The following is a 53,665-nucleotide window of genomic DNA, read 5'->3' as shown; positions in this document are numbered from 1 at the left end:
GACCAGTTCGAGGCGACGCTGGTGTGGCTTAATGACGAAGCCATGCTGCCCGGCCGCGCCTACTGGCTCAAGCTCGCCACGCAGACCGTCTCGGTCACCGTGCAGCAGCCGAAGTACGTCGTGAACGTCAACACGATGGAGCATCTGGCGGCCAAGACGCTGGAACTGAATGCCATTGGCGTGGCCGAGATCGCCACCGACAAGCCGATCGTGTTCGAGGCCTACAACGATGGCCGCACGCTGGGCGGCTTTGTGCTGATCGACAAGATGAGCAACGCCACAGTCGCGGCCGGCATGCTCAACTTCAGCCTGCGCCGTGCGCAGAACGTGCATTGGCAGGCGCTGGACGTGAGCCGCGAGGCCCATGCCGCTCTCAAGCAGCAGCAGCCCAAGGTGCTTTGGTTCACCGGGCTTTCGGGCTCGGGCAAGTCGACCATCGCCAACATGGTCGAGAAGCGCCTGCATGCGGTCGGCAAGCACACCTTCCTGCTCGATGGCGACAACGTGCGCCACGGCCTGAACAAGGACCTGGGCTTTACCGAGGCTGACCGCATCGAGAACATCCGCCGCGTCGGTGAAGTGGCCAAGTTGATGACCGATGCCGGCCTGATCGTGCTGACCGCCTTCATCAGTCCCTTCCGCGCCGAACGCGAAATGGTGCGTTCGCTGATGGCAGACGGCGAGTTCGTCGAGATCTTCGTCGACACCCCGCTGGAAGTGGCCGAAGCACGCGACGTCAAGGGGCTCTACAAGAAGGCTCGCTCCGGCCAGCTCAAGAACTTCACCGGAATCGACAGTCCCTATGAAGCCCCGGAGAGCCCGGACTTCCGCGTCGATACCACCACCGAATCACCCGAGGACGCAGCAGAGCGCATCGTAAATGCGCTTCTCGGTTGGGCTCCCACGATTTAAGGGAGCCCAAGAGGTCGGGCATGGGGAACCGCGAATGATTCTGTTTCACGGGCACGAGAACCATTCCCGCTCGGTCATCAAGGCAATCAGCTGGCGCGCGCTAGGGAGCATCGACACCTTCCTGCTCAGCCTGCTGTTCACCGGCAGCGCCAAAGCCGCCGGTGCCATTGCCGGCACCGAAGTGATCACCAAGATCGGGCTCTACTACTTCCACGAGCGGGTCTGGAGCTCGATCCACTGGGGCACGCAACGCCCCGTCGTGGCCGATGACACGGCACAGATCAGTGGCGAGGCTGGGCTGCTCTAGATTTCGTGGATAGAGGCTCCTCGACCCAATCACCTCGCGCGACGCCGTTTCCGAGAGACAGCCTTGAATCAAGCCGCGAATTCTCAGTCGACTTTTCCGCAAAAGCCACCTCTGTGAGTTCTGCCGAAACATAGAACCGCAAATGGCGTCTGGCGACTCGGTGTCTTTCGACGCGCGGCTCGAAAGTCCCCTTGCCAGACTCCCGCTGCGAGACTCCTTCAGAGCCTCCAAATCTTGCTGCTCGGCCGATGGATTTGAGGGTCTGAATCCCCTGCACAACAACTTTCCCCCGCAAAGTCCCCCACATGGGACCAAGGGTCATCATCGTTTGCCGTAAGTGCCTGTAATGCTGGAGGCCCGAGCCGGAATCGAACCGGCGTAAACGGATTTGCAATCCGGTGCGTAACCACTCCGCCATCGGGCCTCGATCGCAGGAGCTGCGTGGTTCGGCGCGGTTAGCCGGAACGGGGGCTTGCCGCAAGGGGTTCTTGCGCGCGCGTGATCAAGCCGGGGCGAAGGTGAGGCGGCGGGCCTTGCTGTCGACCGCGGCGAGGCGCAAGTCGACCCGGGCTCCGGGCGTGGCGCCGGGAATGCGGGCGCGCGAAACGATGGGCAGGCCGAGCAGTTGCACGCGGGCCGAATCGCCATCCGAGTCTGTCACGCAAGCCTTGAACGTCTCGCCCTCTCGTCCGTGGAGCAGGACGGTTTCGGCAAGGTCGATCACGGCGCGCTCGATCTGACCGGAGAGGGCTTCGGCCTTGGCCATCACGCCGGGGAGGCGGCGGAAGGCGTCCTCGACTTGCGGATCGAGAGGCTGGCCATTGGCGACGGCGAGCGTTGCACGGATCACGTAGCGGTCGGCGAGGCGGCGCAATGGCGCAGTGGCGTGGGCGTAGGTCGCGGCAATCGCCTCGTGCCAGGGGGTGACGCCGGGTATCCATGGCGCATAGCCTGCGCCGGTTCCGGCACGGCGGACGGCAAGCATAAAGGCGGCGTGGGCGGGGTTGCGCTGGTCGAGGCCGCGTTCGAGCGTCTTGAGGTCCATGCCTTCGGGCCACGCAAGGCCGAGGCCCGCCGCCGTGCTGCGCAGGCGCGCCATGGCCTTGGCACTCGGGCCTGCCATGACGCGGAACAGGCCGGTGCCTGCCTTCTGGAGCGCGGCGGCAATGGCGAGGTTCGCTGCCAGCGACAGCGCGGCGTTGCGCCGTTCCGAGGCGAGCAGCGGGCGGAAGGACAAGGCATAGCGCCCGTCGCCCAGCGCCTCGACTTCCTGTTCGGGCGGATCGACGCGGGCGGCACCGCGCGCCGCTTCGGCATCGTTCACACGTTCGGCAAAGCGGGCGAAAGCAGGCGGAAGGTCTGCATCGGTGACGCTGTCGTAGGCGAGCTTGGCGCGGCTGCGGATCAGGGCGCGGCAGGCACCATCGAGCCGCGCCTCGCCATCGGGGCCGAGGCGGACGGTGAAGACGACCGCCGGGCGCGGGCTTTGGGGCAGGAGGCTCGCCGCGCCTTCGGCCAACGCAGGCGGATAGAGCCCGGCCTTGCCATCGGGCAGGTAGAGCGTCTCGCCGCGCTTCCATGCCTCGACATCGAGCGGATCGCCGTCGGCCACGAACCATGCGACATCGGCAATGGCGTAGTGAAGCAGGAGATCGTCGCCCGCTTCCTCGACATGGAAGGCCTGATCGAGATCGGTGGAACTGGCCGGATCTAAGGTGACGAAAGGCTGGTCGGTGCGGTCTTCGTGTTCAGCGCCCGGAGACTTCAACGCGGCAAGTTCAGCGGCGGCAAGGACTTCGCGAGGGAAGCCCTGCGGCACCTGAAACTGCTGGCGGATCGCCGCGAGACCCGATGCAAGCGCGCCGGTAGGATCGTGAATGGCCTTCATCCGACCTGGCCTACCAGACTGTTACGGATCGACAAATTCGCCCGGGCGCTTTTCCATTCCGGCGCGCACGGCTTCGATCTGGTTCTTCGAATACATCAGTTCATGCTGGGCAACCGATTCGGCCATGAGCACTTCGTCGACGGTCATGTCAGGCGTACGGTTGGAAAGCAGCTTTGCCCCACGAACGGCGGTCGGGCTTTTCCAGGCGATCTCTTTCGCGAGCTTCATGGCATCGGCGAGCGGATCGGCGCTGACATGGGTGGCGAAACCGAAGCGAACGGCTTCCTCGCCACTGAATTCGCGGTGGGTGTAAGTCAGTTCGCGCAACACGTCGTCGCGCACGTTGCCGCGCCACAGGGCGTATCCGGCCATGTCGGGGACAAGGCCCCACTTCACTTCCATCACCGCCAGCCGCGCATCAGGCGCAATGAAGCGGATGTCCGCGCCGCTTGCCACCTGCAGGCCGCCACCGAAGCAGACGCCGTGGACAGCGGCGATCACCGGCATCGGCAGCTTGCGCCATACCATAGCCGCCTGCTGCGGACGGTTGGCATTGCCGTGGGTGCGGGCGGTAAGGCCCCCGTCGCCTTCATCCTTCCAGCGGGACGTGTTGCCCATGCTAGACAGATCGAGCCCCGCGCAGAACGAGCGACCTGCGCCCGACAGCACCACCGCGCGCACGCCGCGTTCGCCGTGAAGGTGATGGCCCGCCGCGACGATCGCTTCGAACATGGCATCGTCCAGTGCGTTCATCTTGTCCGCCCGGTCGAGCAGGACATGGGCGACGTGGTCCGCGATGGTAACGGTGACGCGCTCGTGGAAGTTCATTGCAGGCATCCGTTCTGGTTTCCGGTGAGCAGGTTGCCCCAGCCCGCTGCGGGGGTCCAGTCTCCTGATTTGACGGATGATGGTGTTCATCGCTCGTCATTGCGAGCGGAGCGAAGCAATCCAGCGTCGGCGCAGCACCGCTCTGGATTGCTTCGTCGCTTCGCTCCTCGCAATGACGAGGAGCGCGCTTTCAGTGCAAGTTAGCCTCAGGCGGCCGAAGAATTGACGCCCATCGACTGCAGGTAACGCTTGATGTTGCGCGCGGCCTGGCGGAGGCGCTGCTCGTTCTCGACCATGGCGATGCGCACGTAGCCCTCGCCGTCCTCGCCATAGCCGACGCCTGCGGCAACCGCGACTTCGGCATGGGTGAGCAGCTGTTTGGAGAACTCGAGGCTGCCAAGGTGCTTGAGTGCCGGCGGGAGCGGTGCCCAGGCAAACATCGAGGCCTTGGGGCTGGGGATCTCCCACCCGGCACGACCGAAGGCTTCGACCATGACATCACGGCGCTTCTGATAAAGCTCGCGGTTCTTCAGCACGATGTCCTGCGGGCCGTTGAGGGCGGCGCAGGCGGCGGCCTGGATCGGGGTGAAGGCACCGTAATCGAGGTAGGACTTCACGCGCTTCAGTGCCGCGATCAGGCGCTGGTTGCCGACCGCGAAGCCGACACGCCAGCCCGCCATCGAGAAGGTCTTGGACATCGAGGTGAATTCGACCGCCACGTCCTTGGCACCCGGCACTTCGAGGATCGAGCGGGTCGGGTTGCCGTCGAAGTAGAGTTCGGAATAGGCAAGGTCGGACAGGATCCAGACCTTGTTCTCCTTGGCCCAGGCGACAAGGCGCTCGTAGAATGCGAGATCGACCGTCTCGGCCGTCGGGTTCGACGGATAGTTGACGATCAGGATCGAGGGGCGCGGCACCGAGTACTTCATCGCGCGGTCGAGCGAATCCCAGTAGCGCTCGTCGGGCGTGGTCGGCACCGAGCGGATGGTCGCTCCGGCGATGATGAAGCCGAAGGTGTGGATCGGGTAGCTCGGGTTCGGGGCGAGCACGACATCGCCGGGCGCGGTGATCGCGGTGGCGAGGCTGGCAAGGCCTTCCTTCGAGCCCATCGTCATCACCACTTCGGTCTCGGGATCGAGATCGACATTGAAACGGCGGCCGTAATAATTGGCCTGCGCCTTGCGCACGCCGGGAATGCCCGAGGATGCCGAATAGCCATGCGCATCGGGCTTGCGCGCCACTTCGCACAGCTTCTCGATCACGTGATCGGGCGGGGGAAGATCGGGGTTGCCCATGCCGAGGTCGATGATGTCCCTACCGGCGGCGCGCGCGGCGGCCCGCATGCCGTTGACTTCGGCAATGACGTAGGGCGGCAGGCGCTTCATGCGGTAGAATTCTTCGTCCACGGTTGAATACTCGTCGAAAGGCGCGGCAGGATCGCCGCAGCTTGGCCCTTACGCCAATTGCCCCCTTGTGGAAACCTTGCTCTCGATAGACGCATGATGTCGTCCGGCAGATGCATCTGCGGGCTAACAAGCTGTCACACGGCGTGTATAGATCGTTGCAACAAGGCCATGACGTAACGGCAGGGAACGGTAATGACGGACAAGACGGTGAGTGATTCGCCTTTGGGCTCCTCTGGGGACTCAATCGTGTTCGAGGACCTCTTCCGCCAGCAGGGCGAGGCCATGCGGGCCATGTTCGCGCCGCTGGTGCCGGGTGCCGAAGCCGTCTCGACCGACCCTGCCGACCTGCAGCACTGGGCGATGTCGGCAGCCAAGCTGCAGAAGATGTGGCTCGATTTCAGCGCCGAGCAGGCAGGGCAGGTAGAGCCGATGCTGAACAGGCTGGGCGACATCGGCAAGTGGACGCAGACCTTCATGGCCATGGCCGGCCAGCTGCCGATCACCCATGCCGAGACGCAGGCGAAGCTGTGGAACGAAGGCATGGCGCTGTGGGGGTCGGTGATGGGACAGTTCGTCTCGGCCGGAACCGGCAGCAGCGCCGCCCCTGCCCTTCCGCGTCAGGACCGCCGCTTCAAGGACAAGCGCTGGCACGAACAGCCCGCCTTCGCCCTGATCCACCAGACCTATCTGTTTCTCTCGGAAAAGCTCCAGCAGATGGCGGATGAAGCGCAAGGGCTCAGCCCCGAGCGAAAGGAGCAGCTGCGCTTTGCCACCAAGGTGGTGACGGACGCGCTGTCGCCCGCAAACTTCCCGCTGACCAACCCGGTGGTGATCGAGCGGACGATGGAGACGCGCGGCGAAAATCTGGTCAAGGGCGTGGAGCATCTGCTGGATGACCTGCGCAAGGGTCAGCTCACCCACACCGATCCCAACGCGTTCGAACTTGGCCGCAACATTGCGGTGACACCGGGCAAAGTGGTGCACGAGACGCCGCTGTATCAGCTGATCCAGTACACCCCGACCACGGACGAGGTGTTCGAGACGCCGCTGCTTATCTTCCCGCCGTGGATCAACCGCTTCTACATTCTCGACCTCAACCCGCAGAAGAGCTTCATCCGCTGGGCCGTGGCGCAGGGGCTGACGGTGTTCGTGGTCTCGTGGAAATCGGCCGATGCCTCGATGGCGGAGATTGTCTGGGACGATTACGTCTGCGCCCAGATCGAAGCGATCGACCACGTGCGTGCGCGGCTGAAAGTGCCTGCGGTGCATACGATCGGTTATTGCGTGGCCGGAACGACGCTCGCGGCGACGCTGGCGGTGCTTACGCGCCGGGGCGAAGGCGACAAGGTGGCGAGCGCGACGTTTTTCACGGCGCAAGTCGATTTCGATGATGCGGGCGAACTCAAGAACTTCATCGACGATGGCCAGCTCAAGATGCTGGAGAGCCTTTCGACCGACGGTTATCTCGACGGGCGCTACATGGCGGCCACGTTCAACGCCTTGCGCGGGACGGACCTGATCTGGAACTACGTGGTCAACAACTACCTGCTGGGCGAGGACTATCCGGCGTTCGATCTCCTGCACTGGAACGGTGACACGACCAACCTGCCGAGCAAATGGCACAAGGCCTATCTGTGCGATCTCTATCGCGACAACCGGCTGGTGATTCCCGATGCGATGGTGGTCGACAACACGCCGGTGGATCTGCGCCGCATTGCAACACCCTGCTACATTCAGGCCGGGCGCGAGGATCATATTGCGCCGCCGAACAGCGTATGGAAACTGACCCGGCATCTGTCCGGCCCATGGAAGTTCCTGCTGGCAGGGTCGGGCCATATCGCGGGCGTGGTCAATCCACCCGATTCTGGCAAGTACCAGTACTGGCTCAATCCCGATAATCCCTCGACGTTGGAAGAGTTCGTGGCGGGAGCCCGCGAAACCAAGGGAAGCTGGTGGCCAGACTGGATCGAGTGGATCCGCGAGCAAGCTCCTGCGCAGGTTCCGGCGAAGGGCAAGCGCGTTCCCGGCGCACGCGGCGACAGCGTGATCGAAGACGCCCCGGGCCGCTACGTCCGCAGCCGCTGACCCAGCCACCAACAAGTCGGAGTTTATTGCCTCCGTTCCGGAATTTGTGCGCTGCACAAATTTCTTGACATTCGACGTCGAAAACCTATTTTGTGCACTGCAGCAAGAGTGGAAGTGATCCTCGGATCTCGCCGCTCGCGCAAGCAGGAGTTACGATGATGGTTGAAGAAACGAAAGACAGCCTGGCCGAATCCGCCCCCGTGGTGGACGCGCCCGCAACGCTGCCCGACGCGTCCGAAGCCGCACCGGAAAATGCAGTTGCAGAAACGGTCGAAGCGCCGGTTGCCGAACAGCCCAAGGCTGCTCGCCCGCGCAAGGTCCGTGCCCCGAAGGTTTCCGCCCCCAAGGCCGAAACTGCCGTGGCTGCAACCACCGAAGCAGAAGAGCCCGCCGAAACACCCGTGGTGGACGCGGTCGCTGCTCCGGTTGCCAAAGCCGTCACGCCCAATGCGCGCAAGCCCAAGGTCGTGAAGGCCAAGCCCGTGAAACAGGCCGCAAAGCCTGCAATCAAGGCCCGTCCGGCCAAGCCGCCAATGGCGGTTGCACCGGCAGCCGCGGTGAAGCCCGCAACCCAGCGTCCTTTCACCGCCACTCCCAGCGTGAAGAAAGCGAGCGTCAGCCAGTTCAAGGCTCCGGCGCCAAGAAAGGAACTGTTCGCAATGGCTACCACCACCGAAATCACCGAAAAGATGACCGCCGCGTTCAAGGACGCCCAGGAAAAGGCCAAGGCCGCGCTCGAGAAGAGCCAGGCTGCGTTCGGCGATGCCGGCGCCTTCGCCAAGGGTAACGTTGAAGCCGTCGTCGAATCGTCGAAGATCCTCGCCACCGGCCTGCAGGAAATGACCAAGGGCTACGTCGAGGAAACCAAGTCGGCCTTCGAAGCGATGACCGCTGACGTCAAGGAACTGACCACGGTCAAGTCGCCCACCGAATTCTTCGAGAAGCAGTCGGCCCTGCTGCGCAAGAACTTCGACGCTGCGGTTGCCGCAAGCTCGAAGAACAGCGAAGCCATGCTGAAGCTTGCCAACGAGGCATTCCAGCCGATCTCGACCCGCGTCAGCCTCGCGGTCGAAAAGATCAAGCACGCTGCCTGATGGCGTGTGGCGGCGCACCTCGCGCTGCCTGAACGAACAAGGGACCGGACGGCTTTCCGTCCGGTCCCTTTGTCGTATTGGCGCAACTTTTCGTCTGCATGTGCCGACCAACCCCTTCGTGCCCCTTGTGGATGGGGCCCGCGAATGCGATATTCCCGCCATCATGAGCATCATTCGCCCTGACCGAACGGACCTGTCCGCCGCGCCGCTCTGCGCCGGTGACGATGATTCGCGTGGGCCCGGCGGCAATGACCAGATTGGCATCGCCACCAAGACCCGCGCAAAGCCGAAGAAGCCGAGCCAGTTCAAGGTACTGATGCTGAACGACGATTACACCCCGATGGAATTCGTGGTGATGGTGCTCAAGCGCTTCTTCCACATGGATCTCGAGCAGGCCACGCGCGTCATGCTCCACGTCCACCAGCGCGGCGTCGGTGTCTGCGGAATCTTTCCCTACGAGATCGCCGAGACCAAGGTGAACCAGGTGATGGATTTCGCCCGGCAGAACCAGCACCCCTTGCAATGCACGCTGGAGAAGGCCTGACCCCTTCGGGGAGACAGGGCCTGAAAACGGGAAAAGCCGGGTCATTGCCCGGCTTTTGCGATTCTGGAGGCAGGCGAATGAGCCTGCCCGTTGGCGTGAATCAGTGAGATGTTGCGGCGCGGTGCTCCACGCTCTGCCGCGCAAGTGCGCGCAACAAGGCCGCCAACCATGCCATCGGCAGGCTCGCCGCCTCGCGCGAATGGGCGCCGCTGCCGCCGTCGAGGATGACTTGCGCGATGAACGAGCCGTCCTTCATCCGGCCACCGGTGTAGATCGCATCGCGCGGTATCATCGCGATCGCCGCGCTCTCGAACGCGCCGGAGTCGGCCAGAAGTGCGATCCACTCGAGTGCCGCACCCTTGAGTGCTTCTTCCCGCTCGTTTCCGAAATCGGCGAGTTCGCGCAACACGCGATCAAAACCCTGCCGCTGCTCGTGGGGGCCGAGTTGTTCGCACCACTGCGCAAGATCGCCGAGCATGTCCGGGCTAACGTCGTTGCGGCCAAAGCCACTCCACCAGGCGTCTCCGGTTTGCTCATGCGACATCGACTAACCTCCAGATAGGGAACGACCTTTTTCTGCACTATAACTTTCAGATTGGTTTTTCCATACCTTTAGTTAACCTCTTGGCTGTTCTACCGCTTTTCCCTTCCCCATGGCCGAGCATGACGCTAGTCCCTGCGCACGCTCATCGGTGGTTCACCTGCTGTCGGCCAGTCCGGCCGGAGGGGTGACTGTCACGGGCGAGCCAATATGATCGCACGACCAGCTTCATCGTCAGTTTCTTCGCCAGTTTCGTCGGACGACCCAAAGATCCCATAGCGCCATCCACGTGAAACTCCTCACCGCCACCGACCGCTATATCGCCCGGCTCGTCTTCGTGCCGATGCTTTCGGTGTTCGTCCTCGCCGCGTCGCTGCTCGTGCTCGACAAGATGCTCAAGCTGTTCGATTTCGTGGCGACGGAAGGCGGACCGGTCAGCGTCGTGTTCAAGATGCTGGCGAACCTGCTGCCCGAATATGCGAGCCTCGCCATTCCGCTCGGGCTGATGCTTGGCATCCTGTTTGCGTTCCGCAAGCTGGCGATGAGCTCCGAACTTGACGTGATGCGCGCTGTCGGGCTGTCCTACACCCGGCTGCTGCGCGTGCCCTACATGTTCGCCATCGGCCTTGCCGCGCTCAACCTCCTTATCGTCAGCTACCTCCAGCCGTTGTCGCGTTACTACTACGAGCAACTGCAGTTCGAACTGCGCTCGGGCGCGCTCGGGGCGTCGATCAAGGTGGGCGAGTTCAATTCGCTGCAGGACCGCACCGCACTGCGCGTGGATTCGAGCCGTGACGAGGGCCGCGACCTGCGCGGCATCTTCGCCCGCCTGCAGACGTCCAATGGCCAGGTCATGGTCATCTCTGCTCGCGAGGGCCGCTTCTTTGCCAACAAGGAAAGCCCGGACACTGTGATCCTGCGGCTGACCGACGGGCAGATCGTGCAGGATGGCCCCGGAATCGCTTCACCGCGCGTGCTGACCTTTGCCAGCCATGACCTGCCGATCGACCTGCCCAAGATCGAGCAGTTCCGACAACGCGGCGATGCCGACCGGGAATACTTCCTGCCCGAACTGCTGCAAATCGGCTGGAATGACCGCTATTCCGAAGAGATCCGGAACCAGTCCAAGGCAAGCCTGAATTACCGCCTGGTCGAGGTTGTGATGATGTTCCTCTTGCCGCTGCTCGCGGTGGCATTGGCTGTGCCCCCCAAGCGCTCGACCTCGGCGCTCGGGGTGTTCTTGTCGATCGTGATGGTGGTCGCTTATCACAAGGTCAACCAGTATGGGCAGGACGTTGCCAGCCTCGGGCGGATCGATCCGGTGGTGGCGCTGTGGGGGCCGTTCGTGATGTTCTCCGCGCTGATCCTGTGGATGTACTGGCGCATTGCCTATGTCCCTGGCGGTCAGCCGATCGGTGCGCTCGAAACCGGCTTCGGCAAGATCGCGCGATCGCTGCGCAAGCTGTTCGAGCGCAAGCGCCTGCCGGGCGAAGTGCCCGTTGCACAGGAAGACGCCGCCCATGCAGCTTGAATTCTTCCCCTCGCCAACGCTCGCCCGCTACATCGGCAAGATGTTTGCGGTGCGTATCGTGGCGGTGCTGCTGATGCTGGTGCTGGTGCTGCAGATGCTCGATCTGCTGAGCGAGAGCGGAGACGTCCTGGCAGCCCCGGGCAACGGGCAGGCAGAGCTGCTGACCTACGTTTCGTTGCGCATGCCGCAGTTGATCAGCCGGTTTCTGCCCTATTCGGTGCTGCTGGCAACGATCATCACGCTGATGACGCTGAACCAGAACAGTGAGGTCATCGCGATGAAGGCCGCAGGTCTTTCGGCGCACCAGGTGCTTGCGCCGCTGTTCCTCGTGGCAGCCGCGACATCTGCGGTGACATTCGCGTTCAACGAGCGGATCGTTACGCGCTCCACCGCGACGCTCAAGGCGTGGCAGAATGTGGATTACGGGCCGATCCCGAAGGAATCCGCGATCAAGTCCAACGTCTGGCTGCAGGACGGGCCCAACATCCTGTTCGCACGCTCGGTCGCGGGCGAGGGCAAGGCGATGCGGATGGAAGGGGTCAGCTGGTATCGCCGCGACCCCACCGGCATGGTCACGGAAATCGTCACCGCACCGTCTGCCGCCTACGTGAGCCCCGGCTGGAAATTCAAGGCGCCGGTGATGTTCGACGTGCAGAGCGCGCGAAAGACGCCGCTGGGCCACGACGAGATCTTCGCCAAGACGGTCGAGCCGGTGCAGGTGACGATAAGCCGGGTCGATGCTGACGCTGAATCGCTGACGCAGTTGACCGGCTCGCGCGCCGCGATCCGTGAGGCGGGCTTCCGCACCACCGAGCTCGACGGCAAGTGGTGGCACAAGCTCTCGGGGCCGCTGTCAGCACTGCTGATGCCGCTATTGGGTGCGGTCGCCGCGTTCGGTCTGGCCCGTTCCGGCCACCTGTTCGTGCGCGCTGTGATCGGCATGGCGCTGGGCTTTGCCTACTTCGTGTTCGACAATGCCGCACTCGCGATGGGCAACTTCGGCGCTTATCCGCCGCTGCTCGCCGCATGGGCCCCCTTCGTGCTGTTCCTGCTGATCGGAGAGACGGTGCTTATTCGCACCGAGGAATAGCCCCTAAAATTAGTTATTGCTAATTTTCGATATTCCTAATATATGGAAGCCATGACGCTTCCATCCATCACGCCCGCCAAAGCCAAAGCGCTGCTCGACGACGGCGCACGGCTCATCGACATCCGCGACGCCGACGAACATCGTCGGCAGAACATTCCCGGCGCTGCGAACATGCCGCTGGCTTCGCTGGAGCCCGTTTCCGGTCATCCTGCGGTGATCTGGCATTGCCGCTCCGGCATGCGCACCGCGGCCAATGCATCGCAGCTTGCCGCGATGTCGGCCTGCCCCGGCTACATTCTCGAAGGCGGCATTGACGGCTGGCGCGCGGCCGGACTGCCGGTTGCCACCGACGCCAAGGCTCCGCTGGAGATAATGCGGCAGGTGCAGATCGTGGCAGGCCTGCTGATCCTCGCAGGCGTGATCCTGTCACTGACCGTGGCGCAAGGCTTTGTCCTGCTCTCGGGCTTTGTCGGTGCAGGACTGCTGATGGCAGGCGTTACCGGATGGTGCGGCATGGCGCGGCTGCTTGTCGCCATGCCATGGAACCGCAGAGTCGCCTGATCAGCGCGGCATCATCGTACTGCGCGCCAGCCGTCCGACGAGCGGAAGCAAGCCACTGTAGTTGCCCTTCTGATAGGTCGAATCCGCGCCCAGATGCTTGACAATCCGGCGGTGCGCCTCGGCCAGCGAGTGATAGGGCATCGAGGGCAGGAGGTGATGCAGCGCGTGGTAGCGCAGGCCAACCGGTGCCCACAGCGGCGCGAGCGCGGCAGGCGGCGGCACGTTGACCGAATCGAGGTATTGCCCGGTCACGGTCATCGCCTCGCCCTCGTTCTCCCACAGATGCGCAACAAGCGTGCGGATCTGGTTGAGCAGCGCGGTCAGCGAAATCACTGCAATGCCGATCAGCAGCGGCCGCCAAGAATGCGTCGCGCTCCACCACACCACCAACAGCGCCCAGGCGGAACACCCCAGTTCCTGCCAGAACACCATCCGCGCGAAGTCTCCCTCAGGCGGACGGCGGCGGAATTCGGGGTTGATCGACAGCGCCGAGGCGCGTTCCCACACCAGGCGGCGCAGCGGCGGGATCACGGCGCCGAGCGGCACCAGCACTGCCGAGCGGATCAGCAGACCGATCGGCAAGAGCAGTGCCACAAGAGCAAACACCGGCAACGACCACGGCTTCATCAAAGCCAGCGGCAGGTACTCGGGATCCTCTGCCGTGCCATAGCGCGTGCGCGCGTGGTGCAGGGTGTGCACGCCTTCGTACATCAGCGAAGGCGTGAGCATCGGGATGCCGACCAGCAAGTTCCAGCCAAAGCGGAAGCCGGGCAGGGCATTCTTGTGGATATGAGTCAGCTCATGGATGAACAGCAGCGCCCGGTAGAGCGCCAACGCCGCAACCACGCCCGAAAGCGTCGCTGCCAGCGGGTTGTCGATCAGGATCGCTCCAGCCAATGCGGCATAACCGAGTGCGGCAGAGCCGAGCATGTCCGGCCAATAGATATCGGGGCGTGCCGTCGCGATATCGCGCGTCAGCTCAACCGCTGAACGCAGCATTTCCTTGTCATCAGGCGTGCCAGCAAGGCCGCGCGGCAGCGACGGGGCAGTTGCATTGGCCGAAGCGGAAGAACCAACGGCTGCGGGGGTATCAAGCGTCTCGGTCGCAATCATGCCACAAATTCCAGTAAGACCCGTATCTGGCCGGCTTGGTCCGGCTTTTGCACCATGCTTTTGCCATCGGGCGACCCCACCTGCGCCCCGTGGCTTGACAATGCGCCGGTCCGGACCGCAGTCCTCCCGGCGAAACCCCGCTTACCCGCAAACAAAGGCAAGATCGTGGCTCAAGGCGAAGTAATCATCACTCCCGTTTCCGGCAAGGCTGACCGCAAGGCCTTCGTCGATATCGCCTATCGCCTGAATGCCGCCGATCCGAACTGGGTTCCGCCGCTGCGCATGGAAGCCGAAGAGCTGATCACTCCGGGCAAGAACCCGTTCTTCGAGCACGCTGACGTCCAGCTGTTCCTCGCCCGCCGGGGTGGCGCGGTCGTGGGCCGTATCTCGGCGCATATCGACCACCTGGCCACTGCGATGGACCCCTCGCAGGGCATGGGCCCGGGCACTGGCAACTGGGGCCTGCTCGAAGCTGAGGACGAAGCAGTAGCGCAGGCGCTGATCGCCCGTGCCGAGTCTTGGCTGCGCGAAAAGGGCATGACCCGCGTCCTGGCCCCGCTGTCGATGTCGATCTGGGAAGAGCCCGGCCAGCTGACCAGCGGCTTCGACCATCCGCCGACGGTTATGATGGGCCACCAGCCCAAGCGTTATGACGACTACATCAAGGCGCTCGGCTATCACCCGGCCAAGACGCTCAACACTTATGAGCTGGACATCACGAAGGACTTCCCGCCGCTCATCCAGCGCATTGTCCAATCAGGCCAGAAGAACGCCAAGATCCGTATCCGAAACGTCGACCGGTCGAAGTTCGACTCGGAAGCGGCGCTGATCCTCGACATCCTCAACGATGCCTGGTCGGACAACTGGGGCTTTGTTCCCTTCACCGACACCGAGATCAAGTACGCCGGCAAGAAGTTCAAGCCGATCGTGCGCGAGGACCTCATCATGGTCGCCGAGTACGAGGGCGAGCCGGTGGCGTTCATGATGACGCTGCCCGACCTCAACGAGGCGATCAAGCCGATGGGCGGCAGCCTGTTTCCGTTCAACTGGGCCAAACTCCTGCTATGGCTGCGCAAGCCCCGCGTGCGCACGATGCGCGTGCCGCTGATGGGTGTGCGCAAGCGGTTGCAGGCCTCGCGCCTTGCCAGCCAGTTGGCCTTCATGATGATCGAGGCGATCCGCCAGAACTCTATCCGTGAATATGGCGCAACGCGCGGCGAGATCGGCTGGATCCTCGAGGACAACCAGGGGATGAACGCCATCGCCGAAGCGATCGACAGCCACGTCAACAAGACGTACTTGATCTACGACAAACCCCTGTAAAACAGAACTGCAGGGCGGAACTGAAGGCCCGGCCACGGCGTTCGGATGAACGGCTGGTCATGGCCATTCACGGGAACAGGTCAACGGTGCCAACCACGCGACAAGACCGCAGCAGCGCAAACAAGCGCAAGCCCTTGCGCGCGCTGGGCCATGCCCTCGTCGTCGAGGATGACGCGCTGGTTGCCATGGACATCGCCGAAGCGCTGGCCGAGGCCGGCGCGGAGCCGGTGGTGACGTGCGCCAGCGTTGCCGAGGCGATGATCCAGCTGGAACTGGCGGCGCCGAGCCTGCTCGTGCTCGATGTCCACCTTGCGGATCGTGACGATGGCTGGGCGCTGGCCGAACTTGCCATCCAGCTGGCGCAAAGCCCTCCGCTGATCGTGTTCACCACCGCGACTCCGTCGTCCATCCCGGCTTCGGCTGCCGGACTCGGCCATGTCCTGGCAAAGCCCTTCCGGACCGAAGCGCTGATCGGGCTGATCGAGAAGGAGCGGCCTGCGGGCCTGTTCGGCCGCATTCGCCACGCGCTCTCGGGGCAATAGCCACCCCAAATCAGAAACCCCGGCCGTGCCATGTGACACGACCGGGGCCGATCTTACCGAAAAAAGGTCCCCGACGTTTCCATCGGGGACCTTTCGGGATCGTATCACCAGCCGCTTGGACGGGAGGGGGGGTCTCGGCGGTGACAATAGATAAACGAGCGTCCCCGAGGCAGGTTCCCTGACTGCGAAAATTTTTTAATTCAATAAAATCAACATCTAGATATAAGGCCGCGAAGAAAAAACGCTGCCATCGATCTTGGCGAAGGCGCGTGCGGCGGCAATGTCGGGGATCCGGATCGCGCTCAGCGTCCAGTCCACCAGCCCGAAGCGGCGGAGCGCCTGCATCGTCCGATTGGTATGGACCAGCGACAGGCCGAGCATGTCGGCGATCTGTCCCTGCGTGACCGTCAGGGTCAGCACGCCGTCAGGCGCCATGCCGGTATCGATCCCTCGCTGGACCAGAAATACGGCCAGCGCCGCCATCCGTTCGCGGGCATTGCGCTGGCCGAGCGAAACCAGATGTTCCTCAAGCGCCGCTTCCTCGTGCGCGGCCAGCCAGGTCAGGTCGAACGACAGGCGCGGCTGCTGAGCGACGAGATCGAAGAACCGCTCGCGCACGAAAGTGCACAAGGTGACATCGGTCATCGCTTCGACCGCATGCCCCATTTCGGCATCGAGTGCCCCCTGCAATCCGATGAAATCGCCCGGAAACATGAAGTTTATGATCTGGCGGCGGCCATCCTCGAGCAGGCGCGAGCGCATCAGCACGCCGGACAGCACGGTATAGAGGAACCGCGGGCGCGTGGCCTGGGCATAGACCTGCTCGCCCCGGGCAAAGCGCATGTCGCCATGGCGGAACGAGGCGATCCAGTCGCGCACGTCGGGCGGCGGCTGGCGCAGCCCCTCGCAATCGGCAAGCGGGCACGTGCGACATGGCTGGCCGCCGTTCACCACGAGGCGCCCGTTGCCCGCGTGGTCCTGCCGCTCTTCCAGCACGCTCTGCGCGAGTGCCGTCCCCAACTGCGGACTGCCGTCATTGTCGTCCCTGCCCATTCCGTCTCCATGCTCACAACACCAGGTCTGTCAGTGCTGCTATGTCAAATGACAGGGTTGGTTCCCGGAATGTGCCCTAAGCACCCGTCCATGAACGAAGAAACGGGAACGAATGCCGATGACGCCTGCGGCCAGCGCGTTGTGCTGGTGGTGGAGGACAGCGTTCTCGTAGCAATGGCCATCGAGGACGCGCTGAACGAGCGCGGGTTGCAAGTGATCGTTGCGGCGACGCTGGCGGCGGCAGAGCAGATGGTCGAGCGCAATGCACCCGACCTCGCCCTGCTCGACCTTCAGCTTCCGGACGGGCTCTCTCTCGATCTGGCATGCCGGTTGCGCGATGCAGGATGCACCGTGGCGATCACGTCAGGCCTCGATTCCGGCGCCGTGCCCGACAGCCATCGCTTTGCCGTGCAGTTCCGCAAGCCGACTTCCCCGGACCTTCTTGCCGATTGGGCCGTTGCGTCTTTGAAGGGCGGCATGAAAACAGATACGTCGCCCCTTGAGGCCTCGAGAATTTGCTCTTGTTCCCGTCCGGGAACCGGATGACGATGTCACGCGTTGGAACGCACGATACTGTCCGGGAAGGGGTACGAATGTCTCTGGGTGCCAAGGTTGCCAATCAACTTCCTTATCTTCGCCGTTATGCCCGTGCGCTGACGGGAAGCCAGAATGCCGGTGACTCCTTCGTGCGCGCGACGCTTGAGGCAGCACTGGCCGACGACGAGTTGCGCGCAACGATCGGCGAAGGCCGTCCGCAGCTCTACCATGCGTTCAATCGCGTCTGGTCCACCGCCTATGTCGACATCGCAGACCGCTCGGCATCGACGCTCGGCCAGCACGAGGCCGCCGCGCAGGAGCGCCTCGCTTCGATGACGCCCGCCAATCGCCAGGCCCTGCTGCTGACCACGCTGGAAGACTTCAGCATTGAAGAAGCCGCATACATCATGGGCCGCGATCCTTCGGACGTGGAACTGCTGGTGCAGGATGCCATTGCCGAAATCGATCGCGAATCGGCAACCTCGGTCCTCATCATCGAAGACGAGCCGCTGATCTCGATGCAGCTCGAAGACCTCGTTCGCTCGCTTGGCCACGACGTCTGCGGCATGGCCGCCACGCGTACGCAGGCTCTCGAGATCGTGCAGCGCGAGCAGCCGGGCCTGGTGCTGGCCGACATCCAGCTTGCCGATGGCAGCTCGGGCCTTGATGCGGTGGACGATATCCTGCGCATCGGATCGGTGCCGGTCATCTTCATCACCGCCTATCCGGAACGCCTGCTCACCGGTGATCGCCCCGAGCCGACCTACCTGATCACCAAGCCGTTCCAGGAGCAGACCGTGCGGACCGCGATCAGTCAGGCGCTGTTCTTCGGGTCAAGCCGACCGCTCTGAACGGATATCGCGATTGTTCCATGCAAAGGCGCGGCGTCAGCTGCGCCTTTCGCGTATGGAGAAGTCGCCGCGGCGGCGGACCGGGATCAGCAGGGTGCAGCGCACGCCTTCAGGTTCAAAGCTGAGATCGACGGGGTTGCGCAGTTCGTGCGCGACGATCTTCTCGATCAGTTCGGTGCCGAAACCGCGCTTGCGCTGCAGGTCCGGATCGATGACCGGGCCTCCGCGTTCCACCCATTCGATCCGCGCAAGGTTTTCGCCCGCCATTTCCCAGCGGATCGAGACGCGCCCGCCCTCCACGCTCAGCGCACCGTACTTGGCGGCGTTGGTGGCCAGTTCGTGAATTGCGAGCCCCAGCGACAGCGCGTCATTGGGTGCCAGCTCCACTTCCGGGCCGTTGATGTCGAGATGGCGCTGCGTATCCTGCGCATAAGGCGCGAGTTCGGCCTTCACCACCAGCATGACCGGCGTGGTGCCCCAGTCCGACTGGGTGAGCAGGTCGTGCGTGGCAGACAGCGCGCGGATGCGGTTCTCGAGACTGTCGGCGAACTCGGCAAGGCTCGTGGCGCGCCGGCGCGTCAGCGAGACAATCGACAACACGTTTGCCAGCGTGTTCTTCACCCGGTGGTTGAGCTCGCGAGTCAGGGAATTGCGGATCGAAGACTGCTGCTCGAACCAGGCCAGCGCAATCCGGTCCTCGACGGCCTGCTGGGTCAGGAGCCGGGCAAGCACCAGCAGCAGCGTCGCCACGAGCAGGCCGAAAAGCAGCGACATGACCGACATCATCGACAGCATCGGCGTCGCCTGAGCCTCGATCTCCAGCATGAAACGGTGATCGGCAATGTCGATGGCCCGTCGGACCCGTTTGCCCGATCCGTTGGCCGTGGCAATCTCGGCCATCAGCCGGGGGCCGCTCGCGTCTTCGTCGTAAAGCCGCACGCCGGCACCGCCGAGGTGGTTCACGTCGATGGAGGATTCGAGGAACCGCTGGGCATTGAACGGCGAATAGACGTAGCCACGCAAAGTATGGTCGCTGCCAGTCGATTCAATCGCGAAGACCGGCATGTACACAAGGAAACCCGCCGCATCGGCAGACTGTCCTTCCTGCTGCAACACCACCCGGCCCGTCGCTGTGGGCTGTCCCGACCGCTCTGCCGATTTCATGGCGGCACGGCGGACCGGCTCGGAGAACATGTCGAATCCGGTGGCGCGGCGATTGCGTGCCGTGTCCGGTTCGATGAACATCACCGGGACCACAAAGGGCCGATCTTCAGGCGGCACCGGCCTGACTGCAAAGTCCGGAATGCCGCCTTGCCGGATGATCGCCTCGACGGTCGGAATGTCCTCGCGCCGCACCTTCATCGCCCAGCCGATGCCGTCCGAGCCGACATAGCGCCCATCGAGATGGAGCTGGCGAATGAAGGTCCGGAACAGCGGTGCCTCGACCATCTGCTGCGTGGCGAAGAGCGCGGCGCTCGACCGCAGGTAGGCAGCGTTCGCGTTTGACCGACGCTCGAGACCCGAGGCGACGGCCTGTGCGGTCTGTGCCGTTAGCGCCGCCTGCCTGCGATCCTCGGCAGTCTCGATCGCGAAAACGCTGAGCAGCGCTACCGCCATGGTCAGCCCGAAGATGCTGACCGGCACACCACGGGGGAAACGCTCGTACCAGCGCGGGACGAGCTTCTTCTGGGCAAGAAGCTTCTCCATCGCGTCCCGGTATTCCTTTCCCTCGCAGCCAAGCCCGGAACGCCAGGCCCGAACGAACCCGCTCCTACTGTTGCAACCTGTATCCGGCCGAAAATGCTCCGCATGTGCGAAACAGCCATTGCCGGACGACATCTCGGGAACCGACGGCGGACAATATCGTTCCACAACGAAACCACGCACCGATTGCATTTTCCGCCTCGTGAGGAAGGCTGCTCAGCAGGCTCTTCCCGGTGGCGGGACCGGTGCCGTATCAGGTACGCATCTGCCGCGCCCTTGCGGTCGTTTTTGGATTTTTCCCTGGAGGGGGAGGCGTTGTCAGAGCGAATGTCGAAAGAAAAACCGATGAATCCCGGTCAACAACGACGGAAGGGTGGCAAGCCCCGCCCGCCGGAATGGGCAGACGGGCTCAAGCGCCTCTATGATTCCGTGCTGGACGAGCCTCTCCCGGACAGCTTTGCGCAACTGCTCGACAAGCTGGACGATCCGTCCAATGGCTGATCCCGAGCCCACGGCGGCACATGCGCCAGAGGACAAGTCCCCTCGCCCCGCAGCCGATCCCGCAACCTTCAAGCGCGAGCTGACGGGCGTCATCCCTCACTTGCGCGCTTTTGCCCGCGGCCTGTGCGGCCGCCCCGATCTCGCCGACGATCTCGTTCAGGAAACGCTGCTCAAGGCCTGGGCCGCGCAGGAGCGGTTCGAGCCCGGCACATCGATGCGCGCCTGGACTTTCGTGATCCTGCGCAACGCCTACCTGACCGACATGCGCCGCAACCGATTCCGCGCAGACTACGATGAAACCGTTGCCGAGCGCATCCTCGTGGCGCCTGCCGCGCAGGAAGGCCCGATGCACCTGTCGGACATGCACCGCGCCCTGCTGACCCTGCCGCCCGAGCGCCGCGAAGCCCTCCTGCTGGTGGGTGCCGGAGGCTTCAGCTATGAGGAAGCCGCACAGATCTGCGGTTGCGCCGTGGGCACGATCAAGAGCCGCGTCGGCCGCGCCCGCGCCGCACTTTCGCAGATGATCGAGAGCGGCCAGATCCCGCGCCGCAGCACCAAGGACGCGGTTGCGCACTCGGCCATCATGACCGAGCTCGAAGAAACGGTGCAGGCAGGCGGCCAGCACTGACGCAGGCAGGCGATCTTGCGAAAGGATCGTACATGCCACAGTTCCCGCACAAAACGTCGCTTGTCCCATGCCGACCCCTTGATCGGCGCGGGACATGGGTGAATGGAGAAGGGCAACTCCAGCCAGGCGCACGCCGTTGAATCACCAGTCGATGCCCGATCTGCCAAGCCTGCCCGCCGATCCGCCTGAATCGACAGACCAGCGCGCGCGGTTGCAGTCGGCCATCGTGCTGCTGCTTGGCCTCGGCCTGTTCCTGTCGCTGCCTTTCGTCCTGTCGATCGGCTCGGTGGTGTTTCTGCCGCCGGTGACTGCGATGATCTTCACCATCGTGCTTTCGCCTTTGGCAGACCGGCTGACCCGCCTCGGCCTGCCGAACATGCTCGCCTCGCTGATCGCGATCCTCGCGCTGGTCGCGGTGGTGCTGCTGGCGCTGCTGCTGATCCTGCAACCGGCGTTCGTGATGGTCGATCAGGTGCCTGCGCTGGCGCGGCAGGTGGCACGACGCTTTGCCGAGTTGCGCGGCAATCTTTCATGGATCGCCGACGTCAACCGCCAGCTTGCCAGGATCACCGGGCACACCGCGCGGGAAGTCGTCGTGGCCAGCCCTTCAGTGATCGAGCAGGTCGCCTTCGCCACTCCCAGCGTGATCCTCGAAACGCTGCTGACCCTGCTGATGACGTTCTTCATGATCGAATCGCGCATCCGCATGAAGCGCCGCATCCTGCTTGACCGTCACTCGTTCAACGCTTCGGTCAAGCTCGCCCGCGTGCTGCGCGACGTTCAGGAGCGCGTGGCGAGCTACATCCTGACGGTTGCGCAAGTGAACTTCGGCGTCGGCGTGCTGGTATCGCTCGGCGCATGGGGCTTCGGGATGAGCGCGCCTGTCATGTGGGGCGGCCTGGCCTTTGTCCTGAACTTTCTGCCCTACCTTGGCCCACTGGTGATGATGGGACTGCTCGGGCTCGTCGGGCTGGGCACCGCTTCGAGCGTGGCTGTCGGCCTGATCCCGATGCTCGCCTATCTCGGGCTCCACGCCGTCGAATCGAACGTCGTCACACCTTCGATCCTAGGCGCGCGCTTCACGCTCAACCCCGTCGCGATCCTGCTGTCGATCAGCTATTTCTCGTGGATCTGGGGCGTGCTCGGCGCGCTGCTGTCAGTGCCGATCCTGCTGACGATCTCCGCCCTGCTCGATCATATCGGCCGACCCAATCTCGTCGGCTTCCTGTTCGGCGAAGCGCTGTTCGAACCGGCCCGCCTGTCCGGCATGGACGAAGACGGTATCGGAGACGGGCCGGCGGAAGAGGCAGTTCAGCCCGGATAAGTCCAGTTCCCATCGCGGCCGAGGTTCTCGGCGGCAAAAGTCCAGTTCAGGTGCCTGTCGATCACCGCCTTGAGATATTCGGGGCGGAGGTTCTTGTGATCGAGGTAATAGGCGTGCTCCCACAGGTCGATCACCAGCAGCGGCTTCGCATCACCCGTGACGAAAGTCGCCGCATCGTGCGTCTGCTCGACCGCCAGCTTGCCATCGCGCCCGACCAGCCACACCCAGCCCGAGGCAAAGTGCGCCGCGCCCTGTGACGCCAGTTCCTCGAGCAGGCGGTCGAGCGAACCGAACGCACCGTCGATCGCCTCGGCAAGTGCGCCCGTCGGCTCGGCTGATTCGGGCGTCAGACTGTTCCAGTAGAACGCATGGTTCCAGCTCTGCGCAGCATTGTTGAACAGGCCCTTGTCGCCCTTGGCCTGCGCCGCTTCGATGATCTGTTCGAGGCTGGCCTCGGCAAGATCACCGCCGTCGATGGCGGCATTGGTCTTGTCGACATAGGCCTTGTGATGCTTGCCGTGATGGGTCTGCAGCGTCGTCGCCGAGATGGATGGCTCGAGCGCGGTATCGGCATAGGGCAGCGGGGGAAGGGAAATTGCCATGGGTATCAACGTCCTCGGGTAGAGATCTGCGTCGCAGACCAACGCCAAGGGGCCGGATTGGTTGCCGGATTTCCCGTTGATTTTTATGGAGTTGCAGTTGCAATCAGCGCGCCTCTTCGCCGTGCGCGCGATCCACGGCAGCGGTCACCGCAACGTCCATGGTCACGTTGCCGAGCGTGCGCATCAGATCCGGCAGAACCTCGACCGCCACCAGAATCGCCAAAGGTTCCACCGGCAGACCCATCGCGATGGAAATCGGCCCGATCGAGGTCACGAAGCTGATTGCGCCAGGCAGACTCACCGCGCCAAGCGTGGTCAGCGTCGCCACCACGAACCCTGCCAGCAGCATCGATGGCGTGACCGGAATGCCGAACCAGTGCGCCACGTAGATTGCCACGGCGAAGTTCATCGCAGGACCCGTGGCGCGGAACAGCGCGACCGCCAACGGCATGACAAGGTCCGAAGTCTGGTCCCGCACGCCAAGGCGGCGGCATACGGTGAGCATCGCCGGAAGCGTCGCCAGTGAAGATTGCGTCGACAGGGCCAGCGCCTGCGCCGGAAGCACCGCCCGCGCAAACTCGCCCAGCCCCTTGCGCGCGCCGAACACGGCAACGCCATAGGCGGCAAGGAAGATCACGGTGCCCGCCGACGTCACCACCAACACATAATGCGCCAACGCGCCGATGGCCGAGGTGCCGCTTTGCGCGGCGACGGCAATGCTCAGACAGAACACGCCGATGGGCGCTGCCAGCAGAACCCAGCCGATCACCACCAGCATCGCGTTGGCCACGGCCTCGAAGAACGTGGCAAGCGAGCGCCGCTGCGCATCGGCAATCCGGGTGGCGGCAAGGCCGAACACGGCGGTGAACAGGATAACCGGAAGGATCTGATCCGCCGCTGCCGATTGCAGCACGTTGGTCGGCACCAGCGATTGCAGGAACGCGCCAAAGCCGGGAACCGTTGCCTTGTCATGAATCTGCGCGACGCTGGATCGCAGCGCTTCGGCCGCGGCGCGCGGCATCGGAAACACCGACAGGATGCCCGGCACCAGCAGCGCCGCCATCGCGCTGCCGCTGGCAAGGATCGTGAAGAAGAACAGCAGCGCACGCCGCGCCAGCGCGCCTGCTTGTGCGGCAGCTACGGTCTGCGCGATGCCGGTAAACAGAAGCGAGACCACCAGCGGCACGATCGTGGCACGCAGGGCGTTCAGCCAGAGCGTGCCGATCGGCTGCGCCACCAGCAGGACCGGATCGAGCAGCGCAGGCTGGAAAAAGGCCAGCGCAAGGCCAAGGCCCAGTCCACCGACAAGCGCGGCAAAGATCCAGCCGGCACGGATGGTGGGAATGGGTGAAGCCGCTGCTGCACCTTTGGTTTCAGGCTCTGCGCCCGTATAGTCAGTTTGGTTCATGCGCTGGTGACAATATTGGTGTACGCGGGCAATGCAACGCTGCTGCCAGAATCAAGGCAGCAATATCAACACGGGACGTTTCATGGCACGCAAGTTCTTCGGCACCGACGGTATCCGGGGCCGGACCAATGCCGGCGTTATGACTGCCGCCACCGCAATGAAGGTTGGCCAGGCCGCCGGCACCTATTTCCAGCGCGGTGACCACCGCCATCGCGTGGTGATCGGCAAGGACACCCGCCTTTCCGGCTACATGATGGAAAGCGCGATGGTCGCCGGGTTCACCTCCGTGGGCATGGACGTCGTGCTGCTTGGGCCGATGCCGACGCCTGCCGTCGCCATGCTCACCCGCTCGATGCGCGCCGATCTTGGCGTGATGATCTCGGCCAGCCACAACCCGTTCGAGGACAATGGCATCAAGCTGTTCGGCCCGGACGGCTTCAAGCTCTCGGACGACGCTGAGCTCGCCATCGAGGCCATGCTGGTGCAGGACCTTCCTCTTGCCGATGCCACGCAAGTCGGTCGCGCCCGCCGCATCGAAGATGCACGCGGCCGCTACATCCACGCGGTCAAGGCCAGCCTGCCCGACAATGTGCGCCTCGATGGTCTGCGCATCGTGATCGACTGTGCCAATGGCGCGGCCTACAACGTCACGCCTTCGGCCCTGTGGGAGCTGGGCGCGGAGGTCATCGCCATCGGCGTCGAGCCCAATGGCAAGAACATCAACCTCAATGTCGGTTCGACCCACCTCGACGCAATCAAGGCCAAGGTGCGCGAAACCCGTGCCGACATCGGCATTGCCCTCGATGGCGACGCCGACCGCCTGATCGTCGTCGACGAGAAGAGCCAGACCGTGGACGGCGACCAGATCATGGCCCTGATCGGCACGCAGCTTGCCGCACGCGGGGAACTGCGCGGCGGCGGGGTGGTGGCCACGGTCATGTCCAACCTCGGACTCGAACGCTGCCTCAATGGTCAGGGCCTGACGCTCGAACGCACCTCGGTGGGTGACCGTTATGTGCTCGAACGCATGCGCGAGGGCGGGTTCAATGTCGGCGGAGAACAGTCGGGCCACATGATCCTGACCGACCATGCCACGACGGGCGACGGGACGGTGGCGGCGCTGCAGGTGCTTGCCGCAATGGTTGCAGGCGGAAAGCCCGCAAGCGAACTGCTGCACCAGTTCGATCCCGTGCCGCAGCTGCTCAAGAATGTCCGGTTCGCAGGTGGCAAGCCGCTCGAGCACAAGACGGTCAAGGAAGCCATCGCCGATGCCGAGGCTCGCCTTGCAGGCAGGGGTCGCCTGGTCATCCGCCCGTCGGGCACCGAGCCGGTAATCCGGGTCATGGCCGAGGGCGACGATGCGGGCGAGGTCGAAGCGGTGGTGGACCAGATCTGCAACGCCGTGCGCAAGGCTGCCTGATGCTGGAAATGCGCCCCGATTGCGAACGCTGCGGCACCGATCTCCCGGCCGAAGCCCCCGGTGCGTTCATCTGCTCGTTCGAATGCACCTTCTGCGCGGAATGTGCAGAGGGGCTGGATGATCGCTGCCCCAACTGCGGCGGCGAACTGATGGATCGGCCGACGCGGGCAAAGGCGCTCCACGCCAAGCATCCGCCCTCAGTCGAGCGCAAGTTCAAGGGATGAACGCCCCGCCGCGTATCCTCTCTATCGCAGGTTCGGACTCCGGCGGCGGCGCAGGCATCCAGGCTGACATCAAGACCATCACCATGCTCGGCGGCTATGCGATGACCGCCATCTGCGCCCTGACCGCGCAGGACACGACTGGCGTCCACGCCGTGGTGCCGGTCGATCCTGCCATGGTCGCAGCACAGATCGATGCCTGCGTGAACGACCTGGGTGTCGATGCTGTGAAGATCGGCATGCTGGGCTCACCGGAAATCGCCGCCGTGGTCGCGGACCGTCTCGAACGCCTGTCAGTGCCGATCGTGTTCGATCCGGTGATGATCGCCACAAGCGGCGCAGCGCTGGCCGATGCGGCGACGGTCGCCGCCTTCGAACGCCTGATGCGGATCGCCACGCTGACCACGCCCAACGTGCCCGAACTCGAAGCTTTGGGTGGCGACTCCGCGATGCAGGCACGCGGCATCGCGTACATCGCCAAGGGCGGCGACGCGCAGGGGCCTGATGTGATCGACCGTCTGGTCGTGCCGGGGCAGCCTGAGCGCGTCTGGACCGCCCCGCGTATCGAGACGCGCCACACTCACGGCACCGGCTGCACCATGTCGAGCGTCATCGCGACGTTCCTCGCCAGCGGCGCATCGCTCGACGAGGCGGTGGAAGACGCGCGCGAGTTCGTCCGCGCCGCCCTCCTTGCCGCGCCCGGCTTCGGCAAGGGCCATGGCCCGCTCGGCCATCAGGCGGTGCGCTGATCCCATTGCTCGCGGGTCAGCGCAAAATAGACGCTGTCACACCACTCCTCACCCACCTGCCAGGTCCGCGCCTGCCGGTGCGTCTCGGCAAAGCCAAGCCGCTCCAGCAGCTTCATCGAGGCCTTGTTGCGCGGATCGACATCGGCCTGGATGCGCTGCAGGTTGTGAACGGCAAAGCCGCGCTCGACCACAGCGCCAACCGCCTCGCGCGCGAGGCCCTGCCCCCAGACCGCCGGATCGAGCATGTAGCCGATGTCGGGAAAGCGGTAGAAGCCCGCCTTGCCGATCACACGGCCTTCAAGTTCGACGATGAAGTCCTCGCCCTCGCACGGCTGGATTGCGGCCATATTGGTCAGCCATTCGGCCGTCTGCGCCTTGCTGTCATGCGGCGGTGTCGACCAGTACGCCATCGCACGCGGCTGGCACATGATCGCGTGCATCGCCCCGAGGTCCTCCTCGGGGCGCACGGGGCGCAGGATCAGCCGCGCAGTCCGGATCATCTTGTCAGGCACCTGGCCATCAGCAATCGAGATCGTAGAACTTGACGATGTGCGCCCAGGCCTCGTCCGCCGTCTCGACCGGCGTGAACAGCTCGAGGTCCTCGAAGTTGATCACGCCTTCCTCGGCCAGAGCCTTGAAGTTGATCACGCGGTTCCAGTAGTCGCCCCCGAACAGCAGGATCGGGATCGGCTTCATCTTGCCGGTCTGGACCAGCGTCAGCAGTTCGAAGAACTCGTCGAAGGTGCCGAACCCGCCGGGGAACACCGCCACGGCGCGGGCGCGCAGCAGGAAGTGCATCTTCCTCAGCGCAAAGTAGTGGAACTGGAACGACAGGTGCGGCGTGACGTGCGCGTTGGGCGCCTGCTCATGCGGCAGGACGATGTTGAGCCCGACGGATTCGGCGCCCGCCTCCTCAGCGCCGCGATTGGCGGCTTCCATGATCGAAGGCCCGCCGCCCGAGCAGATCACGAACTGCCGCTTGCCGTCCTCGACGATACCGCAACTGCTGGCAAGCCGGGCAAGCTTGCGCGCTTCGTCATAGTATTTCGCCTTGGCGACAAGGCTCTCGATCACCGCCTTGCGCTCGGGCGTGGTGCCTGCTGCGAGCGCCGCTTCGGCCATTTCGGGCGAGGGAATGCGTGCCGAGCCGTAGACCACCAGCGTCGATCCGATCTGCGCTTCATCCAATAGCATTTCGGGCTTCAGCAGCTCCAACTGGAACCGCACCGGCCGCAGCTCCTCGCGCAGGAGAAAATCCGTATCGCGGAAAGCCAGCCGATAGGCCGGGTCCTGCTGCTGTGGGGTGGTCCTCGGGTGGTTCTCGACGAAACCGGCTTCCTGCTCGGCCTTGTAGAACTTGCGCTTGGTCAGCTCGTGCTGCTTTTCTTCTTCAGTCATGCTCCCTAACGTCGGGCCGGACTGCAAAAAGCGCAAGAGGCTCAGATCCCCTATGCCACCGTGGTCCCGAACAGCCGCCCAATCCCCGCAGTCATCGCCATGGCCAGAGCGCCCCAGAACACCACGCGCAGCACCGGCCTCAGCATGGCCGATCCTCCGGCCCTCGCGCCTATGGCCCCGAGCAGCGCCAGAAACAGGATCGAGCCAACGGCTTCTCCCGCCACGATCAGGGCCATCGGCAGGACCGCCGCCAGCAGCAGCGGCAGGGCAGCGCCCACCGTAAACGTCCCGGCCGAAGTTAGCCCTGCGAGTACCGGGCGGGCCGTGGTGATCTCAGTGATATGGAGCTCGTCGCGCGCATGAGTGCCGATGGCATCGTGCGCCATCATCTGCTGTGCTGCCTTGCGCGCGGTCTCCTCGTCGAGGCCGCGCTCCATGTAGATCTTCGCCAGTTCGTCGAGTTCGGCCTCCGGTCCCGCTTCCAGTTCGCCGCGTTCGCGCGCAAGGTCTGCCTGTTCGGTATCGGACTGCGAGCTGACCGAAACATACTCGCCCGCCGCCATGGACATCGCGCCTGCCACCAGCCCCGCCACGCCTGCGACAAGAATCGCCGCCCGGTCCGCTCCGGATGCGGCAACGCCAAGGATCAGGCTCGCGGTCGAGACGATGCCGTCGTTCGCCCCGAGCACGGCCGCGCGCAGCCAGCCGATCCGGGCAACGAGATGCGATTCGCGATGCGGTCTCATACGTCTGTCTCCGAAGCTTGCGTGGCGTGAAGCGCGGGATCAATCAGGTCTTCGAGGAACGCGCCTAGCAAGGCAGACTGCGAACCAACTCCCGCCTTGGCGTAGACCCGCGCGAGCTGCGCACGAACGGTCCCGCTGGCAGCGCCGCGCAGCGCCGCAATCTCGGCCACGTCGCAACCCTTGAGCGCAAACAAGGCAACGTCAGCTTCCGCAGGCGTCAGTTTCCATTCGGCAAAACGCACCCGCACCAGTTCTGCAGCCACACCACGCGCCATCGCCACCGCAGCCTCGTCCTGCCGGGCCGACAAGACCAGCGTCCGGATCTGGTAGGCTCCGATCAGGACCCCGGCGAGCAGGGCCACGACCGCCGCGCTCTCGGCGGCAAGATGCGCGCCGAAGCCTTCGGCCAGCAAGTCTCCGGCAAGGTCCAGCATGAAGAACAGCGCCGCCACGGCCTGCAGGGCCACCACCATGGTCAGGGCGGCGGCCTTGCGTTGCAATGACAGATGGCGGCGCTGCATGACTGACGATTAGCTCTGACCGGGCAGCATCGCCAGAACAACCTCGCGCCCGCTCCGCCGCGTCTCGAACACGACGCCCGCGATGTGCAGCGCGATCAGCAAGTAGAGCAAATTGACGGCCACTTCATGGATCTCGCCCAGCGGACCTTCTTCCTCGCCGCCTTCGCCACCTTCATCGCCATCATGTTCCTCAGCGTCCTCGCCCCGCTCGATCTCGGCGGACGCGGAAACGACGGTTTCAGAACGCTCATTGCGAACCTGTCCCGGCAGTCCGGCCATAGCGATTCCGCTGGCGATCACTGCGCCGAGGCAAGACCAGATCGCATAGACCATTAGCGCACCAAGCGGGTTGTGCGACCGGTGCTCGACATGTCGGCCCGACCGGATGTCCCGCAAGTGGGCCAACGCACGGCCGGGGCTTGGCGGAAAGGCGGCGAAGCGGGCCTCGGCAGGGCCAATCAACCCCCACAGCAGGCGCAGCGCTAGAATTGCCGCAAGCGCATAGCCGATCCACACATGCGTGCCGGAGCCTTCCTCGGTGAACAGCGCATTGGCAATGATCGCGGCCACCACGGACCAGTGGGTCAGCTTGACGACAGGATCCCAGCGCAGTGCCGGTCGGCTGGTGGCAGGGGTAGATGAAGGCTCGGTCACGGGACATCTCCTAGAAGATCGATGTCCGCAGAATGCTGTCGAAAGTCCCGCCTCACCATTGCCGCACCGCTTATGCAGCCTTGCATAAGCAGGCGCTTATCGCTCGCCGATCGGCATTACTACAGAGCGGCCTTGATTCGATGCACCATCGCCGTCGAGCGACGGCAAACGATCACGCTCTTCGCGGGCCTGCGGTTCGATAAGGGGCGCGGGGCATTTTCAGCTTCATGAGCGAAATCCGGCGTAGTCCATTCGGCTATTGAGAATGTCCTGAGCCTCGTCGGGAGCGATTAGCTTTGATTCCATTGACAATTACGCAAGCGATTAAGCAGGCGCCGTCTTCCGCTGGCGCGACGGCCTAAACCCAAGGAGTTTAGCCATTTTTAATAAAACTCCGGCTGCGAAGACAGCGTTCCGCCATGGGATGCTGCGATTGCCCGACTCCGATTTCCGATCGTCAGAAGGACATTGGCCAGCGTCCTGCTGCACGAGCGTTGTCCGGACCCATGGTTGCAATCGTTTATCAACTATGCAGAACGATATCAGAACCGAAATGCCAAAAGCGAAGCCATGTCACTGGATCATAAAGAAAGACCCAAACTTTCGTTAGTATCAGAACTCTTCTCGTACGCTCTTGATAGCGTGCGTAGATACATCCGCTATCAAGGCGGTTGGTTTTACCTTCTGAGGATCATTCGCGCGATCATTATTCTGATCACGCCAGTAATATGCTACGCCTATATTCTCCGATCCTGACCCAGTTCGTGCACCGGACAAGAACTGGCGACATGTCGCCTGAATCGTACCCCCAGGGCGCCGCTGCGAGCAGTTGCTCGCAGCCGGAATACACCACTCGGGTCAAATGCATGATCGTCATCAGTCTGGCGGCGATCTGCTGGGGCATCCCGGTGCTGGCGCTTGTCGCAATCGACATACTGGCAAGCTGACCGCCTGTGGCGGCGTAGATCGCGCCAAACTTCGCGCCCGCGCCAGCCGATTGGCAGACGGACCATGTGAACCGCAAGTTTTCCGGAAAATGGATGCCCCGCGAGGATTCGAACCTCGATAGACGGAATCAGAATCCGTAGTCTTACCATTAGACGACGGGGCAGCGTGAGGCGCGCAACTAGGGGGCGGGCAGGCGTTAGTCAAGCGGGTCTATCGGCATTTTTGGGCGCTGGCCTTGCGGGCAGGGCGCGGCATCGCTAGCATTAGGGGCAAGTACCCGGCAGCATCAGGCAGCGCGGGAAAACATAAGCGAATAAGAGTCATGGCGGGTTCCATTCCGCCGGCAAACGGGCAAGACGCGCGCCAGAACGGCAAGACGGCAGGCAGCAAGAAGGGGCAAAGGAAGAAGCCCCGCAGGCCACGCGGCAAAGCCGGGAACAGTGTCCCGCCCAAGATCGCCGGCACGACCAGTCCGCCCGCAACACGCGGCAGCGGCACGCAGGAGGCAGTCGTCAAGGCGGTGCCGGAAGTGGCACCCGGTCCGGCTGCGCCTCAACTGCACGAACGGTCTTCGGGCTGGCAAAGGCCGCTTCCCCACCATCGTCAGGCCTATGCCGCGATCGACCTTGGCACCAACAACTGCCGACTGCTGATCGCGCGGCCCTCGGGCGAGCACTTCGTGGTGATCGATGCCTTCAGCCGCGTCGTCCGCCTCGGTGAGGGCCTTGCCCAGACAGGGCGTCTTTCGGACGAGGCGATGGACCGCGCACTCGCCGCACTCCACGTCTGCGCCGACAAACTGCGCAAGCGCAACGTCCACCTCGCCCGCTCGGTCGCAACCGAGGCCTGCCGCCGCGCCAGCAACGGTCAGGCCTTCATCGACCGCGTGCGCGATGAAACCGGCATCCACCTCAACATCATCACCGCGCAGGAAGAAGCGCGCCTTGCCGTGCTCGGCTGCCACATCCTGCTCGAACAGGGCACTGGCCCGGCCATGATCTTCGACATCGGCGGCGGATCGACCGAAATGGTGCTGGTCGAAACCGGCGAGACCGTGCCGCGCATTCTCGACTGGCAATCGGTGCCCTGGGGCGTCGTCTCGCTCACCGAAAGCATCGGCGCAATCGCCGACAATCCCCACGCGCGCGCAGTCGCCTATGCCGAAATGCGCCGCCGTGTGGACGAAGGCTTTGCCGACTTTGCCGAACGCGTCAGCCCGATGCGCCATGTCCCGCGCGAAGAAGGCCACATCCGCCTGCTCGGCACCAGCGGCACGGTCACCACGCTTGCCAGCCTCCACCTCGAACTGCCACAGTATGACAGGCGCGCGGTCGACGGCCTTGTCGTGCCTGCCGAATCGATGCGCGGCATCAGTCGCCGTCTCTCGACCATGACTCCGGCCGAGCGCATCGCCCTGCCCTGCATCGGGCGCGAGCGCTCCGATCTGGTGGTAGCGGGCTGCGCGATCCTCGAATCGATTCTCGACATCTGGCCGGCCGAACGGCTGGGCATTGCCGATCGCGGCATCCGCGAAGGCATCCTGCGCAGCCTCATGGCCACCGGGCCCGACCCGCGCAGCCCCAAACGAACGGAAGCCGCATGAGCCGCTCAGGAAAGAATCCCAACGAGCGGCTCAAGACCGCCAAGGGCCGCAGCGCTTCGTCGGTGCGCTGGCTTTCGCGCCAGCTCAACGATCCCTACGTCAAGCAGGCCCGGGCCGAAGGCTGGCGCAGCCGCGCGGCGTTCAAGCTGATCGACCTCGACGAGAAGTTCGGACTGCTCAAAGGCGCAAAGCGCGTCGTCGACCTCGGCATCGCGCCGGGTGGCTGGAGCCAGGTGGTGCGCAAGAAGGCGCCGTCTGCGGCAATCGTGGGGATCGACCTGCTGCCGACCGACCCGATCGAGGGCGTGACCATCTTCGAGATGGACTTCATGGCCGACGAGGCCCCGCAGGCCCTGACCGATGCGCTCGACGGACCGCCCGATCTGGTCATCTCCGACATGGCCGCCAACACCGTCGGCCACAAGCAGACCGACCACTTGCGCACGATGGGCCTGGTCGAGACGGCAGTGGACTTCGCGATCCAGACCCTGGCACCGGGCGGGGCGTTCGTCGCCAAGGTCTTTGCCGGCGGGACCGATGGCGAACTGCTGACGATCCTCAAGAAGAACTTCACCATCGTGAAGCACGCCAAGCCGCCGTCGAGCCGCAAGGACTCGTCCGAATGGTATGTGATCGCGCAAGGCTTCAAGGGCCGCGCGGAGCCCACGTTAACCGCCGACTGACGGGCTGTCGCATCGCGGGACTCAGGGAAAACCCCTAACTGGCACGATAGCGCGGCGTGGTTATCAGGTCGTTAACCGACCCACTTCGGAGCCACCCGATGACCCCAGTCCGCAACCTGCTGCTCCCGCTCATGCTCCTCGGCTTCTCCGGCGAGGTGGCCACGGCTGGAGAGGCAAGAGGATGGTCTGCCGACTGGAAGGTCATCGGCGTGGCGCAGGACCGCACGCAAGTGCTGGTCCGCCCCGAATCGGTGCGCGAGCTTGCCCCTGAAAGCGGCCGCGCCTTCCCGGTCCGGCAGGTCTGGGCGGGCTTTGATTTCAGCGAGGCCTCGGCGCTCGACAGCGGACGCAAGGTGATCCTGTTCCGCTACGATTGCGCGCACCGCCGCGTGCTGATCGCCGCCGCCACCGACTATGCGCCCGACGGCACCGTGCTTGCCCGCAATGCCGTTTCAGCGGATCGGGCCGACCAGTACGAGCCGGTCGAGCCGGAAACGCTGAACGCCGCGATCATGGCCGAGGCCTGCCCCGCCTGACCGCAATCAAGAGAGACTTGTACCGCCTGCAAACACAGCTTCGTCATTGCGAGGAGACGTAGTCGACGAAGCAATCCAGAGTCCGTGCAGAGCCGCCCTGGATTGCTTCGCTACGCTCGCAATGACGAGCAGATGTAGTCGCTGTTTGCGCAGGCATTGAATTCCGCTCAATAGGCTGCGGTAAACCGCGCGCGCGGGTGGCGGTGCTGCTCGAGCTCATCGACCATCGCGATGGCATAGTCGGCAAAACTGATCCGGCTTTCGCCCTTCTCGTCGGTGACCAGCTGGTCGGTCCCGAGCCGGAACTTGCCGGTGCGCGGGCCGACCTCGATGAAGGCGGCGGGCGAGAAGAAGGTCCAGTCGATCTCTGTCTCCTCGCGCAGGTCCTTGAGGAAAGCGATACCGCCAAGGATCGCGGGCTTCCATTCCTCGGGAAGCTGCATTGCGTCGAAAAGGATCTTGCCGGGAGCGACCTCGAGGCTTGCCGCTCCGCCCGTCACCAGCAGGCGCGGCACGCCAGCGGCCTTGAGCGCCGAGAGCAACGTCGCGGCGGTCACATCGAAGTGCAGCGCGCTGATCACCGCATCGACGCCGCGGATCAGCCCGGCCAGCGCCTGCGGATCGGCAGCATCGCCCGCCACTGCGGTCACGCCGCTCGCTGCCGCAATGGCCTCCGGCTTGCGCGCAATGGCAAGAACCTCATGCCCACGACGGGCAAGTTCGGCAGTGATTTCCGATCCGGCGCGACCGCTGGCTCCAAGCACGGCAACTTTCATCGGCTTACTCCTGTATCGTGATCGATGGGGTGGTTTCCAATGGATACCAGGTGCGCTATCGTCACGACCCATGCAAGAAGGCACGATTTCCATACCAGGTCACCGCGAAGTGACTGCTCCCGGCGAGGGGACTGGTCGCGCCAGGCCACGCGGCGATGTCTATGCCGCCAATTGCCCGACCCGGCAGCTGCTGGACCGAGTTGCCGACAAATGGAGCGCGCTGATCCTGCTGCTGCTTTCGCGCGAGGACTTGCGCTTCAATGCGCTCAAGCGACGAATCGAAGGCGTGAGCCAGAAGATGCTCAGCCAGACCCTGCGCTCGCTCGAACGCGACGGCCTTGTCAGCCGTAGCGTCGAGCCGACCGTGCCGGTGACAGTGACATATGCGATCACGTCCTTGGGACGCGGCCTCGTCGGCGCGCTGTCGGGCATGATCGAATGGGCCGAAACTTGCATGATCGAGGTTTCGGCAGCCCAGCGGGCCTACGATTTGCGAGAGGGATCAGCGGACTGAGACAGCCCGCGTCGCGTTCCAGTTGAAAAGGAAGTTGCGGTGCTCGGCCCAGGTCTGGCCTTCCACCCGGTCTCCGACAAGGCAGGCGGCAGTGTGATACGGCCCCATTCCGTCGGTCGTGCGGAAGCTGACGCAGGTCCGCCCACGATCGGTCTTCCACCGCCCGGCCAGAATCTCGCTTTCATAGAAGCTGCCCTTGACCGTACCGTCTGCCTGCAACTCGAGCACCATCGGTTTTACGTAAGGCTCCTCGGGCTTTGCCGAGAGATCTACGATCCACGCGCCCTGAATGGCAGCGGGAGGTTCTGCAGCACTGACAGGCGCGACAGAAAGCATGAGCAACAGGATTGCGGCAACAGGGCGGAGCATCGGCAAACTCCCAAAGTCCGCAACCTGCGCCCGACGGGACATTCCCGCAACCGGCACCAAAGACACGAAAAGGGCGCCCGGATCGCTCCGAACGCCCTTTCAGATTCAAGCCGAGATCGAGAAGCTTACTTCTTCGACTTCAGGTAGGCGATCACGTCGGCGCGCTGCTGGGCGTCCGAGATGCCCGCGAAGGTCATCTTGGTGCCCTGCGCGAACTTGGCCGGGCCCGACAGCCATGCGTCAAGCGTCGCATCGTCCCAGTTTCCGCCCTTGCCCTTGAGCGCGTCGGAGAAGGCATAACCGCCACGATCACCGGCAACAGCTTCGCCATAGACGCCGAACAGGTTCGGGCCGATGCCGTTGGCACCGCCCTGATCGATGGTGTGGCAAGCCTTGCACTTGGCAAAGATCGCCTCGCCCTTGGCAGCATCGCCAACGAGCGCCACGGTCGCGCCAGCGGCAGGCGCGGCGCCGGCAGCCGGAACGGCCTCAGGCGCGGGGAGCGGCAGGTTCGAGCCGAGCGAGTTGAGATAGAGGATGACGTTGGCGCGGTCTTCGCCCTTGGGCAGGCCTGCGAACGACATCTTGGTGCCATCGGCATAGGCCTTGGGGTTCTTCAGCCACTCGTTGAGCGAGGCGAAGTCCCACTTGCCGCCCTTGGCCTTGAGCGCGTCGGAGAAGGCATAGCCACCGCGACCGGCAGCAACCGCTTCACCAACCACGCCATAAAGGTTCGGACCGATGCCGTTGGCACCGCCCTGTTCGGCGGTGTGGCAGGCCTTGCACTTGGCAAAGATTGCTTCGCCCTTTGCGACGTCACCAGCGGCGAGCAGATTCGCCAGCGGGAGTTCGGCCGCAGCAGCTCCGCCCTCGGCACCTTCCTCGACGACGCCTTCGATCGCGTAGCCCATCGTTTCCGGACGGTGTTGCTTGTCAGCGAGGAAGTAGTGCGCCGACAGGCTGGAAAGCCCCAGAGCCACGATGCCCCCGAACAAGGTCCACCCGGCGATGGTATTGAAACGATCGTCCATTTACGAGCCCCATTGGCGCACGCCGACACCTTGCCGACACCCGCGCGAGTTGGGGGACCCTCTAGTCAGCGCCATGCCGCAGCGCAAGATGGTTTGACTCGCAAATTCGAACTCGCTTGCCCGAAAGGACAGAGCGGCTTAACGCCCGCGCGTCATGCAAAGCTATCCCGCCCCCGCCCTCGCCCTTGTCGAGCAGATGGCCGCCGCCGCATCCGCAGATCCGGCGCGCGCGGTTTCGTTTCAGGGCGCACCCGGCGCAAACTCGCATCGCGCGGCGATGGAAGCCCTGCCAGACTGCCTGCCGCTACCCTGTTTCTCGTTCGAGGACGCGCTCGATGCGGTCAAGGAAGGCCGTGCAGGACAGGCGATCATCCCGATCGAAAACTCGCAGCACGGGCGCGTGGCGGACATCCACTTCCTTTTGCCCGAAAGCGGGCTGTCGATCGTGGGCGAGCATTTCCTCGAGATCCACGCCAGCCTGATGGCGCTGGGCGACGGCCCGTTCACCGCCGCCTACAGCCACCCGCAGGCGCTCGGCCAGTCGCGCTTCTATCTGCGTGACCGGGGCATCGTGCCGATGAGCTATGCAGACACTGCCGGCGCTGCAGCCTATGTCGCAGAACTTGGCGACCCGACCGTGGCCGCGCTCGCCCCGCGCATCGCCGCCGAACTCTATGGCCTCAAGGTCATCGAGGACAACGTCGAGGACGCGCACGACAACACCACCCGATTCGTCATCCTGTCGAAGACCTCGCGCGATCCGGCAACGATCACTGGCCCTGCAATGACGACCTTCGTGTTCGAAGTGCGCAACATCCCCGCCGCGCTCTACAAGGCGCTGGGCGGATTTGCGACGAACGGCGTCAACATGACCAAACTCGAAAGCTACCAGCGTGGCGCGAGCTTCTCAGCGACCGAGTTCTATGCCGACATCGTCGGGGCACCGGGCGAGCGCGCGGTCGATCTCGCTTTCGAGGAACTCGGCTTTTTCGCCAAGGACCTGCGCATGCTCGGCACCTACCCGATGGAACGCATCCGAGGCGGCTGATCGGACACAGTTGCGCTTGCCCGTGGGCCAGCACCGTGCAACGTTCGCATGGTGACGGCACCCGGGGCGGCAGTATCGGCAAAGAGCGACGCGGCAGCGGCAGAGGCCGCATGGCGAACGGTGCGCGATTCGGCTGACATCCAGTTCGCCCCCGTCCCGCCCGATCCGCCCCCTGTCACACCGGAATGGCTAAAGGCGGTTGGTCGCTTTCTCGAATGGCTGCTCTCGCCGCTTGGCCGCCTGCTCGGCAGCGGGTGGAGCGTGATCGAGATGGTCATGCTCGTCAGCGCCTGCATCGGCGTGTTGTGGATAGCCTGGGCCCTGCTCTGGCCGCTCTGGCGTGACCGCACGGGCAAGCCGCGAATCGCAGAGCCGGAATGGACGCCCCAGCGCGAGGAAGCGCTGGCCCTTCTCGAAGACGCTGACCGGCTCGCCGCGCAAGGCCTCTTCGGAGAAGCCGCGCACCTCCTGCTCCAGCGCAGCATCGGCCAGATCGCCCGCGTCCGGCCAGACTGGCTCAGCCCGTCGAGCACCGCGCGCGAGATCGGCATGATTCGCGCCCTGCCAACCGAGGCCCGCAGCGCGTTCGGCACGATTTCCGCGCTTGTCGAACGCGCCCGCTATGCGCTCAGCCCCTTGGGCGCCGAAGACTGGTCCACTGCGCGCGAGGCTTATTCGCGCTTTGCCCTGCAACAGCTGCCGACCGGGACGGCAGGTGCCACTGCATGAGCGCGGCCCCGGCTCCCTTCTCCCGCGGCACGATCATCGGCATGTTGCTGACAGGCGCGCTCGCCTTCGTCGCGCTGCTCTGGTTTCTCGGCAACGGCACCGGCGGCAGCGGCAACAACGGCGGCGCGCATGTCGGCGGGCAGGGGCTAAACGGCTATGCCGGGCTCGCCCGCATGCTTGAGGCCGAAGGGCTTGACGTCCAGCGCCAGCGCAACCGCCGCACGCTCGAAACCGCGCCGGGACTGCTGATCCTGACGCCGCCTGCCGATGCGGACGGCAAGGAGATCGCCAAGGTCGTCGAGGCCCATCGCTATCTTGGCCCGACCATCGTCGTCGCGCCCAAATGGTTCGCGATGGGAGCGAGCTCGAACAAGGCCAAGCGCGGCTGGGTGCAGCTGATATCCACGCAAGGCCCCGAATGGCGGGGCTTTGCCGACAATGTCGCCGTCGCCATCGGCAAGGAGGATGGCCCTGCCGCTGGCGGCTGGAAGCTTGGCGAACGACGCGGCCCCCTGCCCGATGACCGGCAGGTCGAATCCGGCTCGGGCAAGGGGCTGGTCCCGATCGTCACCGCAGGCGATGGCCGCATCCTCGCAGCATGGCTCGATGACGACGGCTACTACCCCGCACTCAACCAGCTGGCGGGCGTGGACCCGAGCTACGGCGGCGAGGACGAGGACATCTACCCGGTCGTCCTCGTGTTCGAACCCGACCTGCTCGACAACTGGGGCCTTGCCGACAAGGCCACGGCCCTGCTCGCGCGCGACATCGTGCTGGCCACGGCTGACAACCGCAGCCAGCCAATCGTGTTCGACATGACCTTCAACGGCTTCGGCGCGAGCCGCAACCTGCTCACCCTCGCGTTCGAACCACCGTTCCTCGCTGCCACGATCTGCCTGCTGCTGGGGGCCCTTGCGGTCGCATGGCGCGCGTTCAACCGCTTCGGCCCGGCGCTGGCGCAGGCGCAGGAAATCGCGATGGGCAAGGCCGCACTGGTCGCCAATGCAGCAGGCCTGATCCGCCGCGCCGGTCGCGTCCATCTCGCCGCCGCGCCCTATGCCGATGCAACGCGCGATCGCATCGCACTGGCGCTCGGCCTGCCGCGCGGGCTTTCGCCGCAAGAGATCGAACACCTGATCGACCAGACGCTGCAGCGCCGGGGCATCGAAGGCCCCGCCTTCTCCACCGCTGCACGGCATTTGCGCGATGCCCGCAAGCCGCACGAACTGACCAGGCGGGCACTGGTCCTGCAACAAATAGAAAGGCACCTGAAGTGACCGCTGAGACACCGCACATGACTTTGGCCGATCTCGGCACGCTGGCAGGCGCGATCCGCGCCGAAGTGGGCAAGGCCGTGGTCGGACAGGATGAGGTGCTCGACCATCTCCTCGTCGCGCTCTTTGCCGGTGGCCACGTCCTGCTCGAAGGCCCGCCCGGAACCGCCAAGACCTTCCTCGCGCAAAGCTTCGCAGCTGCCTTGGGCCTCGATTTCGGGCGCATCCAGTTCACGCCCGACCTCATGCCTGGCGACATTCTCGGCTCCAACCTGTTCAACTTCCAGACCAGCCAGTTCACCCTGACGCGCGGGCCGATCTTCCACGAACTGCTGCTGGCCGACGAGATCAACCGCACCCCGCCCAAGACCCAGGCCGCCCTGCTCGAAGCCATGCAGGAACGCCGCGTGACGCTGGACGGCGAGGCGCACCCCCTGTCCGAACGGTTCATGGTCGTCGCCACGCAGAACCCGATCGAAAGCCAGGGCGTCTATCCCCTGCCCGAAGCCCAGCTGGACCGCTTCCTGTTCAAGCTGCTGGTGTCCTACCCCTCGGCCGAGGAGGAAGCCCGCATCGTCACCCGCTACGGCGAGGGACGCGGTGCGCCAAAGCCCGCCGAGCTTGGTATCGTGGCCGTGGCCGATGAGGTCCAGCTCAAGGCCGCGCAAGTCGCAGTTGCCTCGGTGACTATGGCCGAATCCGTGGTCGACTATGTCGTCCGCCTGATCCGCGCGACGCGGGAAAGCGGCGATCTCGTCGTCGGTGCCAGCCCGCGCGCCGCCGTGCTGCTGGCGGGGTCCGCCCGCGCCCGCGCCGCGCTTGACGGGCGCAACTACGTGATCCCCGACGACGTCAAGGCCCTCGCCACCGCCGTCCTGCGCCACCGCCTGATGCTCAGCCCCGCCGCCGAGATCGAGGGCAAGCAGGTCGAAGCCATCGTCGCCGCTCTGGTCGAAGGCACGGAAGCGCCCCGTTGAGCAGGCCCGCCGCCCTCCTGCCCTCTGGCCGCGCGGTGCTGATCATCGCAGGCCTCGCGCCGCTCGCGCTGGTGCTCGCCGCCGCCGCGCCCGGTGCGTGGATCGCAGCCCCGGCAATAGGCGGCGCGCTGCTGGTGCTGGTCGTGCTCGACGGCCTGTTCGCCGGATCGCTGGCGGACCTGCGCGTGATCGCCCCGAGCGATACCGAAGTCGGTGAACCATCGCAGATCACCGTTCTTGCCGACCTTTCCCGCATTGGCGCACGCGCCCGGCCCGAAGCCGCGCTCGAATGCGATCCGCGCCTAGCCCCCGGCGGACGCATCGCGCTGCCGCTCGCCTTCACCGACGGCGCATGGAGTGGCACCGCCGACATCACACCCACCCGGCGCGGCACTGGTGCGCTTTCGCGCGTCTGGCTGCGCTGGAACGGCCCGCTCGGTCTCGCCCATCGCCAGGTGACCCGCGCGCTCGACGCCGAAGTGCGCGTCTGGCCCAACATCGCCCCGGTGCGCAGCCCCGCGCTGCAGATCTTCCTGCGCGATGCCCAGTTCGGCCTGATCGCCCGCCGCATCCGGGGTGAAGGCACTGATTTCGAAGCCTTGGCCGAATACGAACCGGGCATGGACCGCCGCCGTATCGACTGGAAAAGCTCCGCCCGTCACGCCCGCCTCTTCGCCAAGGAATACGAGGTCGAGCGCAACAACCAGATCGTCTTCGCGTTCGATTGCGGCCAGTCGATGTGCGAGCCAATCGAGGGCCTGCCAAGGATCGACCGCGCGGTAACCGCCGCGCTCACCACCGCCTATGTCGCATTGAAGGCACAGGATCGCGTCGCCCTGTTCGGCTTTGCCGCAAGGCCCGAAGTCGCCACGCCCTTCGTCACCGACAGCCGCGATTTCGCGCGCCTCCAGCGCGCCGCCGCCGGGCTCGATTATCACCCCGGCGAACCCAACTTCACCCTCGCCCTGTCCACGCTCGCCGCCCGCCTGCAGCGCCGCTCGCTGATCGTGCTGTTCTCGGATTTCACCGATCCCACCAGCGCCGAACTGATGGTCGAAAACGTCGGCAGGCTGGTCGACAAGCACCTCGTCCTCTTCGTGGTGATGACCGACGCCGAACTCGCCGCCATCGCCACCGCACCGGTTACAGACATGCAGTCCGTCGCCGAAGCCGTCACCGCCACAGGCCTCACCCGCCAGCGCGCCCTTGTGCTGCAGCGCCTGCGCCATCTCGGCGTGCGCGTGCTCGAAGCGCGGCACGATCAGATCGGCACGCGGCTGCTCGACGCCTACCTTGCGATCAAGCGCGAAGGGAGGATCGGATGAACGCGGTCACCACTGGCATTGCCCCCAAGAACTTTGCCCAGCGCATCGGCGGCTGGTTCACCAAGCCGTCCGAGCAGGCCGTTGCCGCAGAGCAGGCCGCCCTGCGCTCCGACCGTTTCCGGCTTGAACGCGAGGGTGATTGGAAGCGCCTCGAATCCATCGTCAAGGCCATGGAGGCAGGCCGCACCCGCCGCGTTTCGGACGAGGACCTGCTCGCCCTCCCCGCGCTCTACCGCACCGCCGCGTCGAGCCTTGCCATCGCCCGTGAAACCTCGCTCGATGCCGCGTTGGTCGCCTATCTCGAAGCGCTCACCCAGCGCGCGTGGTTCCTCGTCTATGGCCCCCGCGCCTCGCTCTGGTCATGGCTGCGCGGCTTTCTCGGCGGCGGCTGGAGCGCCAGTGTGCGCGGCATGGGGATCGACATCCTGATCGCACTCGCCCTGATGGTGGCGGGCACGGTGGTCGGCTGGCTCCTCGTCGCCTCGAATCCCGAATGGTACTACTCGCTCGTCCCCGGCGGCTTTGCCGACGTGCGCGTGCCCGGGGCAAGCCGCGAGGTGCTGCACGGCACGTTGTTCGGCAATCAGGAGCAGGACGGCATGAGCGTGTTCGCTGCCGAACTGTTCAGCAACAACGCGCAAGTCTCGATCCTGTGCTTCGCGCTGGGCTTTGCCTTCGGCCTGCCGACGATGCTGCTGCTGATCCACAATACCGCGCTGCTGGGCGCGATGCTGTGGCTCTATCACGGACAGGGCCTGCTGCTCGATCTGGTCGGCTGGCTGGCAATCCACGGCACGACCGAACTGTTCGCAATCCTGCTCGCGGGCGCAGCCGGCATCCACATCGGCCGTTCGATGGCCTTTCCCGGCAATCTCCCGGTCGTCGAAGCGGCGGCAACGGCGGGGCGGCGCGCGGCGCAGGTCATGACCGGAGTCGTGCTGATGCTGGTCGTCGCGGCCGTGCTCGAAGGCTTTGCCCGCCAACTCGTCGATTCCACGCCCTCGCGGCTGACGGTCGGCGGATTCATGCTGGTGCTGTGGACCGGATACTTCTTCGCGTTCCGGCGGGTAGCGCGCTGATGGCGTGGAAGCTACCTTGGCGGCGCAAGGACAGCGCAAGTCCAGCCAGCAGAGCCAAGGCGCATGAAGAGCGCCGCCGGCGCATCGTCATAACCCCTGAAGGCGTGCCCATCCCGTTCACCCTCGCCTCGCGCGGGGCCCGCGCCGGGGCGCTGTTCCTTGACCTAGCGATGATATTCGGCGCGATGATCGGCGCAACGCTGATCCTTTCGCGCATCGCGCAAGGAGCGGGCATCAATCTCAACGACAGCAACTCGCCCGCAGGCCGCGCGGTTCAGGCGATCTCGGTGCTGTGGATCATCATGCTGTTCCTGTTCCGCAACGCATGGTTCCTGTTCTTCGAACTCGGACCGCGCGGCGCGACGCCGGGCAAGCGCATCACCGGCATCCGCATTGCCGCACGGGCGCGCGGCAAGGAGGGCGGCAGGCTCACCACCGAAGCGGTGATCGCCCGCAATCTGGTGCGCGACATCGAACTGTTCATGCCGCTGATCTTCATCATCGTCGCCAGCGTAGAGGGCGGCGATGCCGAGATGGCGGCGTGGGCGGGACTCGTCTGGTTCCTGCTCTTCGCGCTCTTCCCATTCTTCAACCGCGACCGCCTGCGCTGCGGCGATCTGATCGCTGGAACCTGGGTGGTCGAAGCGCCCAAGCGCAAGCTCGAACAGGCGCTTTCGGTGGGCGATGGTGCGAAAGGTATCTCGGCGGAAACCGGCGCACAGTACCGCTTCGGCGATGCCGATCTTGCCGTCTATGGCGAATACGAACTGCAGGTCCTCGAACGCGTGCTGCGCGAGAACCGGGAAGACGCGTTGCGCGATGTCGCCCGCACGATCTGCGCAAAGATCGGCTGGGACGCGGGCGCGGGCGACGAGCGCGCGTTCCTCGAAGCCTACTACGCCCAGCTGCGAGCCCGCCTCGAAACCGGCATGCGCTTCGGCAAGCGCAAGGCCGACAAGCACGCGTCAGCGTAGCCCCCGGCACGAGGCCGGAGGCTCTCGCACCTTTTCAGTTACGCCATTTCCATGACCGCAGCAGCATGGACCCCATGACCTTGCGGTATTTGGCCCGCTCGCCCGAACTGGCCTGCATCTGGGCGGCGGTTGTCGCCATATAGGCGTTGTAGGCCTTTTCGCGCGCCTCTTCCTGCGCCGGATCGGCGAACTTGGCGAATCGGGTGATCAGGAAGAAGTCCGGCTCGCCCGGGCGCTTGTTCTCGTTGCTCTGGATCTCGTAGCCGGTGATCCAGCCCTGCTTCACGGCGAAGTCCTGGCCTTTCCGCCACATTCCGGCGAGGTGATTGGCATATTCGAGATCATGCCCGTCATCGACCGAGATCATTGAAACGGTGACATAATCTCCCGGCACGACAGGATATTCCTGTGCGGCAAGTGGCGTCGCAAAGCCGAGCGCGAGCGCCGGCAGGATCATCAGCTTTTTCATGACATTCTCCCCTGTACCGCTCGCGCCGATGATCGGCGGGAGCGCGTATGCCTGGGCGGGGCGACCCTTTCTCAGCTCGTCTCAAGCCTTGCGAGACTGCGCCCGTTCGTGCTCAGGAGTCAAACGTTCCCTATGGAGGCAGGGCATGGCCGAAATCACGATCATCGAGGACGATCTTTCCGGCGAGGCGATCCGCGGCCTCGTCGCGATCCATCTTGCTGGAATGCATGCCAATTCTCCCGCCTGCAAGGTTCACGCACTGCCCGTGGAGAAGCTGCGCGAGCCCGGCGTGACGTTCTACTCGGCATGGGTTGGCGAGGCGCTGGCAGGGATGGGCGCGATCCGCGAACTTGACGCGACGCATGGCGAGTTGAAGTCCATGCGCGTCGCAAGTGATTGGTTGGGAAGGAAAATCGGCGAAGCCCTGCTGCTTCACCTGATCGGCGTCGCGCGACAACGGGGATATCGCAGGGTCAGCCTCGAAACCGGACAGGGCCCTGCCTTCGAACCCGCGCTAGGCCTCTATCGCAAGCACGGCTTCGTCAACTGCGAAGCCTTCGCCGACTACGTGCTGGACGACTTCAGCCAGTGCCTGACGCTGGAACTTGATTAACCCATATGGAGTGTTTCCCCGGGGAAACACTCCAACATGGCATTGTGCGGATTACAGCTTCCCGGTGAGTTCCGGGACGAGCGTGAAGAGGTCGCCGACGAGGCCGATGTCTGCGACCTGGAAGATCGGGGCGTCCTCGTCCTTGTTGATGGCGATGATGGTCTTGGAGTCCTTCATGCCGGCAAGGTGCTGGATCGCGCCCGAGATGCCGACGGCGATGTAGACTTCGGGAGCCACGATCTTGCCGGTCTGGCCGACCTGGTAGTCGTTGGGCACGTAGCCTGCGTCGACCGCGGCGCGTGATGCGCCGATCCCGGCGTTCAGCTTGTCGGCCAGCGGGGTGATGACCTGCTCGAAGGTCGCCGCGTCCTTCAGCGCGCGGCCGCCCGAGACGATGATCTTGGCGCTGGTCAGTTCCGGGCGCTCGCTCTTGGCGATCTCGGCGCTGACGAAAGTGCTGAGGCCGCTATCGGCGGTGGCTGCGACGGCTTCGACGCTGGCAGAGCCGCCGGTGGGGGCCGCCTTCGCAAAGGCGGTGCCGCGCACGGTGATGACCAGCTTGGCATCGCTCGATTCGACCGTGGCGATGGCGTTGCCGGCGTAGATCGGACGGGTGAAGGTCCTGGGGCCCTCCACCGAGAGGATGTCCGAGATCTGCATCACGTCGAGCAGCGCGGCAACGCGCGGGGCGACGTTCTTGCCGGTGGTCGTGGCGGGCGCGACGAAGGCGTCGAAGTTCGCCATCAGGCCCGCGACGAGCGGGGCGACGTTTTCAGCGAGCGCATTGTCGAGGCTGGCGTCGTCGGCCTTGAGCACCTTGGCAACGCCGGCGATCTGCGCAGCGGCGCTTGCGGCACCGTCGCAGTTGGCACCGGCAACCAGCGCGGTCACTTCGCCCAGCTGGCTCGCGGCGGTCACGGCGGCGAGGGTGGCGTCCTTGACCGACGCGTTGTCGTGTTCGACGAGAACGAGAACATTGGCCATGTCAGGCTACTCCCATTTCCTTGAGCTTGGCGACCAGCGTGTCGACATCGGGCACCTTGATGCCCGCGCTGCGCACCGGCGGTTCGGAGACCTTGAGCGTCTTGAGGCGCGGGGCGATGTCCACGCCGTAGTCGGCGGGGGTCTTGTTCGCCAGCGGCTTGGACTTGGCCTTCATGATGTTGGGCAGCGAGGCATAGCGCGGCTCGTTCAGGCGCAGGTCGGTGGTGACCACGGCGGGCAGAGCCAGCTTCACGGTCTGCAGACCGCCGTCGATCTCGCGCTTGACGACGACCGCGTCGCCCTCGACGCTGACTTCGTTGGCAAAGGTCCCCTGCGGGCGACCCAGCAGCGCGGCGACCATCTGGCCGACCTGGTTGCTGTCATCGTCGATCGCCTGCTTGCCGGTGATGATCAGCGCGGGCTGCTCTTCATCGGCAATGCCCTTGATGATCTTGGCCACGGCCAGCGGCTCGACCTCGGTGCCATCGTCAACCTGCACCAGGATCGCCCGGTCCGCGCCCATCGCCAGCGCCGTGCGCAACGTTTCTTGGCTCTTGGCAACGCCCACCGACACCGCCACGATCTCGGTCACCACACCCTTTTCCTTCAGGCGAATGGCTTCCTCGACCGCGATCTCGTCGAACGGGTTCATGCTCATCTTCACGTTCGCAAGATCAACACCCGTGCCGTCCGCCTTCACTCGCGGCTTCACGTTGTAGTCAATCACCCGCTTCACGCAGACCAGGGCTTTCATGTCGCTTTGCTCCTGCGATAGTCATTGCCAGATGCATGCCGCACCTATCAGCCGCCGCGATGGCTTGGTTTGGCAGGCCTGTCCACGGTAAATTTGCAAAGGTGCAAAGCTGATCTTTGCAGTTTGGTCCTGTGGTGTGCGCCTGTGAGGTCCGCACAGTAGCGATGGATTTGCGCCGCAGCTTCCTGTAAAAGAATATACATTCTAATAATGGAGGCCGAGGATGCTGAGACTGTCGCGTCAACTGGACTATGGAAAGCCCGCGCCCGCATTCGCGCTGCCGGATGTGACAGGAACGATCCGTCGGCTCGAGGACTTTGCCGACAAACCCGCGCTGCTGGTGGCGTTCATCTGCAACCATTGCCCGTTCTTGCTGCACGTCCTCGACGGCTTCATCGACTTTGCGCGCGAGTACGAGGCGAAGGGGCTGCAAGTAGTGGCGATCTCGTCGAACTGGCCCGACGATTTTCCCGAAGACGACTATCCGCACATGCAGAAACTGGCCACGGAGAAGGCCTTTCCGTTCCCTTATCTGCATGACGAGTCACAGGACGTGGCGCTGGCGTATAACGCGATCTGCACGCCCGACTTCTTCCTCTACGACCAGAGCCGCCTGCTCTATTACGCAGGCCAGTTCGACGCGAGCCGGCCGAAGATCAACCGCCCGCCCGTGCCCGGCCTCCCGCCCTTGCGCACCGACCTTCCGGTTACCGGCGAGGACATGCGCCGCGCGGTGGATGCGCTTCTGGCAGGAGAGCCCGCACCGCAGCCGCAACACCCGAGCGCAGGGTGCAGCATCAAGTGGCGGCCGGGCAAGGACCCTTCGTGGGGCTGAGCCCACAGCGATGGCAGGCAACAAAAAAGGGGAGCGGCAAGCCGCTCCCCTTTCTCTTTTGCGACCCTGCGTGGACTTAGAAGTCTACTGCAAGGCGGACGCCGTAGGTGCGCGGCGCGCCGAACTGCCAGTTGAACACGTCGTCGAACGGTCCGGCAGAGATGAAGCTGCCGTAAGTCAGAGGACGTTCATTCTCGATGTTCTTGGCAAAGGCCGTGATCGAGAAGCGGCCATTCTCGGGCTTATATTCAAGGCTCAGATCGGTCTGAGTGAATGCCTTCTGCTGGCCGTCGCGATAGTTGTAGAAATCGGTGAAGTACGAGCTCTTGAAAGTGGTGTTGGCGCTTGCCCGCAGCGTACCCGATTCGCCGAAGTCGAACGTGTGATCGTAACCTGCAGTGATCACCCATTCAGGCGAGAACGGCGGACGATTGCCTGCAAAGTTCGGCTGCTGCACGCCGGGCGTTACGGGATCGAGATCGCCGATGCCATTGAGAGCACCGGTGGTGTCGAACACGTTGAACTGGGCAAGCAGCTCCTTGTACTCGGCGTTGAGGTAGTTCACCGAAGCATGGAACCGGTCGTTATCGCTCAATGCGAAGTCGGCCGAAGCCTCAAGACCCCAAATTCTGGCCTTGCCGGCGTTGAAGGTCTGGCCGCCAACCGCAGTGTCGAGAAGGACCGAGACCTGAAGGTCCTTGTAGTCGTAGTAGAAGCCACCGAGGTTGAACTGGTGCTGGCCGCGATCACCGAAGCTCTGCTTCCAGCCCAGTTCATAGGCCGTGTTGGATTCAGGCTTGTAATCGCCAACCGAGTCAAAGCCACCGCCCTTGAAGCCCGTTGATGCCTTCGCGAAGATCAGGGTGTCGCTGTTGGGCTTGTAATTCAGCCCTACGAGCCAGGTCACCTTGTCTTCGTTGATCGACAGCGGGAAGATGGTCTTGAAGCGGAGGTCTGCGAAGTTCCTGCGAGCAGGCTGGGCACCGAACAGCAACGGGTCGGGCGGGCCAGCACCGAACGGGCCCGCGTTACGGTAGAGTGCGTCACGCGAGTTTTCGGTATAGCGAAGGCCACCGACAGCGGTCAGCGTTTCGCCAAGCGGCACTTCGACCTGACCGAACGCAGACTTGCTTTCGCTCGTGATATCGCGGCCGAAGTAAGAAAGCGTGACGACGTTGGGACCGAAGGTCGTCGCGAAGCTGCTTTCCGAGTTCACGGTTTCCTTGAAGTAGAAGCCGCCGACCTGATACGTGATTCCGCCGGCAACGCCATTGAAACGAAGCTCGTGGCTCTGCGTGCTCGTCTGCTGATTCCAGCCGAACGAGCGGTAGTTGACGGGCAGCGTGATCACCTGACCTGGCGTGCCCTCGAACTTGCGATAGCCGCCAATGTAGCTGATCGTCAGCGCATCACTGACCTCATAGGCCAGACGGCCGCGCAGTGCGTAAGTGTCCTGCGACAGCTTGCCCAGACCGAAGGCCGGTGCGGCATATTCGCCACGATTGAAAGTGGAGAGGAAGTTCGTCTGGTTCGGGACGCACAGAACCTGGCCAAGTGCGGCGTATGCCGGAGCGACCTGCGAGAAGCCGGGAGCGCTGCTGCAGTTGTTGCCCGTCGGGCCGTTGCCGGGGGCGTTGAGATCCGCAGCAGCGAAGGCCTGCGGGGTGAATTCACGCTTCGCGTACTCGCCAGCGAAGTAAACGGTCAGCCCGTCAGTGGGCTCGAGCTGGATCGAAGCGCGACCACCGTAGGACTTGTTGTCGTCAGACCGGCCACCGGCAAAGGCCGGGAAGTTGAAACCGCGCAAGTTGAACGCACCCCGCGCGGGGTGCTTCACATAGCCGTCGTGCTCGTCATAGAAACCTGCAACGCGGATTCCACCGATGTCGCCCAGCGGCACAGTCACGCCGCCGTCGAGACGAACGGCGTTGTAATTGCCGTAGCTCGCCGAAGCATTGGCCGCGAATTCCTTGCCCGGCTTGCGGGTAATGAAGTTGATCGCACCGCCGGTCGAGTTGCGGCCGTAGAGCGTACCTTGCGGGCCGCGCAGCACTTCTACGCGGTCAAGATCGAACAGCGCGATGCTGAGCGCTTGCGGGCGGTTCATGTACTCGCCGTCGATGTTCACGACAACCGAAGTGTCCTGCGCTTCATCGTTCGAATTGGTGCCGACGCCGCGGACGGTGATCTTGATCGTGCCCTGATCCTGGTTGAGCTGGACGGCAGGTGCGATCTTGCCGATGTCGTTCATGTTCGAGAAGCCGGCCTGCTGCAGCTGCTCCGCAGAGACGACGTTGATGGCAATCGGAACGTCATTGACGTTCTGCGCGCGATTCTGCGCGGTCACGATGATGACGTTGGGATCGGCTTCTTCCGCAGCCCTTTCCTGCGCGTGCGCGGGCAAAGCAAAGGCCAGCGCGCAGGCGCTAGCCAACAGGGTGCGGGTGTAAAGTGTCTTGGGCATGGTCTTCGTTTCCTCCCCAGGTGGCGCCACGTTGGGCGTGCAGGTTCTCTACCAGATTAGAATTTCAAAAACTAGAACCTAAATTCTATTGATTGCGGGCCGGGCTCACTTGGCGACCGCCCGTGTCCAGGTTGCAACGATTGCGTGCGTTCTTGATGCATCCCGTGCATCAAGTAAAATCACAACTATTTCCAGTGCCATAGCCAGAGGCTTTGGATTCCCCGAAGCATTCCGTCATGATCCGGAAATGCTAGCGCCACCCAGCAGATACAGAAAGCAAATTGCTTTCATGGTTTTTGATCAATTTTGTTGATGGAACTTTGGGCCAACAAACAAGGGCGCCAATGGCAGTGCCACTAGCGCCCGTTAGTCTTGCCGGAAGGGAAGCTTCAGCCGATGCCCATCAGCCTTGCATTGAGCGCCCGGTCAGCACCGCCGGCCGCGAAGTCGTCAAACGCGTGCTCGGTCACCCTGATGATGTGACGGTCGATGAACGGGGCGCCTTCGGCCGCACCGACTTCAGGATGCTTGAGGGCGCATTCCCATTCGAGCACGGCCCAACCGGCATAGTCGTTTGCCGCCATCTTGCTGAAGATACCGGGGAAATCGACCTGCCCATCGCCGAGCGAGCGGAACCGGCCGGGGCGATCGACCCACGACTGGTAGCCGCCGTAAACACCCGAGCGACCATTGGGGCGGAACTCGGCATCCTTCACATGGAAGCACTTGATGCGCTCGTGATAGATGTCGATGAAAGTGAGATAGTCGAGCTGCTGCAGCACGAAGTGGCTGGGATCGTAGAGGATGTTGGCGCGCGGGTGATTGCCGACGCGCTCCAGGAACATCTCGAAGGTCACGCCGTCGTGGAGGTCCTCGCCGGGATGGATCTCGTAGGCGACATCGACGCCATTCTCGTCGAAGACGTCGAGAATCGGCTTCCAGCGGCGGGCGAGTTCGTCGAAGGCATCTTCCACGAGGCCTGCCGGACGCGCGGGCCAAGGGTAGAAGTAGGGCCAGGCGAAGGCACCGGAGAACGATGCGTGCGCCGTGAGGCCGAGGTTGCTGCTGGCCTTGGCGGCGTACTTCAGCTGCTGCACCGCCCATGCCTGCCGGGCGGCGGGATTGCCGTGGACCGATTCGGGGGCAAAGCCATCAAACTGCGCATCGAAGGCCGGATGCACGGCCACGAGCTGGCCTTGCAGGTGGGTCGAGAGTTCGGTGATCTCCAGCCCCTTGTCGGCGAGCAGGCCCTTGACCTCGTCGCAATAGGTCTGGCTGGTGGCGGCCTTTTCGAGATCGAACAGGCGTCCATCCCAGCTGGGGATCTGGATGCCCTTGTAGCCGAGGCCTGCCACCCAGTCGGCGATCGTCTCGAGGCTGTTGAACGGGGCATTGTCGCCAGCGAACTGGGCAAGGAAGATGCCCGGGCCCTTGATGGTCTTCATTGCGCAATGCTCCTCAAAGCTTGACCCAGCCCGCGTTGTCGCGGCTGGCGGAAACGGCGGTGTCGATGAAGGTCATGCCGCGCACGCCCTCGGCAATGCCGGGGAGCAGCGGTGCGGCATCGCCGCGCACCAGCATGGCGAAATCGCGATAGAGATTGGCAAAGGCTTCAAGATAGCCTTCGGGATGGCCGCCCGGCGTGCGCGTGCGCGAGGTGGCGTCGCTGCCGAGCACGCCGGTGCCCGAGCGGACCAGCGTGCAGGTGCCATCGAGCCGGTTGATGGTGAGGGTGTTTGGCTCTTCCTGCTTCCAGGTGACGCCGCCCTTGTCGCCATAGGCGCGGATGCGCAGGCCATTGAGTTCGCCCACTTCGATCTGGCTGGCGAGAAGTACGCCGCGCGCCCCGTTTTCGAAGCGCAGCAGGATCGAGCAGTCATCGTCGAGCAGGCGGCCGGGAACAACTGCGCCCAGATCGGCAAGCAGTTCGGTCACGCGCAGGCCGGTGACGAATTCGGCAAGCTGGAAGGCATGGACGCCAATATCGCTGATGCATCCGCCCAATCCTGCCTTCGCAGGGTCCACGCGCCATTCGGCCTGCTTGCCGACCGCTTCGCCTGCGAGCCAGCCTTGTGGGTACTCGACGACGACCTTGCGCACTGTGCCGATCTCGCCAGCCGCGATCCGGGCACGCGCCTCGCGCACCAGGGGATAGCCGGAATACGTGTAAGTCACGCCAAACGGCTTGCCTGCTGCGGCAACGAGGCCTGCCAGTTCGTGCGCCTCGGCCAACGTTGCCGTGAGCGGCTTGTCGGTGATTACCGGCAGACCGGCGGCGAGCGCGGCGCGCGCCGACGGCAGGTGGTTGTGGTTTGGCGTGACGATCGAGACGAAGTCGATGCCGTCGGCACGGCTCTGCTCGGCAGCGAACATCGCGTCGAGCGAGGGATAGGCGCGGGCCGGATCGATGCGGTAACTTTCGCCTGCCGCTGCGCTGCGGGCGGCGTCGCTTGAGAAGACGCCGGCGACCAGTTCGATTTCGTGATCAAGCTCTGCGGCGAAACGATGCACGGGGCCGATGAACGCTCCGGGGCCTCCGCCGATCATTCCCATCCTCAAGCGTCGCATCCATCTCTCCCTGACGTGTCATCGGGCCAACCTGCCCGGACATCATTAGAAACTTCATTCTATTTTGTAATCTGGCCGGGTCAAGAGAGTGGATCATTTAGCCATCGCGTTCTACCGCAATTCGTGCAAAGTAAGACCCATGCATTCTAGTATTGATGTTTCAAGGATTGACGGCAGATAATGGCTCGAGGCGGCGAAACGCAGGTGGAAGAACCCGGACTCGCGGTGGAAACCGTCAGCCGCAAGCCCCAGCAGGGCCGCAGCAAGGCCTCGCTCGAGCGGATGCTGGTCGCTGCGCGCGAACTGATGCTGGAACGCGGCAGCGAGGATTTCACGCTGCAGGACGTGAACCAGCGCGGCAACGTCTCGATCGGCTCGATCTACCTGCGCTTCCAGAGCAAGGAGAACCTTGTCCGTGCCGTGATCGCGCGTGCGCTGGAAGACCTTGCCCAGACCGAAGAGGCGATGGTGCAGGAAGTGCTTTCGCAATCGCCCACGCTCGACGAGTTCATGCCGCGCTATGTGGCAGGCTATGCCGAAGTGCTGCGTGTCAACGCGCCGTTGCTGCGCCTCGCGATGGAGCGCGCCTCATTCGATCCGCTGGTATCAAAGCCCGGCAAGGACCACGCCCTGCGCGCCACCGAGCGCGGCATGCAGGCGATGCTGCAATACCGCGCCGACTTTGGCGGGAGCGATCACGAGACCAAGGCCAATTCGGCGTACAAGGTCGTCTTCGCCACCATGGCGCGGCAGCTGAGCCTCGGCTCCTCGGGCGAAGCGGCGCACGACTACGACTGGGAAGTGCTCAAGCGCGAACTCGGCCGGATGTGCCTCGCCTACCTGCGCGCACCCTGACTGTCAGGATTCAAGCAGCCGCTTCATGATCGCGCGGACTTCTTCCGCCATGTCCGGGCGTTCGAGTGCCAGAGACAGCGTCGCCTCGACAAAGCCGGTCTTGCTCCCGCAGTCGAAGCGGCGTCCGGCGAAGGTCACCGCGTGGAACGGCTGCTGGCCGATCATCCGCGCCATC

Annotated in this window: 57 protein-coding genes, 2 tRNA genes and 1 pseudogene (2 of these 60 running past the window's edge); 33 read left to right on the top strand and 27 right to left on the bottom strand. The window is 64.3% G+C overall.

What is annotated here, in order from left to right:
• Together cysN and ACZ1JW_RS07730 are read left to right on the top strand one after the other, a co-directional pair.
• On the top strand, positions 1 to 912 hold the 3' portion of the coding sequence (gene cysN / locus ACZ1JW_RS07735; RefSeq protein ID WP_465124083.1) for a sulfate adenylyltransferase subunit CysN. 1,011 nt of this gene lie to the left of the window's left edge; only the last 912 of its 1,923 coding nucleotides appear in the window; the start codon falls outside the window, past its left edge; the stop codon is at positions 910 to 912.
• Between the two features lie 34 nt (positions 913 to 946).
• Positions 947 to 1,219: a DUF2061 domain-containing protein gene (locus ACZ1JW_RS07730; RefSeq protein WP_465124084.1), complete on the top strand. Its 273-nt coding sequence runs from the start codon at positions 947 to 949 to the stop codon at positions 1,217 to 1,219.
• A gap of 350 nt (positions 1,220 to 1,569) precedes the next feature.
• On the opposite strand, the gene ACZ1JW_RS07725 is transcribed toward ACZ1JW_RS07730, so the two are convergent.
• The 4 genes from ACZ1JW_RS07725 to ACZ1JW_RS07710 all read right to left on the bottom strand — a co-directional run bounded on the left by ACZ1JW_RS07725 (position 1,570) and on the right by ACZ1JW_RS07710 (position 5,341).
• A tRNA-Cys gene (locus ACZ1JW_RS07725) sits at positions 1,570 to 1,643 on the bottom strand.
• A gap of 78 nt (positions 1,644 to 1,721) precedes the next feature.
• Positions 1,722 to 3,107 (bottom strand): RNB domain-containing ribonuclease, encoded by a 1,386-nt coding sequence (locus ACZ1JW_RS07720; RefSeq protein WP_465142544.1) that lies wholly within the window; start codon positions 3,105 to 3,107, stop codon positions 1,722 to 1,724.
• 21 nt (positions 3,108 to 3,128) lie between these two features.
• Entirely contained in the window at positions 3,129 to 3,944 is an 816-nt protein-coding gene (locus ACZ1JW_RS07715; RefSeq protein ID WP_465142543.1) for a crotonase/enoyl-CoA hydratase family protein, read from the bottom strand.
• 197 nt (positions 3,945 to 4,141) lie between these two features.
• A complete protein-coding gene (locus ACZ1JW_RS07710) occupies positions 4,142 to 5,341 on the bottom strand; it encodes an LL-diaminopimelate aminotransferase (protein ID WP_465124087.1) in 1,200 nt (399 codons plus the stop codon).
• 192 nt (positions 5,342 to 5,533) lie between these two features.
• Between ACZ1JW_RS07710 and ACZ1JW_RS07705 the strand changes: the two genes are divergently transcribed.
• The 3 genes from ACZ1JW_RS07705 to clpS all read left to right on the top strand — a co-directional run bounded on the left by ACZ1JW_RS07705 (position 5,534) and on the right by clpS (position 9,064).
• Positions 5,534 to 7,426 (top strand): PHA/PHB synthase family protein, encoded by a 1,893-nt coding sequence (locus tag ACZ1JW_RS07705; RefSeq protein ID WP_465124088.1) that lies wholly within the window; start codon positions 5,534 to 5,536, stop codon positions 7,424 to 7,426.
• A 155-nt stretch (positions 7,427 to 7,581) separates the two neighbouring features.
• The gene (locus ACZ1JW_RS07700; RefSeq protein WP_465124089.1) at positions 7,582 to 8,520 is read left to right on the top strand and encodes a phasin family protein; all 939 of its coding nucleotides are present in this window, start codon (positions 7,582 to 7,584) and stop codon (positions 8,518 to 8,520) included.
• Between the two features lie 163 nt (positions 8,521 to 8,683).
• Positions 8,684 to 9,064: an ATP-dependent Clp protease adapter ClpS gene (gene clpS / locus ACZ1JW_RS07695; protein WP_465124090.1), complete on the top strand. Its 381-nt coding sequence runs from the start codon at positions 8,684 to 8,686 to the stop codon at positions 9,062 to 9,064.
• A gap of 100 nt (positions 9,065 to 9,164) precedes the next feature.
• Here clpS and ACZ1JW_RS07690 read toward each other — a convergent pair whose 3' ends face one another.
• A complete protein-coding gene (locus tag ACZ1JW_RS07690; RefSeq protein WP_465142542.1) occupies positions 9,165 to 9,608 on the bottom strand; it encodes a hypothetical protein in 444 nt (147 codons plus the stop codon).
• A gap of 286 nt (positions 9,609 to 9,894) precedes the next feature.
• On the opposite strand from ACZ1JW_RS07690, the gene lptF reads away from it, so the two are divergent.
• The 3 genes from lptF to ACZ1JW_RS07675 are packed head-to-tail and all read left to right on the top strand — an operon-like array spanning position 9,895 to position 12,787.
• The gene (lptF, locus tag ACZ1JW_RS07685) at positions 9,895 to 11,136 is read left to right on the top strand and encodes an LPS export ABC transporter permease LptF (protein ID WP_465142541.1); all 1,242 of its coding nucleotides are present in this window, start codon (positions 9,895 to 9,897) and stop codon (positions 11,134 to 11,136) included.
• A complete protein-coding gene (gene lptG / locus ACZ1JW_RS07680) occupies positions 11,126 to 12,226 on the top strand; it encodes an LPS export ABC transporter permease LptG (RefSeq protein WP_465142540.1) in 1,101 nt (366 codons plus the stop codon). Before lptF ends, lptG begins: the two co-directional genes overlap by 11 nt.
• A gap of 51 nt (positions 12,227 to 12,277) precedes the next feature.
• Positions 12,278 to 12,787 (top strand): rhodanese family protein, encoded by a 510-nt coding sequence (locus tag ACZ1JW_RS07675; protein ID WP_465142539.1) that lies wholly within the window; start codon positions 12,278 to 12,280, stop codon positions 12,785 to 12,787.
• Here ACZ1JW_RS07675 and ACZ1JW_RS07670 read toward each other — a convergent pair whose 3' ends face one another.
• Complete coding sequence (locus tag ACZ1JW_RS07670; RefSeq protein ID WP_465142538.1) at positions 12,788 to 13,900, bottom strand: fatty acid desaturase family protein; 1,113 nt, start codon at positions 13,898 to 13,900, stop codon at positions 12,788 to 12,790.
• Positions 13,901 to 14,065: 165 nt separating this feature from the next.
• Here ACZ1JW_RS07670 and ACZ1JW_RS07665 point away from each other — a divergent pair, with 165 nt between their 5' ends.
• Both ACZ1JW_RS07665 and ACZ1JW_RS07660 read left to right on the top strand, forming a co-directional pair.
• Positions 14,066 to 15,223 carry an N-acetyltransferase gene (locus ACZ1JW_RS07665; protein ID WP_465142537.1) on the top strand — a complete coding sequence of 386 codons (1,158 nt, stop codon included), beginning with the start codon at positions 14,066 to 14,068 and terminating at the stop codon, positions 15,221 to 15,223.
• An 86-nt stretch (positions 15,224 to 15,309) separates the two neighbouring features.
• On the top strand, positions 15,310 to 15,765 hold the full coding sequence (locus ACZ1JW_RS07660) for a response regulator (protein WP_465142536.1): 456 nt from the start codon (positions 15,310 to 15,312) through the stop codon (positions 15,763 to 15,765).
• 216 nt (positions 15,766 to 15,981) lie between these two features.
• Here the strand turns inward: ACZ1JW_RS07660 and ACZ1JW_RS07655 are convergent, their stop codons facing one another.
• Complete coding sequence (locus tag ACZ1JW_RS07655) at positions 15,982 to 16,818, bottom strand: Crp/Fnr family transcriptional regulator (RefSeq protein ID WP_465124099.1); 837 nt, start codon at positions 16,816 to 16,818, stop codon at positions 15,982 to 15,984.
• A gap of 90 nt (positions 16,819 to 16,908) precedes the next feature.
• On the opposite strand from ACZ1JW_RS07655, the gene ACZ1JW_RS07650 reads away from it, so the two are divergent.
• Both ACZ1JW_RS07650 and ACZ1JW_RS07645 read left to right on the top strand, forming a co-directional pair.
• Positions 16,909 to 17,364: a response regulator gene (locus tag ACZ1JW_RS07650; protein WP_465142535.1), complete on the top strand. Its 456-nt coding sequence runs from the start codon at positions 16,909 to 16,911 to the stop codon at positions 17,362 to 17,364.
• 47 nt (positions 17,365 to 17,411) lie between these two features.
• Complete coding sequence (locus tag ACZ1JW_RS07645) at positions 17,412 to 18,206, top strand: response regulator (RefSeq protein ID WP_465124101.1); 795 nt, start codon at positions 17,412 to 17,414, stop codon at positions 18,204 to 18,206.
• Positions 18,207 to 18,242: 36 nt separating this feature from the next.
• Here the strand turns inward: ACZ1JW_RS07645 and ACZ1JW_RS07640 are convergent, their stop codons facing one another.
• A complete protein-coding gene (locus tag ACZ1JW_RS07640; protein WP_465142534.1) occupies positions 18,243 to 19,913 on the bottom strand; it encodes a CHASE domain-containing protein in 1,671 nt (556 codons plus the stop codon).
• A gap of 324 nt (positions 19,914 to 20,237) precedes the next feature.
• Here ACZ1JW_RS07640 and ACZ1JW_RS07635 point away from each other — a divergent pair, with 324 nt between their 5' ends.
• From ACZ1JW_RS07635 to ACZ1JW_RS07625, 3 genes are all read left to right on the top strand, one after another.
• Entirely contained in the window at positions 20,238 to 20,411 is a 174-nt protein-coding gene (locus tag ACZ1JW_RS07635) for a NepR family anti-sigma factor (protein ID WP_465142533.1), read from the top strand.
• Positions 20,404 to 21,039 (top strand): sigma-70 family RNA polymerase sigma factor, encoded by a 636-nt coding sequence (locus tag ACZ1JW_RS07630; RefSeq protein WP_465124105.1) that lies wholly within the window; start codon positions 20,404 to 20,406, stop codon positions 21,037 to 21,039. Before ACZ1JW_RS07635 ends, ACZ1JW_RS07630 begins: the two co-directional genes overlap by 8 nt.
• A gap of 151 nt (positions 21,040 to 21,190) precedes the next feature.
• The gene (locus ACZ1JW_RS07625) at positions 21,191 to 22,363 is read left to right on the top strand and encodes an AI-2E family transporter (RefSeq protein WP_465142532.1); all 1,173 of its coding nucleotides are present in this window, start codon (positions 21,191 to 21,193) and stop codon (positions 22,361 to 22,363) included.
• Here the strand turns inward: ACZ1JW_RS07625 and ACZ1JW_RS07620 are convergent.
• Both ACZ1JW_RS07620 and ACZ1JW_RS07615 read right to left on the bottom strand, forming a co-directional pair.
• The gene (locus ACZ1JW_RS07620) at positions 22,351 to 22,965 is read right to left on the bottom strand and encodes a superoxide dismutase (protein WP_465142531.1); all 615 of its coding nucleotides are present in this window, start codon (positions 22,963 to 22,965) and stop codon (positions 22,351 to 22,353) included. The two genes, ACZ1JW_RS07625 and ACZ1JW_RS07620, sit on opposite strands and share 13 nt — an antisense overlap.
• A 103-nt stretch (positions 22,966 to 23,068) precedes the next feature.
• On the bottom strand, positions 23,069 to 24,373 hold the full coding sequence (locus tag ACZ1JW_RS07615; protein WP_465142530.1) for a dicarboxylate/amino acid:cation symporter: 1,305 nt from the start codon (positions 24,371 to 24,373) through the stop codon (positions 23,069 to 23,071).
• A gap of 82 nt (positions 24,374 to 24,455) precedes the next feature.
• Here ACZ1JW_RS07615 and glmM point away from each other — a divergent pair, with 82 nt between their 5' ends.
• From glmM to thiD, 3 genes are read left to right on the top strand one after another with little or no spacing between them, the layout of a single operon-like run.
• The gene (glmM, locus tag ACZ1JW_RS07610; protein WP_465142529.1) at positions 24,456 to 25,793 is read left to right on the top strand and encodes a phosphoglucosamine mutase; all 1,338 of its coding nucleotides are present in this window, start codon (positions 24,456 to 24,458) and stop codon (positions 25,791 to 25,793) included.
• On the top strand, positions 25,793 to 26,017 hold the full coding sequence (locus ACZ1JW_RS07605) for a DUF1272 domain-containing protein (RefSeq protein ID WP_465124110.1): 225 nt from the start codon (positions 25,793 to 25,795) through the stop codon (positions 26,015 to 26,017). Before glmM ends, ACZ1JW_RS07605 begins: the two co-directional genes overlap by 1 nt.
• Positions 26,014 to 26,763 (top strand): bifunctional hydroxymethylpyrimidine kinase/phosphomethylpyrimidine kinase, encoded by a 750-nt coding sequence (gene thiD / locus ACZ1JW_RS07600; RefSeq protein WP_465142528.1) that lies wholly within the window; start codon positions 26,014 to 26,016, stop codon positions 26,761 to 26,763. The genes ACZ1JW_RS07605 and thiD overlap by 4 nt, the downstream gene beginning before the upstream one ends.
• On the opposite strand, the gene ACZ1JW_RS07595 is transcribed toward thiD, so the two are convergent.
• From ACZ1JW_RS07595 to ACZ1JW_RS07575, 5 genes are read right to left on the bottom strand one after another with little or no spacing between them, the layout of a single operon-like run.
• Entirely contained in the window at positions 26,748 to 27,275 is a 528-nt protein-coding gene (locus tag ACZ1JW_RS07595) for a GNAT family N-acetyltransferase (protein ID WP_465142527.1), read from the bottom strand. The genes thiD and ACZ1JW_RS07595 overlap by 16 nt on opposite strands.
• A 7-nt stretch (positions 27,276 to 27,282) precedes the next feature.
• Positions 27,283 to 28,161: an LOG family protein gene (locus ACZ1JW_RS07590; protein WP_465142526.1), complete on the bottom strand. Its 879-nt coding sequence runs from the start codon at positions 28,159 to 28,161 to the stop codon at positions 27,283 to 27,285.
• A 50-nt stretch (positions 28,162 to 28,211) separates the two neighbouring features.
• Positions 28,212 to 28,907, bottom strand: a complete 696-nt coding sequence (locus ACZ1JW_RS07585; RefSeq protein WP_465124114.1) for a VIT1/CCC1 transporter family protein — start codon at positions 28,905 to 28,907, stop codon at positions 28,212 to 28,214.
• Positions 28,904 to 29,428 carry a helix-turn-helix transcriptional regulator gene (locus ACZ1JW_RS07580; protein WP_465124115.1) on the bottom strand — a complete coding sequence of 175 codons (525 nt, stop codon included), beginning with the start codon at positions 29,426 to 29,428 and terminating at the stop codon, positions 28,904 to 28,906. Before ACZ1JW_RS07580 ends, ACZ1JW_RS07585 begins: the two co-directional genes overlap by 4 nt.
• 9 nt (positions 29,429 to 29,437) lie before the next feature.
• A complete protein-coding gene (locus ACZ1JW_RS07575) occupies positions 29,438 to 30,082 on the bottom strand; it encodes a cytochrome b/b6 domain-containing protein (protein WP_465124116.1) in 645 nt (214 codons plus the stop codon).
• 788 nt (positions 30,083 to 30,870) lie between these two features.
• On the opposite strand from ACZ1JW_RS07575, the gene ACZ1JW_RS07570 reads away from it, so the two are divergent.
• Positions 30,871 to 31,029 (top strand): hypothetical protein, encoded by a 159-nt coding sequence (locus tag ACZ1JW_RS07570; RefSeq protein WP_465124117.1) that lies wholly within the window; start codon positions 30,871 to 30,873, stop codon positions 31,027 to 31,029.
• A gap of 90 nt (positions 31,030 to 31,119) precedes the next feature.
• On the opposite strand, the gene ACZ1JW_RS07565 is transcribed toward ACZ1JW_RS07570, so the two are convergent.
• A tRNA-Gln gene (locus ACZ1JW_RS07565) sits at positions 31,120 to 31,193 on the bottom strand.
• A 159-nt stretch (positions 31,194 to 31,352) separates the two neighbouring features.
• Here ACZ1JW_RS07565 and ACZ1JW_RS07560 point away from each other — a divergent pair.
• From ACZ1JW_RS07560 to ACZ1JW_RS07550, 3 genes are all read left to right on the top strand, one after another.
• Positions 31,353 to 32,633, top strand: a complete 1,281-nt coding sequence (locus ACZ1JW_RS07560; RefSeq protein ID WP_465142525.1) for a Ppx/GppA phosphatase family protein — start codon at positions 31,353 to 31,355, stop codon at positions 32,631 to 32,633.
• Positions 32,630 to 33,316: an RlmE family RNA methyltransferase gene (locus ACZ1JW_RS07555; RefSeq protein ID WP_465142524.1), complete on the top strand. Its 687-nt coding sequence runs from the start codon at positions 32,630 to 32,632 to the stop codon at positions 33,314 to 33,316. Before ACZ1JW_RS07560 ends, ACZ1JW_RS07555 begins: the two co-directional genes overlap by 4 nt.
• 98 nt (positions 33,317 to 33,414) lie before the next feature.
• Positions 33,415 to 33,852 carry a surface-adhesin E family protein gene (locus ACZ1JW_RS07550; RefSeq protein ID WP_465142523.1) on the top strand — a complete coding sequence of 146 codons (438 nt, stop codon included), beginning with the start codon at positions 33,415 to 33,417 and terminating at the stop codon, positions 33,850 to 33,852.
• A 167-nt stretch (positions 33,853 to 34,019) separates the two neighbouring features.
• On the opposite strand, the gene ACZ1JW_RS07545 is transcribed toward ACZ1JW_RS07550, so the two are convergent.
• Entirely contained in the window at positions 34,020 to 34,628 is a 609-nt protein-coding gene (locus ACZ1JW_RS07545) for an NAD(P)-dependent oxidoreductase (protein WP_465142522.1), read from the bottom strand.
• Between the two features lie 70 nt (positions 34,629 to 34,698).
• Between ACZ1JW_RS07545 and ACZ1JW_RS07540 the strand changes: the two genes are divergently transcribed.
• Entirely contained in the window at positions 34,699 to 35,142 is a 444-nt protein-coding gene (locus ACZ1JW_RS07540) for a winged helix-turn-helix transcriptional regulator (RefSeq protein ID WP_465142521.1), read from the top strand.
• Here the strand turns inward: ACZ1JW_RS07540 and ACZ1JW_RS07535 are convergent.
• The 3 genes and pseudogenes from ACZ1JW_RS07535 to ACZ1JW_RS07525 form a co-directional block, all read right to left on the bottom strand.
• On the bottom strand, positions 35,131 to 35,511 hold the full coding sequence (locus tag ACZ1JW_RS07535; RefSeq protein ID WP_465142520.1) for a hypothetical protein: 381 nt from the start codon (positions 35,509 to 35,511) through the stop codon (positions 35,131 to 35,133). The two genes, ACZ1JW_RS07540 and ACZ1JW_RS07535, sit on opposite strands and share 12 nt — an antisense overlap.
• A 125-nt stretch (positions 35,512 to 35,636) precedes the next feature.
• Positions 35,637 to 35,891 carry a c-type cytochrome gene (locus ACZ1JW_RS07530; protein WP_465142746.1) on the bottom strand — a complete coding sequence of 85 codons (255 nt, stop codon included), beginning with the start codon at positions 35,889 to 35,891 and terminating at the stop codon, positions 35,637 to 35,639.
• Between the two features lie 30 nt (positions 35,892 to 35,921).
• Positions 35,922 to 36,542 (bottom strand): annotated as a pseudogene (locus ACZ1JW_RS07525) (c-type cytochrome); the annotation flags it as partial.
• Between the two features lie 154 nt (positions 36,543 to 36,696).
• On the opposite strand from ACZ1JW_RS07525, the gene ACZ1JW_RS07520 reads away from it, so the two are divergent.
• From ACZ1JW_RS07520 to ACZ1JW_RS07490, 7 genes are read left to right on the top strand one after another with little or no spacing between them, the layout of a single operon-like run.
• On the top strand, positions 36,697 to 37,590 hold the full coding sequence (locus ACZ1JW_RS07520; RefSeq protein ID WP_465142519.1) for a prephenate dehydratase: 894 nt from the start codon (positions 36,697 to 36,699) through the stop codon (positions 37,588 to 37,590).
• Positions 37,591 to 37,638: 48 nt separating this feature from the next.
• Complete coding sequence (locus ACZ1JW_RS07515; protein ID WP_465142518.1) at positions 37,639 to 38,319, top strand: hypothetical protein; 681 nt, start codon at positions 37,639 to 37,641, stop codon at positions 38,317 to 38,319.
• Positions 38,316 to 39,596, top strand: coding sequence for a DUF4350 domain-containing protein (locus tag ACZ1JW_RS07510; protein ID WP_465142517.1), 1,281 nt, complete (start codon positions 38,316 to 38,318; stop codon positions 39,594 to 39,596). The genes ACZ1JW_RS07515 and ACZ1JW_RS07510 overlap by 4 nt, the downstream gene beginning before the upstream one ends.
• A 17-nt stretch (positions 39,597 to 39,613) precedes the next feature.
• A complete protein-coding gene (locus ACZ1JW_RS07505) occupies positions 39,614 to 40,570 on the top strand; it encodes an AAA family ATPase (RefSeq protein WP_465142745.1) in 957 nt (318 codons plus the stop codon).
• Positions 40,567 to 41,895, top strand: a complete 1,329-nt coding sequence (locus ACZ1JW_RS07500; RefSeq protein WP_465142516.1) for a DUF58 domain-containing protein — start codon at positions 40,567 to 40,569, stop codon at positions 41,893 to 41,895. Before ACZ1JW_RS07505 ends, ACZ1JW_RS07500 begins: the two co-directional genes overlap by 4 nt.
• Entirely contained in the window at positions 41,892 to 42,974 is a 1,083-nt protein-coding gene (locus ACZ1JW_RS07495; RefSeq protein ID WP_465142515.1) for a stage II sporulation protein M, read from the top strand. The genes ACZ1JW_RS07500 and ACZ1JW_RS07495 overlap by 4 nt, the downstream gene beginning before the upstream one ends.
• Complete coding sequence (locus ACZ1JW_RS07490; protein WP_465142514.1) at positions 42,974 to 43,948, top strand: RDD family protein; 975 nt, start codon at positions 42,974 to 42,976, stop codon at positions 43,946 to 43,948. The genes ACZ1JW_RS07495 and ACZ1JW_RS07490 overlap by 1 nt, the downstream gene beginning before the upstream one ends.
• Positions 43,949 to 43,982: 34 nt before the next feature.
• Here the strand turns inward: ACZ1JW_RS07490 and ACZ1JW_RS07485 are convergent, their stop codons facing one another.
• Positions 43,983 to 44,417, bottom strand: coding sequence for a hypothetical protein (locus ACZ1JW_RS07485; RefSeq protein ID WP_465124143.1), 435 nt, complete (start codon positions 44,415 to 44,417; stop codon positions 43,983 to 43,985).
• Between the two features lie 145 nt (positions 44,418 to 44,562).
• On the opposite strand from ACZ1JW_RS07485, the gene ACZ1JW_RS07480 reads away from it, so the two are divergent.
• Positions 44,563 to 45,030, top strand: a complete 468-nt coding sequence (locus ACZ1JW_RS07480; RefSeq protein WP_465142513.1) for a GNAT family N-acetyltransferase — start codon at positions 44,563 to 44,565, stop codon at positions 45,028 to 45,030.
• A gap of 51 nt (positions 45,031 to 45,081) precedes the next feature.
• Here the strand turns inward: ACZ1JW_RS07480 and ACZ1JW_RS07475 are convergent, their stop codons facing one another.
• A complete protein-coding gene (locus ACZ1JW_RS07475; RefSeq protein ID WP_465142048.1) occupies positions 45,082 to 46,014 on the bottom strand; it encodes an electron transfer flavoprotein subunit alpha/FixB family protein in 933 nt (310 codons plus the stop codon).
• Between the two features lies 1 nt (position 46,015).
• The gene (locus ACZ1JW_RS07470) at positions 46,016 to 46,768 is read right to left on the bottom strand and encodes an electron transfer flavoprotein subunit beta/FixA family protein (RefSeq protein ID WP_465142049.1); all 753 of its coding nucleotides are present in this window, start codon (positions 46,766 to 46,768) and stop codon (positions 46,016 to 46,018) included.
• A gap of 223 nt (positions 46,769 to 46,991) precedes the next feature.
• Between ACZ1JW_RS07470 and ACZ1JW_RS07465 the strand changes: the two genes are divergently transcribed.
• Positions 46,992 to 47,603, top strand: coding sequence for a thioredoxin family protein (locus tag ACZ1JW_RS07465; protein WP_465142512.1), 612 nt, complete (start codon positions 46,992 to 46,994; stop codon positions 47,601 to 47,603).
• Positions 47,604 to 47,679: 76 nt separating this feature from the next.
• Here the strand turns inward: ACZ1JW_RS07465 and ACZ1JW_RS07460 are convergent, their stop codons facing one another.
• The 3 genes from ACZ1JW_RS07460 to ACZ1JW_RS07450 all read right to left on the bottom strand — a co-directional run bounded on the left by ACZ1JW_RS07460 (position 47,680) and on the right by ACZ1JW_RS07450 (position 52,635).
• A complete protein-coding gene (locus ACZ1JW_RS07460) occupies positions 47,680 to 50,067 on the bottom strand; it encodes a TonB-dependent receptor (RefSeq protein WP_465142511.1) in 2,388 nt (795 codons plus the stop codon).
• A gap of 389 nt (positions 50,068 to 50,456) precedes the next feature.
• A complete protein-coding gene (locus ACZ1JW_RS07455) occupies positions 50,457 to 51,512 on the bottom strand; it encodes a sugar phosphate isomerase/epimerase family protein (protein ID WP_465142510.1) in 1,056 nt (351 codons plus the stop codon).
• 13 nt (positions 51,513 to 51,525) lie between these two features.
• Entirely contained in the window at positions 51,526 to 52,635 is a 1,110-nt protein-coding gene (locus ACZ1JW_RS07450; RefSeq protein WP_465142509.1) for a Gfo/Idh/MocA family protein, read from the bottom strand.
• A 204-nt stretch (positions 52,636 to 52,839) separates the two neighbouring features.
• Here ACZ1JW_RS07450 and ACZ1JW_RS07445 point away from each other — a divergent pair, with 204 nt between their 5' ends.
• Complete coding sequence (locus tag ACZ1JW_RS07445; protein WP_465124151.1) at positions 52,840 to 53,490, top strand: TetR/AcrR family transcriptional regulator; 651 nt, start codon at positions 52,840 to 52,842, stop codon at positions 53,488 to 53,490.
• A gap of 3 nt (positions 53,491 to 53,493) precedes the next feature.
• Here ACZ1JW_RS07445 and galU read toward each other — a convergent pair whose 3' ends face one another.
• Positions 53,494 to 53,665: the 3' end of a UTP--glucose-1-phosphate uridylyltransferase GalU gene (gene galU / locus ACZ1JW_RS07440; protein WP_465142508.1), read on the bottom strand. It continues 716 nt past the right edge of the window; 172 of the gene's 888 nt are visible here — the last part of the coding sequence; the start codon falls outside the window, past its right edge; the stop codon is at positions 53,494 to 53,496.

This window comes from Novosphingobium sp. BL-A-28-Hi1-0D (assembly GCF_055521755.1).
The sequence above is the reverse complement of the archived record's forward strand: the minus strand, read 5'-3'. Positions and strand labels throughout refer to the sequence as shown.

What these genes read in the sequence shown, in the direction of transcription:
- ACZ1JW_RS07730 (WP_465124084.1), top strand. Translation starts at nt 947, where the DNA reads ATGATTCTGTTTCACGGGCACGAGAACCATTCCCGCTCGGTCATCAAG.
- ACZ1JW_RS07720 (WP_465142544.1), bottom strand. Translation starts at nt 3,107, where the DNA reads ATGAAGGCCATTCACGATCCTACCGGCGCGCTTGCATCGGGTCTCGCG.
- ACZ1JW_RS07715 (WP_465142543.1), bottom strand. Translation starts at nt 3,944, where the DNA reads ATGCCTGCAATGAACTTCCACGAGCGCGTCACCGTTACCATCGCGGAC.
- ACZ1JW_RS07705 (WP_465124088.1), top strand. Translation starts at nt 5,534, where the DNA reads ATGACGGACAAGACGGTGAGTGATTCGCCTTTGGGCTCCTCTGGGGAC.
- ACZ1JW_RS07700 (WP_465124089.1), top strand. Translation starts at nt 7,582, where the DNA reads ATGATGGTTGAAGAAACGAAAGACAGCCTGGCCGAATCCGCCCCCGTG.
- clpS (WP_465124090.1), top strand. Translation starts at nt 8,684, where the DNA reads ATGAGCATCATTCGCCCTGACCGAACGGACCTGTCCGCCGCGCCGCTC.
- ACZ1JW_RS07690 (WP_465142542.1), bottom strand. Translation starts at nt 9,608, where the DNA reads ATGTCGCATGAGCAAACCGGAGACGCCTGGTGGAGTGGCTTTGGCCGC.
- lptG (WP_465142540.1), top strand. Translation starts at nt 11,126, where the DNA reads ATGCAGCTTGAATTCTTCCCCTCGCCAACGCTCGCCCGCTACATCGGC.
- ACZ1JW_RS07675 (WP_465142539.1), top strand. Translation starts at nt 12,278, where the DNA reads ATGACGCTTCCATCCATCACGCCCGCCAAAGCCAAAGCGCTGCTCGAC.
- ACZ1JW_RS07670 (WP_465142538.1), bottom strand. Translation starts at nt 13,900, where the DNA reads ATGATTGCGACCGAGACGCTTGATACCCCCGCAGCCGTTGGTTCTTCC.
- ACZ1JW_RS07655 (WP_465124099.1), bottom strand. Translation starts at nt 16,818, where the DNA reads ATGGGCAGGGACGACAATGACGGCAGTCCGCAGTTGGGGACGGCACTC.
- ACZ1JW_RS07650 (WP_465142535.1), top strand. Translation starts at nt 16,909, where the DNA reads ATGAACGAAGAAACGGGAACGAATGCCGATGACGCCTGCGGCCAGCGC.
- ACZ1JW_RS07645 (WP_465124101.1), top strand. Translation starts at nt 17,412, where the DNA reads ATGTCTCTGGGTGCCAAGGTTGCCAATCAACTTCCTTATCTTCGCCGT.
- ACZ1JW_RS07640 (WP_465142534.1), bottom strand. Translation starts at nt 19,913, where the DNA reads ATGGAGAAGCTTCTTGCCCAGAAGAAGCTCGTCCCGCGCTGGTACGAG.
- ACZ1JW_RS07635 (WP_465142533.1), top strand. Translation starts at nt 20,238, where the DNA reads ATGTCGAAAGAAAAACCGATGAATCCCGGTCAACAACGACGGAAGGGT.
- ACZ1JW_RS07630 (WP_465124105.1), top strand. Translation starts at nt 20,404, where the DNA reads ATGGCTGATCCCGAGCCCACGGCGGCACATGCGCCAGAGGACAAGTCC.
- ACZ1JW_RS07625 (WP_465142532.1), top strand. Translation starts at nt 21,191, where the DNA reads ATGCCCGATCTGCCAAGCCTGCCCGCCGATCCGCCTGAATCGACAGAC.
- ACZ1JW_RS07620 (WP_465142531.1), bottom strand. Translation starts at nt 22,965, where the DNA reads ATGGCAATTTCCCTTCCCCCGCTGCCCTATGCCGATACCGCGCTCGAG.
- ACZ1JW_RS07615 (WP_465142530.1), bottom strand. Translation starts at nt 24,373, where the DNA reads ATGAACCAAACTGACTATACGGGCGCAGAGCCTGAAACCAAAGGTGCA.
- glmM (WP_465142529.1), top strand. Translation starts at nt 24,456, where the DNA reads ATGGCACGCAAGTTCTTCGGCACCGACGGTATCCGGGGCCGGACCAAT.
- ACZ1JW_RS07605 (WP_465124110.1), top strand. Translation starts at nt 25,793, where the DNA reads ATGCTGGAAATGCGCCCCGATTGCGAACGCTGCGGCACCGATCTCCCG.
- thiD (WP_465142528.1), top strand. Translation starts at nt 26,014, where the DNA reads ATGAACGCCCCGCCGCGTATCCTCTCTATCGCAGGTTCGGACTCCGGC.
- ACZ1JW_RS07590 (WP_465142526.1), bottom strand. Translation starts at nt 28,161, where the DNA reads ATGACTGAAGAAGAAAAGCAGCACGAGCTGACCAAGCGCAAGTTCTAC.
- ACZ1JW_RS07585 (WP_465124114.1), bottom strand. Translation starts at nt 28,907, where the DNA reads ATGAGACCGCATCGCGAATCGCATCTCGTTGCCCGGATCGGCTGGCTG.
- ACZ1JW_RS07580 (WP_465124115.1), bottom strand. Translation starts at nt 29,428, where the DNA reads ATGCAGCGCCGCCATCTGTCATTGCAACGCAAGGCCGCCGCCCTGACC.
- ACZ1JW_RS07570 (WP_465124117.1), top strand. Translation starts at nt 30,871, where the DNA reads ATGTCGCCTGAATCGTACCCCCAGGGCGCCGCTGCGAGCAGTTGCTCG.
- ACZ1JW_RS07560 (WP_465142525.1), top strand. Translation starts at nt 31,353, where the DNA reads ATGGCGGGTTCCATTCCGCCGGCAAACGGGCAAGACGCGCGCCAGAAC.
- ACZ1JW_RS07555 (WP_465142524.1), top strand. Translation starts at nt 32,630, where the DNA reads ATGAGCCGCTCAGGAAAGAATCCCAACGAGCGGCTCAAGACCGCCAAG.
- ACZ1JW_RS07550 (WP_465142523.1), top strand. Translation starts at nt 33,415, where the DNA reads ATGACCCCAGTCCGCAACCTGCTGCTCCCGCTCATGCTCCTCGGCTTC.
- ACZ1JW_RS07545 (WP_465142522.1), bottom strand. Translation starts at nt 34,628, where the DNA reads ATGAAAGTTGCCGTGCTTGGAGCCAGCGGTCGCGCCGGATCGGAAATC.
- ACZ1JW_RS07540 (WP_465142521.1), top strand. Translation starts at nt 34,699, where the DNA reads ATGCAAGAAGGCACGATTTCCATACCAGGTCACCGCGAAGTGACTGCT.
- ACZ1JW_RS07535 (WP_465142520.1), bottom strand. Translation starts at nt 35,511, where the DNA reads ATGCTCCGCCCTGTTGCCGCAATCCTGTTGCTCATGCTTTCTGTCGCG.
- ACZ1JW_RS07520 (WP_465142519.1), top strand. Translation starts at nt 36,697, where the DNA reads ATGCAAAGCTATCCCGCCCCCGCCCTCGCCCTTGTCGAGCAGATGGCC.
- ACZ1JW_RS07515 (WP_465142518.1), top strand. Translation starts at nt 37,639, where the DNA reads ATGGTGACGGCACCCGGGGCGGCAGTATCGGCAAAGAGCGACGCGGCA.
- ACZ1JW_RS07510 (WP_465142517.1), top strand. Translation starts at nt 38,316, where the DNA reads ATGAGCGCGGCCCCGGCTCCCTTCTCCCGCGGCACGATCATCGGCATG.
- ACZ1JW_RS07505 (WP_465142745.1), top strand. Translation starts at nt 39,614, where the DNA reads ATGACTTTGGCCGATCTCGGCACGCTGGCAGGCGCGATCCGCGCCGAA.
- ACZ1JW_RS07495 (WP_465142515.1), top strand. Translation starts at nt 41,892, where the DNA reads ATGAACGCGGTCACCACTGGCATTGCCCCCAAGAACTTTGCCCAGCGC.
- ACZ1JW_RS07490 (WP_465142514.1), top strand. Translation starts at nt 42,974, where the DNA reads ATGGCGTGGAAGCTACCTTGGCGGCGCAAGGACAGCGCAAGTCCAGCC.
- ACZ1JW_RS07485 (WP_465124143.1), bottom strand. Translation starts at nt 44,417, where the DNA reads ATGAAAAAGCTGATGATCCTGCCGGCGCTCGCGCTCGGCTTTGCGACG.
- ACZ1JW_RS07480 (WP_465142513.1), top strand. Translation starts at nt 44,563, where the DNA reads ATGGCCGAAATCACGATCATCGAGGACGATCTTTCCGGCGAGGCGATC.
- ACZ1JW_RS07475 (WP_465142048.1), bottom strand. Translation starts at nt 46,014, where the DNA reads ATGGCCAATGTTCTCGTTCTCGTCGAACACGACAACGCGTCGGTCAAG.
- ACZ1JW_RS07470 (WP_465142049.1), bottom strand. Translation starts at nt 46,768, where the DNA reads ATGAAAGCCCTGGTCTGCGTGAAGCGGGTGATTGACTACAACGTGAAG.
- ACZ1JW_RS07465 (WP_465142512.1), top strand. Translation starts at nt 46,992, where the DNA reads ATGCTGAGACTGTCGCGTCAACTGGACTATGGAAAGCCCGCGCCCGCA.
- ACZ1JW_RS07460 (WP_465142511.1), bottom strand. Translation starts at nt 50,067, where the DNA reads ATGCCCAAGACACTTTACACCCGCACCCTGTTGGCTAGCGCCTGCGCG.
- ACZ1JW_RS07455 (WP_465142510.1), bottom strand. Translation starts at nt 51,512, where the DNA reads ATGAAGACCATCAAGGGCCCGGGCATCTTCCTTGCCCAGTTCGCTGGC.
- ACZ1JW_RS07450 (WP_465142509.1), bottom strand. Translation starts at nt 52,635, where the DNA reads ATGCGACGCTTGAGGATGGGAATGATCGGCGGAGGCCCCGGAGCGTTC.